This is a genomic window from Serratia nevei (genome assembly GCF_037948395.1).
Lineage (GTDB): Bacteria > Pseudomonadota > Gammaproteobacteria > Enterobacterales > Enterobacteriaceae > Serratia > Serratia nevei.
Genome location: NZ_CP149940.1, coordinates 3401874 through 3459201, shown reverse-complemented (window position 1 = coordinate 3459201; position 57328 = coordinate 3401874). Strand labels below are relative to the sequence as shown.

The window sequence follows — 57328 nt, the reverse complement described above, 5'->3', positions numbered from 1 at the left end:
ACATACAGCGCGACGGGCAATATCATCTCCAGCGCGATCAGCGATTTATAGAAAACCACCTCGGCCACCACCCGCAGCGCCAGCGTGCCGTTGGCGGCGTCGGTCAGGTAGCGCTGGGCCGAGTAGCTGGCGAACATGAAGATCAGAAACCCGGCGATCATCATCACCAGGCGGCGGATCTCAACCGTGATATAGCGTTCAATCAAAGACATGCGTTATCGGCTCCCGGCGGCGTGCATTTCATGGCGTCTCCCGGTCGATCAGGGTGCGCAGCAGGGCGATCACCTGGTCAACCTCCTGCGGGGTGAGTGCGCCGTCCTTCGCCCACTGCACGCGCCCGGCCTGGTCCAGCACCACGATGGTGGAGCTCTCCTCCGGCAGCCGCCAGGCTATGCGCCCCAGCCCGTCGCTGTCGACGATGAACTGCGCCCAGGGGTAATGCCGCTTGTTTTTCTCGATCTTGCCGCGCACGAAAAAGCCGGAGCCCGGTATCGCGTCGTCGGTGTTGACGATGGTGGTGGGCTGGAAGCGATCGCCCGGCAGGTTCGCGTCTTTGACGGCGTTGATCAGCAGCGAGTTCTTCTTTTTGGCGGAGGTGCGCCCGGCGATGTACTGGATCACTCGCACCTTGCCCGCCAGCTTTGCGCTGTTCCACGGCCGGTAGTGGAAATCGCCGTTGCGCAGCAGCAGCTCGCCGCGATCGGTGATGGCGATCGGCGCCACCGGCCGGCCATGCACGAAGTTATGCGCTGACGCCGCCAGCGGCGACAGCAGCAGCGCGAGGGTCAGCAAGCGGCGTAACGTCATCATGGCTCCGCGCAACCCGCTTATCTGCCCGCCGCGATGGCCGGCTGGGAAAACGACAGCGGAAAGCGCGCCAGCAGCAGCTCCAGGCGCTGGCGGATGTCGATATCCAGGATCGCCGGCCGATCATAGATATCGCCGCCGGCCAGCTTGTCCGCCACCATCACGTCATGCCGGTCGCCCATCAGGCCGTTAATCGCTGCCAGGAAGCGCGAGATCTGCCGGGCTTCGCGGTTGTCGGGATCGATCGATCTCAGCGTGTCGTAAAACGACACCTGGCGGCTGACGATTTTGCGCACGTCGTGGAACTGGTGCCCGGTCAGCGCCGGGCTGGCGATCAGCGTCTGCAGCTGGCGCATTTGCTCCTGGCGGTAGGTGATAAAGCCCTGTGCGCTTTCCAGCCGGGTGTGGCGCAGCGCATAGCGCACGGACGACCACACCGGCTTGCTGAGCAGCAGCCGCAGCAGGTTGCCGTACAGCGTCAGGTTCTTCTGGTTGCCGTTGCGAAACGCGTCCTGAAAATGGCCGAGCACCACGGTGGTGGTGTGGAACAGGCGGTTGGCACGGTGGGGCGCGCCGTACAGCTGCTGGGCGAAGCGCAGGTGCTTATAGCGGGCGCGGATATATTTGTAGCGCATGCGGGTAGCCGCCGCCAACTGCGGATCTTGCAGGAAACCGTTCACCAGTTGCAGCAGCTCGCGGCGGGAAAAGCCGTCTTCCCAAAACTGCAGGCACAGCGCGTAGTTGTCCCGAATGCTCTCGGGGGAACACTGCAAATCAATCTGCTGCGGCAGGCTGATGTTCGCCTCAACCAGGTCATCCTCTTCCACCGCGACAAACAGCGCCTGGGTGGTTTCGGCGGAGAACTTCTTCCAATTATCGTTAGCGGTCATTAATTACTCTCTTTGGGCACATTCAGCCCCAACATAAAGCGATTGCGGTAGGCGCCGATCGTCGGTATCAGGGATAACAGAACGTCTAAACATTGCCCCAGTAAATAAGCGAAGGCGGCGCCCTGCACGCCGAAGGCATATGCCATCGACACCAGCAGCGCAATGTAGGCCGCCGAGGCCGTCGCCTGCGCGATCAGGAAGGCGCGCTGCTTGCCTGCCATAAACAGTAAGGATTCCTGCGGGAAGCCCATCATGGAAACGATGATCGCGCCCAGCATGATTTGAATCAGGTCATAGGCTTCCAGGTATTGCTGCCCGAAGACGGCGGAAATGAGCGGCTTGCCCACCAGCAGCATCAACACCGCGACGGCCAGGCCGATGCCGCCGGCCAGCAGCGAGGAGCGCAGGCCCAGCAGCCACGGGGTCTTGGTGCGCGGGTCCAGGCGCATGATCTCGGGATAGAAGCTTTTCTCCAGCAGCTTGGCCGGGGTGCCCGTCGCATCGAAGAAGGTCATGGCGATCTTGAACAGCCCGGCGGCGGCCGGCCCGAGCACCACGCCCACCAGCACGGTGGTGCAGGAGTTGCGTGCGGCCCAGATGGTATGGGCGATGTTGGTGGTCCAGACGAAGTTCCAGGCGCCCTCGATGCGGCGCGCGACGTTGAACAGCCGTGGCCTCAGCGCGCCGTGGATATCGCGGCGGCGCAGCTCGCGCGCGGTGAACCACCAAAACAGCGTGCCGCCGATCAGGTTAGAGGCGTACCAGGTGACGATAAAGCCGGGGAATCCCAGATCGAAATAATAGGAGATGACGCTGCCCACCGCCTGCAGGAACGGCTTGATCGCCTGCTGGATGGCGATGAGATCGAAACGGTTGAAGGCGCGCAGCACGCCGGTCGGCGTGGACGAGGTCATCGACGGGATCAGGGTGCAGTACAGCATGGCGAGCCAGAAACTTTCGCTGTCCAGCCCCAGGGCGTGGGACAAGAACGGCAGCATGATCATGCCGCCCAGTACGGCGATGACGCCGCTGGCGATATCCAGCCCGAAGGAGAAGGCGACGACGTCGCGGAAGCGCCCGGTGTTTTGGTGCTCCAGCGCCGGGGTACCGAATTGCACCACAAACTGCCAGGTCTGGAATTTGATGAAATCGCTGACCGCTTTGGTATAGGCCTGGATCACCACCAGCACGCCGAACATTTCAGGCGACATGCCTTTACCGGCGCAGGAGAGCGCCAGCAGGCCGAGCAGCGCGCTGGCCACGCTGCCGGAGCCTAAGTAGGCGGCATTACGTAAAATGGAGCGAAACGCGCCATCGGAAAACCACCGTTTCATAACCCAAACCAGCCGTTATCGTTTTTTTGCTGCATCTTGTGTTCCGCTGTCATGCGTTAGCCCTGTATGCGTTTAATAAACCTGAGTTTCTTCGCCGGCGTTTTCGCCGGGTTGCCCGATGTCGCTCTGTGGGCGCTTCGCGGGGGTCACCACGGCCGAAATGGCGTTGAGCGCGTTGCTCAGCACTTCGTCGTAAGGGGCTCTGGCGTCCAGCTCGATGATGCGCGCGCCGTTGTATTGCAGGCGCACCATGGCGGAAATCTTGTCTTTCAGCTCTTCATAGCTGTGATCGGGCTTGCGGGAAAACGCCGTATCGACGTCGATATCGAGGCGAATGATCAGCGCCGGCCGATAGACGGCCATGCGTTGATATAAACGGCGTTCGCGCGCCGCCAGGCGGCTCAATAGCCAGCCTTTTGCGCGCTCCACGCCGATACCGGGCCCGTCGTAGTAAAAACCAGAAATTTCCGCCTGCGGGTAGCGATCGCTGATCACCAGCACGCCGCTCTGCGCCAGCCGCCGCACCTTGCGCAGGTTGGAGGCGCGCCACAGAGAAAAGCCGTACATGATTAGCGCCGCCCACAGTGCCGGCGGCCTGTTGCTCATGCGTTGGGTTTTATCGGATTTGGCCGCCAGGCGCCGTTCCAGCCACACGCCGATGAACGGCAACTTCTTGATTTTGTCGCCGTCTTCGCCGGAGATCAGCCCCAAATAGCGCCGCTCCGTGGGGCGATGCTGCTGCAGATTTTTCACCAGATCGGCGGTCAGCGTGGACTTGCCCGTGCCGTCGCTGCCCACCACGGCAATCAGCCCGCTAATGCAGGTGGAAGAGGAGTGCTGTTCGGCAGTGAGTTTATTTTTTTTCATCTGTTTCGGTACGAAAAGGTTATTTGTCGGCTAGGCATTGGCGGCCCTCAGCGATATTTTAACGGCGCGCAGCGATTCGTCGAAAATATGGCTGGCCGGTTCGCGGCCGTCTAAATCCAGTATGTTAGCGCCGTTAAACGTCAGGTGTGGGATGACGGCGATCTTTTCACGCAACGCCGCCAGCGAGTGATCGGGTTTGCGTGAATAGGCCGTTTGTTCGTCAATATCCAGCCGAATTAATAATAGGGGCTGATAAGACGCCATCCATTGGTACAGGTGTTGTTCGCGCTTTCTTAGCCAGCGTACCCAGCGATTGCCGCCGGCGGTTTTTGCCAGCTGCGGGCCATCGAAACGAAACCCTGCCACTTCGGCCTGCGGATAACGATCGGTAATCAGCAATGCGCCGCGGCGACTTTTCTTCAGCATGCGGCGGAATTTATAGACGCGCCAATAGGAAAGTAAAAAAATCACCAGCGCCGTGGCATTATCCGGCGGTGCGGAAGGGCGATCGTGCACGCGCTGCGACTTCTTCAGCAAATAACGCCCGAAGGGCGCGCCAATAATCGGCAGTGAACTGATCCATTCGCCGATACGCCCGGAAGACTGGCCGAGATAAAGCAGTTCGGCAGGTTCTTTTGCCGATAAGGCGTTGACCAGACTGGTGGCCAAGGTAGATTTTCCCGAGCCGTCACAGCCGGTTATCGCTATTACGCGCACGGGCGAGCGATCAGATGAAGGTCTTATCTGCTGACTCACAATAATTGATCCAATGCGAAAAAAACTATTGTATTCCAATACGCCTTGGGTTCAAGATATTTATTGTGCTTTGCTACGATAAAATAATGAGATGGGTATTTTGGTTCGTTATTTGAATTGATATTAATGGCGTTCGTTCTTGTTATTTTGTGCTAATTGTTCGCACGCAGGTCAGTTTCGCTTTTTATGTTAATTTCCGGAATGGCCCGCAGCGGAAAAAGAGCAGGGGTTTTTAATTTTCGCTTAATCTTTTGTGCTGTTTGGCACTGCGCTGAGGCAATTTATTTTGCGCGGCTGCCGAGCAAGGTTAAGCGTGATTTCGCTTCAAACATGGCACGCCGTTTCTGGTGTATTGAAAGAGAGTCTTATTATGAGTGCAAAATTTCCGCCGTTGATTGCGGTTATTGGCAGCGACGGATCGGGTAAGTCCACCGTTTGTGAACATCTGATCGAATATGTGAAACATTATGGCCCGGCGGTGCAGGTGCATCTGGGCAAACAGGCGGGCAACGTCGGGCGCGCGGCGGCGAAATTGCCGCTGCTCGGGCGCTCGGTGGGCAAGGCGATCGAGAGCAATACCAAAAAAGTCAAAACGAAAAAATCCCGGATTGGCCTGTTGCCATCGGCGGTGATCATCGCTTTCGTGGGGCGGCGGCTGCTGCGTTTTCGCCGCATGCTGGCGTTTCGCCGGCAAGGGTTCATCGTGTTGACCGACCGTTTTCCGCAGGCGCAAATTCCCGGCGCTTACGACGGCACGGTATTTCCCGTCGACGTTGAAGGGAGCCGTTTCGTCCGTTGGTTGGCGGCGCGCGAGCGGGCGGCGTTCCAATGGATGGCGGGGCAAAAACCGGATCTGGTGCTCAAGCTGAATGTCAGTCTGGCGGTGGCCTGCGCGCGCAAACCCGATCACCGCAAAGCGGCGCTGGAGAAGAAGATCGCCGTCACGCCGTTATTGACGTTCGAAGGTGCCGACATCGTGGATCTTGATGCCGATCGGCCGATCGAGGAGGTGCTTTCTGCGGCGGAAAAAGCCATCGCGGAATTTATGGCGGCGCAGGGGTATCGCTATTCGACTGATGAGGTATCAACGGCTGCGCACTGAGGTGCGCATCGGTTCGGCAGGGCGGCGATGCCATTTTCGGCACCGCCGCCGCGGCCGAGAGGAAAAGGCTTTATTTTTTCAGCACCGCAAAGGCGCGCACGATGGTGTCGATCTCTTCATCGCTGTGCGCGGCATTGACGCTGCAGCGCAGCAGGGTAACGCCCGCCGGCGCGGCCGGTGGCAGCACCAGATTCACATACACGCCGTGGGCGATCAGCTCGCGCCAGAAACGCAGCCCTTCTTCCTTCGAACCGATCATCACCGGCACCACCGGGCTGATGCGCGGCCCCAGGGTATACCCTAGCTCGGCGAGTCCGTGGTACAGGCGGCGCGCATTGCTCCACAGTTTTTCCCGCAGCTCGGGATGGCGCGCGATTTTTTGCAGCGCCGTGCGCACCGACGCGATGCTGGAAGGCGACGGCGACGCGGTAAAGATATACGGCCGGCTGCTGTAGCGCAGCACGTCCATCCCCTTGCCGCCGACGGCGAAACCGCCGATCGAAGCCAGGCTTTTGCTGAAGGTGCCCAGGATGATATCCACGTCTTGCTCGACGCCCAGCGCTTCGGCCAGGCCGCGGCCGTGCTCGCCCATCACGCCGAAGGAGTGTGCTTCGTCCACCAGCAGATAGCCGCCGAGCCGCCGCTTGATGTCGACGATTTCCACCAGCGGGGCGACGTCGCCCAGCATGCTGTAGATGCCTTCCACGATAATGATCGCCTCGCGGGCCCGTTCGCCCAGGCGCACCATGCGGCGCTCCAGATCGGCGGCGTCGTTGTGGCGGAAGCGAATAATCTCCGCGCCGCCGAGGGCGCAGGCGTCGTAAATGCTCGCGTGGCTGTCCGCGTCGATCAACACCACGGAGCCCGGCCCCGCCAGGGTGCTGATGACGCCCAGGTTGGCGGTATAGCCGGTGGAGAACACGATGGCGCTGGGGCGATCGAAGAATTCCGCCAGCTCCCGTTCCAGCGTCAGGTGCGGTCCGTAGCTGCCGTTCGCCATGCGCGAGCCGGTGGTGCCGGTGCCGAGCGCGGCCAGGGCCGCCTGGCCGGCGGCGATCGCCTGCGCATCGAACGTCAGGCCGAGATAATTATTGGTGCCGGCGAGGACAATCTTTTGATCGCCGATGCGGCCTTGGGTGGCGGAATACACTTCGTCGATACAGGTGCCGAACGGATTCAGACCGGACGTTTGAAATTGTTCACGGTCATTGGCGAGCCGCGCAAACTTATCATACAGTCCCATGGCTTTTCTCCAGATAAGGGCGCAGCGCGTCAAGCAGTTGCTCAGGCGTTCTGACATCAAGCAATATATTGATAGGAATGGAGATATCTAATTCATCTTCCAGCATCATCAGCAGATCCAGGACTCTGATGGACTCCAGGCCAAGATCATTGACGAGATCGCTATCAGGTTTTATTTCCACTCCGCCTTCGACGATACCTTGCAAACACGTCAGGATATAATCCATTACAGCATCGCGATTTAGCATAAGAACGTTGACACACCTCTATTTGGAATAATTAAAACAGCCCTTCACGCAGCGCGCGCTCCAAACTCACCTGTGGAAACCAATTAATCTGTTGCGACAGCGCGTGATTGCTGGCGGACCAGTCATGATGGGTTAACTCGCGTATTTTGCTGCGCGTCAGCATCGGTTCCTGTTTGACCAGGCGGTTCCACACCACGCTGATATCCGCCAGGGCTTTCAGCAGCGGCAGCGGAATGCCCACCAGACGCACCGGCCCGTGCCGCACGGCGGCGCCGATGTCCCGCAGGCGCAGCCAGTTATAGCCTTCGGCCACGCCGTCGCACAGCTCGTAAATATTCGGCTGCGCGGGTTCGGCCTGCACCCATTGGCTGACCGCCTTGGCCAAATCGCTCACGTGCAGAAAAGAGAGCCTGGCGTCAGGCGCGCCCAGCCGGGGCAGCACGCCGCGCAGCAGGCCGTTGAACAGCGGCTTCAGCTCTTTATCGCCGGGCCCGTAAACCGCCGTCGGGCGGAAAATCCCCAGCGCGATGTCGCCCGTGGCGGCGATGAGTTGCTGCTCGGCGGCCTGTTTTGAATGGGCATACCAGGACAGCGCCGGATGGCGGGCCGCCAGCGACGACATGAACAGGAAGCGATGGCAGCGGCCGTTCTGCCTGGCGGCCTGCATCAAATTCAGGCTGCCGGTCACGTTGCAGCGGGTGAACACCGCTTCCGAATGCCCGCGCACCTGGCCCGCACAGTGCACCACGCACTCTGCGCCGCGCACCAGCTCGGTGAGCGAGGGCCGATCTTCCAGCGCGCCGGGGATCCACTGCAGGTTGTCGATGGCGGCTTTTCCGGCTTGCCGCGTCAGGGCGCGCACGCTAAACCCTTGCGCCAGCAGTTCCTGGACGATGTGCCGGCCGATAAAGCCGGTCGCGCCCGTCACCGCCACGGTGCCGCTCATTGCGCGAAACCGGCCAGCTGCGGCATTTGCGGGTAGAGCGAGGCGCTCAGCCAGCGTTTTTTGGCCTCGGCGCGGGCGGGTTTGCCCGACGACGTGCGGGGAATGCTGTGCGGCGGCAGCAGCTCGATGTCCACCGCGATGCCGAACTCGCTTTGAATGCGGGCGCTCAGCGAATGCACGATTTGCTCCCGGCGTTCTTCCGAGCTGACTCGGCACTGGATTTGCAAAATGATCCTGGCCGCCTCGTCGTGTTCTTCGGTCACGAAGGCAATCGCATCGCCGGAACGGATTTCCGGTTCAGATTCCGCGACGTACTCGATATCCTGCGGCCAGATATTGCGGCCGCGAATGATGATCAAATCCTTCTTGCGGCCGGTGACGTACAGATAGCCGTCCAGCAGGTAGCCGAGATCGCCGGTGTCCATCCAGCCGGTTACCTGGATCTGCTGCTGGGATTCATCGTCGCAGAAATAGCCGTTCATCAGGCTGGGGCCGGAAATCGTGATATGGCCGACCTGGCGTTCCGGCAGCGGCTGCCCGGTTTCGCTGCGGATCTCGATGCGGTGGCCGGGCAGCGCTCGGCCGCAGTTGACGAAGGTCGAGACGGCGCGGGTCTTCTTGCCGGGCGCGACCGCCTTACCCTCGTACTCCAAAATATCGCGGTCGACGGCGTTGGTTTGCGGGCCGGAGCAAGGGTCGGAAAAGCTCACCGCCAGAGTGTTCTCGGCCAGGCCGTAGCACGGCATGAAGGCTTTGCTGTCGAAGTTGATGCTGCTGAAGTGTTCGCCGAACTGGCCGAGCAGCTCGGCCGGGATCGGCTCGGCGCCTACACCCGCGACCCGCCAGCTGGAGAGATCCAGATCGGCCAGCTCTTTGGCGTTGCTGCGGCGCAGGCACAGGTCGTAGCCGAACGGCGGGGCGACGGACACCGTGCCGCGATTCTTGGCGATCAGTTTCAGCCACTGCATCGGGCGCATGGCGAAATCTTGCGTGCGCAGGTAATCGACGGACAGCTGGGTCGCCACCGGGGTCAGCAGGAAACCGACCAGGCCCATATCGTGATAGAAGGGCAGCCAGGAGACGCAGCGGTCGCCCGCGCGCAGCTTGATCCCGTCGCGGCTGATCGCGTTCAGGTTCGCCATGGCCGCCCGCTGGGTAATGATCACGCCGCGCGGAAAGCGGGTGCTGCCCGAGGTGTATTGGAGATAGGCGATGTCGTCGGGCGAAGGTGCGGGCAACGCGATTTCCGGCTCTGGCAAGGCGTTAAAATCCTCGTCGCTGAGGATGTGCAGCGACGGCGCCTTTTCCGTGGCCGAGGCGATCAGCGGCGTCCACTCTTCGCTGCTGATGATTGCCGCGGGGTTACAGCTGGCGATCAGCCCCTTCAGCTTGGCGGTGTAGGAGTCGCGTTGGCCGACGCCCATCGGGATCGCCAGCGGCACCGCCACCAGGCCGGCATATTGGCAGGCGAAAAAGGCTTCGACGAATCCCGCGCTGGTTTCGGCGATCAGCGCCACGCGATCGCCTTTCTTGAGTTTCAGCGACAATAAACGCCGCGCGCCCGAGATCGCTTTTTGCTGCAGCGTGCGGTATTCGAGCACGGTCACGAGTTGATTGCGCCGATCGTAAAAATTCATTCCCGTATTGCCCAGCGCCGCGTAATCCAACGCGTCCACTAAAGTGGGGAAGTCCGCATAGCGCATGGGAAGAGAATGAACGGAACTTGTTTCAGACATAGACAAACTAGCCATAGATTAAAAATCACCAAAAGAGATAAAAGACTCTTGGCGAGGTAATTGATATTTTACTATGAATAGGTTTTGAATAAGTTTGTTATTCAACCATCTTCATTCCGCGAACAGCGTATATTACCGTGCTTGAACGGTACGCCGGTTATTACCCGGGCAGAGTGTGAGTTGCCCGTTTTATCAGCCTTGTACGGCACCCTGGCGATATACAGGGGGCTATTGTGAGCTCCGGGTTTCGCCGTTCTTTAGCCTGAATGTGTCGGGCAGGAAATAACTGTCGACTCATAGGTTCTGACCTCGTGCATGGCTATCTTAGAACTTAAACACTTCCTAAACAGTATGCCGCAAGAAATCAAAAAGTGAATGGCTCATTTAAGCTGAATCTTAAAAAGAGCATTAAGTGGTAAAAATGGCGATCCCGCTCCTGATTAAAGTTGGTACACTAAATGCGGCAGATTTCTTTTGCCCAAACAGCACGAAATAATAAAAGAGCATCATTAGCGTAGCATGTCAGCGCCGCTTTTTGTTTCCCTTTTTTCGAACAATCACGGAAACCTCAGGGTGAATATCGGGCAATGAGCACGCTGATTCACCGGGGGTAATATTCGGTTTTTCTTATCGTTGAACCGGAGGCAATACACAATCCAATTAAAGAGAACAGCATAAAAAATGCTAAAGGCGTTGTCGCGCGCTTATTTAATTATTTTATTAAAACGTAAGGCTATTTATGATCCGCATTGAGAAAGTTCTGGATAAACGCGAGCTTAAAGAATTTATTGCTTTCCCCTCGTTACTGTTTCGCGATGATCCAAACTGGATTGAGCCGCTGTATTTAGAGCGCGAAGAGCATCTGTCAAAGAAGAATCCCGGCACCGACCATATCGAATGGCAGGCGTGGGTGGCCAAAAAGCAGGGGAAGGTCGTTGGGCGCATCACCGCACAAATTGATTCCCTGCACCGCGAGCTGCATGGCGAGGATACCGGCCACTTCGGCATGATCGACGCCGTTGACGATCCCGCCGTATTCAGCGCGTTGTTCACGGTGGCGGAGGAGTGGTTGAGGTCGAAAGGCGCGCGCAAAATCACCGGGCCGTTCAGCCTCAACATCAATCAGGAAAGCGGCCTGTTGGTCGAGGGGTTCGACACTCCGCCCTCGGCGCTGATGACGCACGCCAAGCCTTATTACGCGCCCCAGATAGCGCAACAGGGCTACAGCGAAGGGATTGATTTGCTCGCCTATTGGATGAAAAGAACCGATCTGCACTTTTCGCCGTCGTTAACCCGGATGATGGACCAGGTGCGCAAAAAGGTGACCGTTCGCCGCCTCAACCGCAAGCGCTTTCGCGAGGAGATGCAGGTGCTGCGCGAGGTGTTCAACTCCGGGTGGCAACATAACTGGGGGTTTGTCCCGTTCACCGAGCACGAGTTCGCCACCATGGGGGATCAGCTGAAGTTCCTGGTGCCCGACGATATGATCCATATCGCCGAGGTGGATGGTGCCCCCTGCGCCTTTATCGTCGGCTTGCCGAATATTAACGAAGCGATTGCCGATCTGCAGGGGCGGTTATTGCCGTTTGGCTGGGCGAAGTTATTGTGGCGGCTGAAGGTCAGCGGCGTGCGCACCGCACGCGTGCCGTTGATGGGCGTGCGCCAGGAATATCAATTCAGCCGCATCGGGCCGATTATTGCGCTGTTGCTGATTGAGGCGCTGCGCGAGCCTTTCGCCAAGCGCCATATCGACGCGCTGGAAATGTCGTGGATCCTGGAAACCAATACCGGCATGCGGACGATTTTAGAACGCATCGGCGCAGTGCCCTATAAGCGCTACCGTTTGTACGAGAAAACGCTTTAACCGGCTGATAACGCATCGCCTTTTCACGTTCTCAGAATAATAACCGCGCCAGGGCATTTTCGGGCGGTGCCGTTTCAGGGGCAGGGTGACGGCGCGTGAGGGAATGCATTGCCTCCTGGAAGAGAACGGTTAAGGTCTTTAATTAATAAACTCGAGATAAATTCACGCCGCGTTATTTATTCGCGAGTGATTGTCGCAGTGTTGATGAGAGCAGATGGTATGCCTGTGGAAAAGAAAAAAGGAATAAGCCGATTAACCTACAGCATAAGGAATTCCTGGGCCGGGTTTATTGACGCCGTGCTTACCGAAGATGCGTTCCGCCAATTATTGGTTATTAACGCCATTTTACTGGTTGTTACATTTGGTTTAGATATTACAAAAATGGAGCGGCTGTTATTAATCATCTGCAGTTTCCTGCTATTGGTGGTTGAGTTGCTTAATACGGCGATTGAAACCGTGGTCGATCGTATTTCGCTGGAATTACATCCGTTATCCAAACGCGCCAAAGATTTGGGTGGCGCAGCGCAGCTGGTGGCGGTGGTGCTGACTATCGTTGTTTGGGCAACGGTGCTGCTGGGCCGATAGGGGCTTGGGTGGTTCAACCACCAGGCGGTTGCCGTGGCGATATAAGCGGTTATCATCGTTGTTTTGCGTTCAGCAAGGAGAGTAGGCCGCTATGCCCGTGAATTTTGATCTCAACGATCTTTATGCCTTCCGCGCGCTGGTGGAGTACGGCAATTTTCGGCTGGCCGCAGAGTCCATCTGCCTGTCGCAGTCGGCGCTGAGCCGCAGGATTGAGAAGCTGGAAAACGCGCTGGGCAGCAAACTGTTCGATCGCACCACCCGGCGCGTGACTTTGACGCTGTACGGGCAGGCTTTTGCCGAGCGTTCGGATCAGCTGCTGATGAATGTCGAAGCGGTGTTGGCCGATATCGATAAGGTCAGCCAGGAGCGTACCGGGCTGGTCACCGTCGCCACGGTGCCGTCGGCGGCCTACTATTTCATGCCCGACGTGATACGCCGCTTCCGGCTTCGCTATCCGCGCGTGCGCGTTAAGCTGATCGACGGCAGCGCCGGCAATGTCATCGAGGCGGTCACCGGCGGCCAGGCCGATTTCGGCATCTGCTTTGCCGGGCGCCTGCAGCCTAATCTTGAATTTGTGCCGTTGGTGGGGGACGTTTACGTGGCCGCCTGCCGGCGCGACCATCCGCTCGCCGGTAAAAAGAGCCTCACCTGGCGGGAGTTTTATCAGCAGGATTACGTGTCGCTGGATAAAACCTCCGGCAATCGCAATCTGCTCGATCAGCGCCTGGAACACATCGTGCCGGAGCGCCCCAGCGTGTGCGAAACTCGCCATGTGACGACCATGCTGGGCATGGTTGAGGCGGGCATCGGCATTGCCGCCGTGCCCGCCATGTCGATGCCCGCTTCAGAGCACTCGGTGTTGACGTCGGTGCCGCTGGTTGATCCGGTAGTGAAACGCACCGTAGGCCTCATCAGACGCGGCGGCCGCATGCAGTCTTTCGTCGCCGCCGAGCTGGAAAAGCTGATTACTGAACAGTATCACTCTGCCTGACCGGCTGCGGCGTCGGCACGGTTCGCATGCCGGTCGCGCGAATGGTCGGCTGCGCCTGAGAGGAGGCGAGGAAGTCCAGCAGCGCTTTGCCTTCGCGGCGGTGTTCCGCCTTGGCGGTTACCGCGCCCGCGAAGCGGGTGATGTACTGCACGTTTTCCGGCAGCTCGCCGATAAAGGTCACGCCCGCCACGGGCAGCAATTCGCTGACCTGCTGGAAGCCCAGCGCGTATTTCCCCTGTGCCACTTCAGAGGCCACCGGAATGCGCTCAACCTTATGCGCTTTCCCTTTCACCTGTTCCTCGATGCCCAGCTTTTTGAACAGTTGGCCGCTGACATAGCGGCCGCTGGCGCTGTCGGAATAGGCGAAAGAGTTCGCCTGCAGCAAGACATTGCGCAGGTCGGCATCCGTTTTTATCACCGGCTTGGACGCGCCCTGTTTGACCACCATGCCGATCGGCGAATCGGCCAGCTCCACGCGCGAACCCGGCTGGGTCCAGCGCTCTTTTTCCAGTTGGGTGAGCGCGTCGCCCACCATGATCAGCACATCGGCTTGCTCTCCGCGCGCCAGCCGCGCGGGGATCGCCTGCGGCGTTTTCCCCATGGAAGGGCCGGACACCAGAATGATTTTGTCGCCGCTTTGAGCTTCATATTCCGGGGCCAGTTTCTCCAGCGCGGCTTTGAAGCCGCCGGAGATCATCACGGTCAGGTCTTTGGCCAGCGCCGCCGTACTGAAGGATGCGCACACGAGCAGGGTGATGATCGAACGAGTGAGTTTCTGCATGACATGATTCCTTATGGCGATGGCGCGTTAGCGTGCGGTTTGCAGCGGCATGGCGATGCGGCGATACAGATACAGCGTCGCCAGCAAGGCGCACAGCGCGGCGAAGCTCATCCAGTAGCCCGGTGAAGCCTTATCGCCGGTGTATTCGATCAACGCGGTGGAGATCACCGGCGTAAAGCCGCCGAATACCGCCGTCGCCAGGCTGTAGGCCAGCGAGAACCCGGCCACCCGCACTTCCGTTGGCATGATCTCGGTTAAGGCCGGGATCATCGCGCCGTTGTAGAGGCCATAAATGAAGGACAGCCACAGCAGCACGGCCAGCATCATGCTGAAGCTGGGGGCGGCGGCGAGCAGGCTGAGCGCCGGGTAGGCGGTGGCCAGCGTCAGCAGCGCCATGGCGATCAGCACCGGTTTGCGGCCGAAGCGATCCGACAGCGCACCGCCGATGGGCAGCCAGATGAAGTTGGAAATCGCGACCAGTAAAGTGACCAGCAAGCTGTCGGAGGCGCTGAGCAGCAGCACCTTTTTGCCGAAGGTTGGCGCATACACGGTGATCAGGTAAAACGCGGTGGTGGTCATGGCGACCATCAGCATGCCGGCGATCACCACCGGCCAGTTTTTCAGCAGGGTTTTAAACACGTCGCGCATCGCCAGGTGGTGGCGGCGGGCGGTAAATTCCTGTGTTTCTTCCAGCTTGCGGCGCAGGAGGAAGATGAAGGGAACGATCAGGCAGCCGAACAGGAAAGGCAGGCGCCATCCCCACTCGCGAATAGCGCTTTCTTCCAGCGCCGCGTTGAGCGCGAAGCCCATGGCCGCCGCCACCATGATAGCCACCTGCTGGCTGCCGGACTGCCAGCTGGTGTAGAAGCCTTTACGGCCCGGCGTGGCGATTTCAGCCAGATAGACGGACACGCCGCCCAGCTCCGCGCCCGCCGAGAAGCCTTGCAACAGACGCCCGCACAGCACCAGCAGCGGCGCCCAAAGCCCGATGCTTTGGTAAGAGGGGATCAGCACGATCAGGAAGGTGCCCGCGGCCATGATCGACAGGGTCACGATCAACCCTTTGCGGCGGCCGACTTTATCGATGTAAGCGCCCAGCACGATGGCGCCAATGGGACGCATCAGAAAACCTGCGCCGAATACCGCGAAGGTCATCATCAGCGAGGCAAATTCGCTGCTGGCCGGGAAAAAGGTATGTGCGATGTAGGTAGCGTAAAAGCCGAACAGGAAAAAATCGAACTGCTCTAAAAAGTTGCCGGAGGTGACGCGCAGTATCGCGCCGGTTCTGGCCCAGGTGGTCATGGGTGAGGTAGAGGAATGCATCTTTATCTCCAGTTTGTTATTGGCGCTTGACGCCACGCCTGTTGCTGAAGACTCGCTCAGGAAAATAAAGTAAATAAGCGCAATAAACGCATGGCGCGATGCGTTTGGCGCATCAATCGGCGTTAACAATACTGCCTAACCCGATGTAACGTGGCGTTAACAAGTTTGTTGCTCATCGCCCGCTGCGCAGAACGCCGAAAACGTTATGCGCTTTTTGTGACAGGGTTCATAAAGGGGCGGCGGGGAAAGAAGGCAGTGACCAGGCAGTAACGGTTTCTGGGCCAGAGGGTTGTGCCGGCTGGGTACGGCGATACTTACCCGCTCACATGATCCTGCTCTGGCTTCAACCTAACCGCGGGATCGCCCAATACGACATAATTACGAATATCATCGCGCGCGATTTGCAATGCCAGCAATTCAGCGGCGGGGACGGTTTGTCCATTCAGTTTGTTATTCAGTTTTTCCAACAGCCTGGTGCTTAGCACCCCCCACTGCCCGTTGAACGCGTCGGTGGCCATACCGACGCGTTGGCCGGCAAGCAAGCGATGGATGACGTCTCGAAATCGTTGGGGCTGCGCCATACCGATTTCAGAAAGGAAGCTGGATGCCCACACCCGATCAATATGCCCCAGAGAAGCCAGAACGCCCCCCTGAGGAAGCGTCATGAGTTTTTGCGGCAGGCGGGCCGTCATCGCATGCGGCGCAATGCGAACGCGATCCGCGTCAGAGAGAAAGTTATCGAACGCCGGTGTACCGGCGCCATAGCAGGCAAAAAACAAATGGATCATGCCATGAACGTTGGCATGCTCTGGAATATCTTGTGCGGCAAACCAGTGTTCATGGGTGATATCGCCATAAGCGGGCCAATCCTGACACACCAATGCCCCTTGATGTTCTGCCAGTCGAGGGTCGCTGGCCTGAAAGGCCATGCCGTGCGTGCCCGTGATCAGCAGCGAAGGCGGGTTATGTGGGGCGCTGAGCAGGTGGCTCAGGCAGGCTTTGGTCGCTTGCTCGCTTAATGAACTGTTTAACGCAAAGCGATATTTTTCCCCCAACGGCCCGAGTGAACCTGTGCCAGTGCCAAAGGGGGTGGCGACATGCTTGATGAACAACTGGGTGGCGCGATCGAAATCATGGCGGGTCGCGAACAGTTCGATACGCCGAGCTGTTTTGCGAGTGGCATCTGTTTCATGGGCCACGACGCTGTCTGCATAGGCGGTAAATTCTTCAAGCGTGGGGAAATCCAATCGCCCAACCCCGGCGACGAGATCCAGCGCATATTGAAATTCAAACGGAATGGCCTCTGGCGAACCGATCAGGACAAGATAATAAGGCATGCCGAGATCGGGGTTAATCATGTCTAATGAGGAACCATGGCGATTAAGCCAGCCGCTGGCGCTTTCACCCTGTCGGTAACCGTCCGGACCGGCGAAGATGCGGAGTGTGCCGCCGGCCTGCCGCCGTCGCAATTCAATCAGGGGGGCCAGCGCGGCCAAATGAGGTGTAGAGTCCCTATTCGCGGCGAAGATGAGCCCCCAGCCACTTTCGGACAGTTGGTCGGCATCGAAACCGAATTGCAACCCCAAATGCGCTCTGTTGGGAAATGCCGCGCCGACGGTTTGTCCGAGCAGTGATTCAGCTGCAGACTGATGCTGCTCGTGCTGGCCCATGCCCCCGGTTTCCAATGGCAACCCCGTATCAGCGTGGATGCCGAAAGCCAGTAGCGGCATCTGTTCTTCGTCAATCATGATGCGTCCGCCGTTTTGAGCGCCGCTTGCCAGAGCAGATGAGCCACTTCGGGGCCGGCAATATCGCTGTGCGAGCCGGAGATGCCGTCGCCATGGCAAATAAAATTGCTGCTGTTCACGTTATAAATGTGAGCCGGAACGAAGGCATAGGCGCCGGCACCTGACAAGAGGGTAATATTGTGAACGGTGGGTATGCCACAAATGCCCAACGCGCCAATTGCGGCATAGAGCGGGGGAAACATATAGGCGACCTGGCCTGCCACCCCTGCAGCCCAGGGATAAAGTTTGCCGACGGCCATGTCGCTGTCAGAGCGCGTAGCCACTAAAGGACCGCTGATTTTCTTTTCCACCAGGATGTTATTGAAGAATCCGGCCGTTTCATGTGATGTAGGGAGTGATGAGGTAAAGGACCAGATCGACATGGCGCCTTGGACCAATACGCAAGAGTTTATCGGGAATGGCAACGGCGCAGCGCCTGCGGGGCCCGCAATGGCCGCGCTGGCGACAATGCAACCGAAACTGTGTCCCATCAGGTGGATGCGTACGGCGGGTGAGGCTTGCTGCATAGCGCGCAGCAGAGGATGCAGCCCTCTTTCGCCGACGTCTTTGGCTCTTTTCTTCATCGTCCAAAAGGTTAATTGCCGCAGAGGCGCCAGTAACGGGTTGTCGCCGACATCATTACCGAAGGCCACATTATTGACGGCTTCAGCCACGGTTTGATCGGGATCGAAAGGCAGACGATCGGCGGAGCCTTCACCCGGTGCGCCGTTGGCACCCAAATCCAGTGCGGCATTGAGCTCTAAATAGGCCGCACGCAATGTGTCGGATAATGTCATTGACGCGGAGTCTGTGCGTATTTCATCAAAGATTTTATACAACGCTGCCCGGACTTCCGGTGTGCCGCCGAGCTCCTCGGTATGGCTGTCGACCCTCTTGCTCAATGTCTGCCCGTTAGCGGGGGAGAAACTGATGTCTGAGGCCTCTTTTTCATCCCCCCATGCCAGGCTGGGCCAGTGAAAACCAATGTGCATTTCTTGAAACGAGGGGATTTGTTGCTGCATATGCCGGCGATCTTCATCCAGCGAGGCAAAAGCGCCGATCCAACTGTCAAATTGAGCGAAGGCTTTGGCCTTATCCTGATGCCAGCCGTGGCAGCGAATGAACACGTCGGTAATGTCGTTCTCCACCAGGGATGACAGCATCAACTCGCTCAGTTTGCCGTTAGGCGCATCGGGATCGTTATCTTGCTCCGCGCCGTTTTTATCAGTGACAATCATGAAATAGCGGGTGTCCGTTGTCGGGATCGTGCGGTATGGCATACAACCTCCTAAAAAGTCATTTCGGTTGATTGTCGGGGCAGGGGGCGTTAATGGACGCGTAGTGGAAGTATTTGTTGATTTCTTCACGATCGAAGTTCTGGCGATTGGCCAATTTGCAGGCCTGTTTTACCCAACTTTCCATGCGCAGATCCCAAATGGCTGTCCCGACGCTTGATGAAGAAACCAGCCATTTTCCGTCTTGGGAAATGGCGAGGGCAGTGAGTGGCGTAATGTGGAAATCTTGAACGATGCGCATGGCTGAACCTGCGAAGATCAAGGACAACTGCCCCTTGTTGTCCGCCATGGCGACGATGTCGTTACCACTGGCAGCCAAGAGATGGGGGATAAAAAACGAATCGTTTTTCTTCTGTGTGAACGACCAGTCCTCCCCACTCATTGTTGTGGAATATATCTTGCCTGAAAAGTTGCTCAGCAGCAGGGTGCTGCCTGAAGCGTCGAACGCCAGAGTTTCGATCGGTCCGAGAGTATCGGAAAGCGCGTTTTGAGCCAGAATGGTACGACTGGGGACGAACTCAAGCGTATCACGCGACTTCGGGTTGAATACCCATGAGACGATTTTATTCTTGTCACTTACGGTGATGATCTCTTCACTGTCGGGTCTGAACCAAGGCAAGGGAAAAGCGATGCCGCTCGGGGTTTTAATTTCTTGGCACGTGAATCCATAGGCGGCTGATGCGGTGAGGCGATACAGTTTGTTGGCGGGCTTTCGTCCGTTCTTGCCGACGAGGGTGATCGCCAGCAGGGAGCCTGCGTCATTAACGCGAATGGCGACGATGCGGCGGCCTGGCGGTTGCCGCAGGCACGCCAGCGGCTCGCCATTGGAGGGTGAGGTCAATATATTGCGAAACACCGTAACGCCTTGTTGTTGTGCGGCAAAGAGCGTCACGGTGGAGGGTGACCAGGCGAGAGCGACGACGTCCGATACCGGCAACTGCCGAAGGCGCGTTGGTTGGCCGGTATTGGCGTCCAACCGATATTGCGTCAGCCCCGTAGCCTGCACGGTGAATATTTGACGGTTTTCTGTACCGTCGACAAACAGTGCAGGCGCGCGGGAGCTCAGCAAAAATTGCCCGAACGGATGCCTGTCAACGCGCAAATTGACTCTGAGTATGTCGCCGGCTTCACTGGTGACATAGGCGTTTTGCTCATCAGGCTCGGTCGCGACGCTGACCAACTGCCGCGGAAATTGCAAAAGGGTGCGGTTGGCGGGAGCGGCGGCATTATTGTTCGAAAATGGCCACAATTTGAGGCTTCCATCCCAGCTTAACGACAAGAGGTCTCCATTTTGCAGATACTTGAGTTGTGCGACGGTTTGCTGATGCGCGTTGATAATTGTAGGCGAGTAAGAGAACGACGATTTTTGCAAGGGGGCGTCGGCTCGCGGCGAAACATCCTTTTCGACGTTATTCTTGGTCGGAGAAAGGTGTGAAGTGTCCCAGATATAAATGTAGCCATCCCTGCTGCCGGCTGCGATAAATCGTCCATCGGGGCTGATGTCGATACTGTAAAAAGTTTTGCTGTACTCGGTCTCTGGCTCGATGGCCGCCAATGGGACGGACTGTTGCGGTTTACCTTGACTAAACGTCTGCCATTTGACTGTCATGCTGGTGGCGATGGCGACCTTATCGAGAGCGTTCTTGGGGGTTGTGGCGGCGATCGCCATTACGGCGTTGGTTTTCTTCTTGGTGGGTTGTGACAATAATTCAAACTTGGCCTCGGATATTTTCCAGGTGGCCAGCGTACCGTCTTGATATCCGGCAAAAAGCCAGTTGTCGGTGGCTGTGATGGTGCGTACCTTGCTGCTTACAGGTTTCCCCTTGTCACTCACGGGTTGATTCAGCGGAGCTCCCACGGTTTTTTTTGTTGTCAGATCCCAGATGCGGATCGTTCCGTTGATATCACCGATCGCCAAGAGTTGGGGCGTAACGAATGCTAATGCCGCAATGCCTTTGGGATGCGCTTGCTGTATCTCTCTGAGGGGGATTAGTTCGCTATTTTCTCCACAGCTCTTTATCGAGTAACGGCCACTGCCGATCTTGGCGCTAACGCATTCGTTCTCGCGGATTCGCACTACGGTGGTTTTGCCATCGCCGAGTGTATCAATGCGCTCAAGTTGCCTATAGCGGCCGAGATAGTCGCCGAGAAACGTTTGAAACTTGAACGTTGGCAGATTGCCTGAGTTGGCTGGTAACCGTAACTGCGCGCCGGCCGCGGTGGCTAAGGCTTCCAAACTTGGAATGGGGTGATCGTTGAGAATGGAAAGAATACCGGTTTGAATGGCGATATAATTCAACCCGAGCTTGGTTTTCTGTTGTTCAGCCTCGGTTTTCTGTTGTTCATCGGCGATTTTGTCAACAAAGAAACCAATAATTATCGCCAAAACGGCAATGACCAAACTTGAAGCGCAAAAAAGCTGCCGTTTCCTGCGGCGATACGACGCATACGCCGCGAGGAATCGCGCCTCGACTTTTGAATCAGGAGCATCGCTTTCCGCCAGCCTCATTTTTCGTTGGGTACGGTATGGCAGGGCGCGAAAGTAATCTGTTTTTTCGCCGTCCATATGCCATATATGTGCCTGTTTTTGCCATTCTTTCAGATTGTTGTTGCGCCACTCTTCTATGCTGCGGCGTACGGGACTGGCTAAACGATCGTGCGCCAATTCATACCACATGCCGTCTTCACGGCTTTGGCGACGGATGAGATGGTGCTCCTCGAGCTTTTGAATTTCCTGAAGTGATGGCCCGTCTGTGCTTTGCGGGCTGAAAATCACGGCGGAGCGGCGCCCACTTAACGTCAGCAGATACCGGTCTATCCAATCTCCCAGCGTTCTGCGGCGATGCGGGTCTTGCGCCGCCAGATTGAGCGTATTGGTGCAGTAATCCAGTAAGGCATTGTCCGGGTTATATCCCGTCACGTCGGCGACGCGAACCTCACAGACCTGCCGCTCGGTTTGGCTTAAGGTGTTCCACAGATCCGTGCAGACAACCTGCAGCTGTACCGGCTCCACGGTCTTACTCGGGCGTGCGCCTTCCGGCGCTTTAATCAATTCGCTGACCAGCACCTGCGCCGCATCTGTTCCGTCTTGCTCTGGAAAAGCGACGCCCATGGCTTCTGCCGGTCCCTTGATGGCGGCGACGGCTTGCTCAACCGACAACAGGTTTAAACGGTAGGTATTGTTAAGGCGGGTCGGAATGTCATCGCGGAAATCATCAAGCCAGGAGAAGTATTCTTCTCGCATGCTGATGATGAGCCAGATGGTTCTGTCATCGTTTGACAGCAGTTCTTTCAACTGTTGGAAAAAGGCTTTTTGTTTCTCAGAGGGGACATTACCGGTTAACACTTCCTCAAATTGATCGAGCACCAACAGCAGGCGCTTCGGCGGATCAGATTCAGGCAGAGGGATACGGTTGAAGTAGGTAAGGAGCGTATCATCGGGACGAAGAGGGCCAAAACTATCTTGGTCCAGGCGCTGCAAGAGGGAGTTGACCGGATCGGTATCATAAGCCTGTGCGATGCGCAGCACGGGTAAAACATGGAACAACGTTGTCAGTGTGGATAAAAGGCCGTTCTTGGCCATCAAAAGCGAGGTTTTACCCGCCCCGGAAGGGGAGTACAGCACGATTATCCGATCCGAGATTAAGCGCCATTGCAGCTGTTCAATGTCTGCGTCGCGGCCGAAGAGCGTTTGTTCGGCGCTAAAAGGGCTGGGGCCTACGTAAGGAACGTTCATGATTTCTTCCTGGTTCGGGCATTTAATTCCGCCATAAAGGTGGTAACGTCTCCCCAGTACAGACGCCATTGGGCCTTAGTCTGCAGGTATTTTTCGATATAGCGGCGTGCGCTGCCGGGATCAAGAATGCTGTTTGGATCAATTTGCACAGAGAAATGTTCGATATTTTTGCGCAGGTCATGGCCTTCCAACAGTAAAAGGCTGCGAAACAGTACCCGAAACTCCCAGGATTCAGCCTGCAGGCCGACAAACAGCAGCGCGCTGCTGTTCAGCCTGGCGCGCACGTAAAGGGGAATGGCGTCTTGGGCGGAAGAGACTTTGGTCAGGTAGTCAAAAAAGTCATCTTCGGTTAATACCAGCGATTCTGGCGTGGATAAATCCCCGAAGAGCTTGAGCACAATCGGATGGGTCTCGGTGCCTTTGTCCGCCAGGCCGACAGGGGCTCGGCTGACATAGTCGGTATCGCAAATTTCAGCGTGTATATTCCACCTCAGCAGGCGCACTGTCGGCGTCGTGTTCTGTTCTTTGAGGGCATCGACCAGTAGATCGCTGGGATCGGTGGTGATATAAACCGGGAGTTTATAGCCGGCCAAGATCCGCAACGGATCAAGAGGGGTGCGGGCGCGGATTTTTTGCCCCACCACTGAAACCAGCTCTCCTAGTGATGTGTAGATCTCCATTTGATCTAAACCTTTTAACCGGTCCGGCACATCGTCAGGATATTTCTCAAGAATTCGCTCATAGACGTACTTGTAAAATTCCTGACAGGGGTAGTCGTCTTGCCGCGTCACGGCAAGATATTGCGCAATCTGCGGCAGACCCGCCACGTCGTGCCCACCTAACGGGTAGTGGTAGATATCCCCCCATTCACTCGCCAGCTCTCGCCGCGAGCCGAACAGCGCTTCGTTCATGCTCGGGCCGAGGATTGGGGTGCTGTAGCGAGTGTCAATGTTATTGACGATCTGCGTCCAGGGATCCTTATTTTCGGCGGAAACACCGAATCCGGGTGGATACCAAATACGCGCATTATTCAACCGGGTAAAAACGACCGGGATCCACCAATCCGGTGAGTCCATGATTTTTGCCCGCGCACCGGCGGTCGCGCGATCGACTTCACCATGCTCCGCCAGCTGTCTGAAAAACTCCGGGATAAATTGCGTTGCCGCTGACATCGACAGTTTGCCCTGCATAGCAAGTACCGCCGGCACGCCCTCTTTGGCCAACATGGGGCCCAGGGCGACCAGCGCGTCGCGTGCGGGATTGCCGGCACCGGCGCTTTGGCAGGAGCATAGGACGACCAGGCTGGGAATTCTTTCCAGCGCGCCCAAACGCGCGGCGAAATCTTCGCCTGTGACGCTGGCGGCATTCCCGGCCTCATCCTCCAACCACAATACGGCACCTTGCTGCCCGACAATGCCGTGGCACATGAGATAGAGAATGTCGGCTCCCTCTTTTATGCCTTCGATAATCGCCTGCAGCGTCGCGCTTCCGCGCCGCGTGAGCGTGGCTAACGGAACATGACGCAGGGCATTTTCAGCGAGTTCCTGCTCATGAGGAACGTTGATGGACGGAAAGGTTTCCGACAGGTCCTGAGGATTGGCGATGGCCAATAGTGCCTTAATACCTTGTTTAGGGCGCAACATCGGCAGGCGGTAAGTTCGGGCCGCCAGATAGCGTGAAAAAACGCACTGATTGCTGCGTAAGAGATGCGTGGCTGGATCGGAGGGGTCAACCAGCGTTTCCCAAGGGAGGCTGTGCAATATAGATGCGTTTGAATCGATAAGTAGGCGTATTTTTAGCGGGCTTTGTTGATGGCCGGAAAATGCCCGGGCGGACGTGAATGCATCACGCAGCGCAGGTGGCATAAACAGTGAGTCCGATAATAATCGGCCCATTCTTTGCGGGTTGCCGGAATAAAATGTCGGGTCGTGGATATTTAATGCCAACGGGATGAAAGGGGTAATATTTTCGCTTTCGTCAAAGCGCTGTCGAAAACTGGCTTGAAATTCATCGAGTGAATTTCGTTGAAACACGATTTCAAGTTCCGCGTAGCCTTTCATGAACGCACCCCCGACAGTAGCGTTGTCGACAGCATTGACGACCAAAACGAGAGAGGGAGGCGGGAGTCTATCCAGCGTATTTCAGCACGTAGTTATTTAGATAACTGATTTTTTTATTTAATCTTTTGCTGAGATACAGGGTGTCCAGAGCGTCGCCGGCCAGTTCGTGACGGTATAATATACATCTAGCTTGAATAAGGATTTCTGTCCAATACGGCGCGGTGTTAATGAAGAGCGCTTCGCTAATGAAATAAAATAAGGACGGAAATTAATAGATAAATAACGATAGGATGAGTGACATCGTGTTATGCAAAGCAAAAATCCCGCTCGGGTTTCCCTGAGCGGGCTTCTCTAAATATGGCTCCTCTGACTGGACTCGAACCAGTGACATACGGATTAACAGTCCGCCGTTCTACCGACTGAACTACAGAGGAATCGTGTGAACGGGGCGAATAATAGCGGGGCGCCTGGGGTTTGTCAAAGCGCTAAACTGCAAAAAAAGTGCGTTTGCTGAGGGAATGAGCACCTTGCGCTGTTTTTCGGCATCTTTCGCCGGCAGGCGCTGATTTTTCCCGCCTGTCTCGTTGTCACATCGCTTGCACAAGCCCTTGCACGGCGATGGTGCAGGGCCACTCTCCCTCTCATGCTAGCCGTACGGCCCCGACCCCGTTATCCCCGCCACACGCCGCGCCGCCACTGATATGTAGGATGAATAAGCAAGCAATATGTATTCGTCGTCACAATGGCTGGATTTTTGCTTACCCATTTTTGGGGAATGCGACTGCGCTCTCAAGAAAATTATTTTCCCCGTCTACACATAAAGTGACTGATCCGCGCCCCCGGGCGTTTCGCTACAACAGTGCTGAGGAAGATAACAATGTCATCGAAATTGATAAAAAGTCCGCTCGCTGCTTTGCTCATCGGTTGTTTAGGTACGGCGTTTTCCGCGCAGGCCGATATCGTCATCGGCGTCGCCGGGCCGTTCTCCGGGCCGAACGCCACCTATGGCGATCAGTATTGGCGCGGGGCTTCGCAGGCGGCGGCGGACATCAACGCCGCCGGCGGCATCAAAGGGGAAAAAATCAAGCTGGTGCAGGGGGATGACGCCTGCGAACCGAAACAGGCGGTCGCGGTCGCCAACCGGCTGGTGGATCAGGACAAGGTCTCGGCGGTGGTCGGCCACTTCTGCTCCTCTTCCACCATGCCCGCCTCCGAGGTGTATGACGAGGCCGGCATCATCGCCATCACCCCCGGCTCCACCAACCCGCAAATCACCGAGCGTGGCATGAAGACCATGTTCCGCATGTGCGGGCGCGACGATCAGCAGGGCGCGATCGCCACCAACTACATGCTGGATACCCTGAAGGCCAAACGCATCGCGGTGATCCACGATAAAGACACCTACGGCCAGGGGCTGGCGGACGCCGCCAAGGCGGCGATGAACAAGCGCGGAGTCAAAGAAGTGCTGTATGAGGGGCTGTCGCGCGGCGAGAAAGACTTCAACGCGCTGGTGACCAAGATCGCCTCGGTCAAGCCGGACGTGGTCTACTTCGGCGGCTGCCATCCGGAAGCCGGGCCGCTGGTGCGCCAGATGCGCGAGCAGGGCGTGACCGCCAAGTTCTTCTCCGGCGACTGCGTGGTGACCGAAGAGCTGGTGACCGCCGCCGGCGGGCCGCAGTACACCAACGGCGTGCTGATGACCTTCGGCAACGATCCGCGCCTGATCCCGGAAGGCAAGGCGGTGATCGCCAAGTTCCGCGCCAGCGGCTTTGAACCGGAAGGGTACACCCTCTACTCCTACGCCTCGATCCAGGCGATCGCCGCCGCCTTCAACGCCACTGGCGGCAAAGACAGCACCAAGGCCGCCGAATGGCTGAAGTCGCACGACGTCGACACCGTGATGGGCAAGAAGGCCTGGGACCAGAAGGGCGACCTGAAGGTCTCGGACTACGTGGTCTACCAATGGGATGACAAGGGCAAATATCACCAGCTGTAAACGGCCGAACCTTGAAGTTGTAACCCTATGACCGACGGGCTCGCCGCTCAGGCGAGCCCGTTCCGCGATGACCTTTGGGCCGCGTCGGACTGCGTTGGCGGCCTTACCAGGCGAGACTGCTCATTATGGATGTATTCTTTCTGCAACAGCTGATCAACGGCCTGACCCTTGGCGCGGTGTATGGCCTGATCGCCATCGGCTACACCATGGTTTACGGCATCATCGGCATGATCAACTTCGCCCACGGCGAGGTGTACATGATCTCCGCCTACCTGTGCGCCATCGGCTTGGCGCTGCTGTCGTTCTTCGGGCTGCACTCGTTCCCGCTGCTGATCCTCGGCACGCTGGTGTTCACCATCGTCATCACCGGGGTGTACGGCTGGGTGATCGAGCGCATCGCCTACAAGCCGCTGCGCAACTCCACCCGCCTGGCGCCCTTGATCTCCGCCATCGGCATGTCGTTAATCCTGCAAAACTACGCGCAGATAAGCCAGGGGCCGCGCCAGCAGGGCATCCCGACGCTGCTGAGCGGCGTGTTCCGCCTGGAGTTCGACGGCGGCGTGGTGCAGATCACTTACACCAAGGTGTTTATTCTGGTGGCGTCGCTGCTCGGCATGGCGATCCTCACCTACATCATTCAGCGCACCCGGCTGGGACGCATCTGCCGCGCTACCCAGCAGGATCGCAAAATGGCTTCGATTCTCGGCATCAATACCGATCGGGTGATCTCGCTGGTGTTCGTGATCGGCGCCGCCATGGCCGGGCTGGCCGGGGTGCTGATCACCATGAACTACGGCACCTTCGATTTTTACGTCGGCTTTATCATCGGCATCAAGGCCTTCACCGCCGCGGTGCTGGGCGGCATCGGCTCGCTGCCAGGCGCCATGCTGGGCGGGCTGCTGCTCGGGGTGGCGGAGGCGCAGTTCGCCGGCATGGTGAACTCGGATTACAAGGACGTGTTCTCCTTCGGGTTGCTGGTGGCGATCCTGATCTTCCGTCCGCAGGGCCTGCTCGGCCGGCCGCTGATCGCCAAGGTTTAAGGAGAACGCCATGTCGCAATCCGTGATCAACGGCGGGCTGGACGTTAAACGCAGCCTGCTGGACGCCGTCTTGGCCGGGCTGATCGCCCTGATCGTGTTCGGGCCGATCGTCGGCATCGTGCTGAACGGCTACAGCTTCAACTTCGAGCCGCACCGGTTGGTGTGGATTATCATCGCGGTGATGGCCGGGCGGCTGTTGCTGAGCCTGTTCTTGCAAACCGCGCCGGGGCGCAGGGTGCTGGCGCGCTTCGACGGCGGCAACGACGGCGTTTACGTGCGGCCGCTGGGCTATAAATCCAACCTGCGCTGGATCCTGCCGCTGATGGCGGCGATCGCGCTGCTGTTCCCGTTCGTCGCCACCAAATACCTGCTGACGGTGGCGATCCTCGGCCTGATCTACGTGCTGCTCGGCCTGGGGCTGAATATCGTGGTCGGCCTGGCGGGGCTGCTCGATCTGGGGTACGTGGCGTTTTACGCCATCGGCGCCTACGGGCTGGCGCTGGGCTATCAGTACCTCGGGCTGGGATTTTGGGCGATGCTGCCGCTGGGGGCGCTGATGGCGGCGCTGGCCGGCGCGCTGCTGGGCTTTCCGGTGCTGCGCATGCACGGCGACTACCTGGCGATCGTCACGCTGGGGTTTGGGGAGATCATCCGGCTGGTGCTGAACAACTGGATGTCGCTCACCGGCGGGCCGAACGGCGTCTCGGTGCCGGCGCCGACGGTGTTCGGCCTGGAGTTCGGCCGCCGCGCCAAAGACGGCGGGGTGCCGATCCACGAGTTTCTCGGCATCGATTACAATCCCAACCTCAAGTTCATTTTCATCTATGCGGTGCTGTTTTTGGTGGTGCTGCTGGTGCTGTACATCAAGCACCGGCTGACGCGCATGCCGATCGGCCGCGCCTGGGAGGCGCTGCGCGAGGATGAGATCGCCTGCCGCTCTCTCGGGCTCAATCACGTGCTGGTGAAGCTGTCGGCGTTTATGCTGGGTGCCTCCACCGCCGGGCTGGCGGGGGTGTTTTTCGCCACCTATCAGGGCTTCGTCAACCCGACCTCGTTCACCTTCTTCGAATCGGCGCTGATCCTGGCGATCGTGGTGCTGGGCGGCATGGGCTCCACCCTCGGCGTGGTGCTGGCGGCCTTCGTGCTGACGGTGGCGCCGGAGCTGCTGCGCAGTTTCGCCGAATACCGGGTGCTGCTGTTCGGCGTGCTGATGGTGGCGATGATGATCTGGCGGCCGCGCGGGCTGGTGCGCATCAGCCGCGCCAGCTTCGCCGAACGCAAGGGGGTGGCGCCATGAGCGACGCCATTTTGCGGGTGGAGCACCTGATGATGCGCTTTGGCGGCATCAAGGCGCTGAACGACGTCAATCTGGAGGTGGAGCGCGGCTCCATCACCGCCCTGATTGGCCCCAACGGCGCCGGCAAGACCACGGTGTTCAACTGCCTGACCGGCTTTTACCGCGCCAGCGGCGGCGCGATCCTGCTCAATACCCACAAGCGGCCGACCGACGTGATCCAGGTGCTGGGGCAGAAGTTTCGCGCCGGCGATTGGATACGCCCGAAGCGGCTCGGCTCGCGCCTCTATTACAAGATGTTCGGCGGCACCCACCTGGTCAACCGCGCCGGGCTGGCGCGCACCTTCCAGAATATCCGCCTGTTCCGCGAAATGTCGGTGGTGGAGAACCTGCTGGTGGCGCAGCACATGCAGAGCAACCGCAACCTGATCGCCGGGGTGCTGAATACGCCGGGCTACCGCCGGGCGGAGAGCGCCGCGCTGGATCACGCCTTCTACTGGCTGGAGGTGGTGGATCTGGTGGACTGCGCCAACCGGCTGGCGGGGGAGATGTCCTACGGCCAGCAGCGGCGGCTGGAGATCGCGCGCGCCATGTGCACCGCGCCGGAGATGATCTGCCTCGACGAGCCGGCCGCCGGGCTGAACCCGGTGGAAACGGCCACGCTGAGCCGCATCATCCGTTTTCTGCGCCAGCATCACGGCATCACGGTGCTGCTGATCGAGCATGATATGGGCATGGTGATGGAGATCTCCGATCGGGTGATCGTGCTCGATCACGGCGACGTGATCGCCCGCGGCACGCCGCAGGAGATCCAGCACAATGAGGCGGTGATCGCCGCCTACCTGGGCGCGGACGAAGAGGAGCTGGCGGGATGAGCGAAGCGATGCTGGAATTTCGCGAAGTGGACGTGTTTTACGGGCCGATCCAGGCGCTGCGCCAGGTGTCGCTGCAGGTCAACGCCGGGGAGACGGTGGCGCTGATCGGCGCCAACGGCGCGGGCAAATCCACGCTGTTGATGTCGATCTTCGGCCAGCCGCGCATCGCCGGCGGGCAGATCCTGTTTGGCGGCGAGGACATCAGCCGCCGCTCCACACACTACGTGGCGGCCGGCGGCATCGCGCAGGCGCCGGAGGGGCGGCGCATCTTTCCGGACATGAGCGTGGAGGAGAACCTGCTGATGGGCACCATCACCGTCGGCAATCGCTATCTGGAAGAGGATTTGCCGCGCATGTTCGAGCTGTTTCCGCGCCTCAAGGAGCGGCGCAACCAGCGGGCGATGACCCTGTCCGGCGGCGAGCAGCAGATGCTGGCGATCGCCCGCGCGCTGATGAGCCGGCCGAAGCTGCTGCTGCTGGACGAGCCGAGCCTGGGGCTGGCGCCGATCGTGGTGCGGCAGATCTTCGGCGTGCTGCGCGAGCTGACCCGCAGCGGCATGACGCTGTTTCTGGTGGAGCAGAACGCCAACCATGCACTGAAGCTGTCCGATCGCGGCTATGTGATGGTCAACGGCCAGATCCGCCTCACCGGCAGCGGGCAAGAGCTGTTGAACGATCCGGAGGTAAGAAAGGCCTATCTGGGCGGCGGTTGAGCGCCGCCCCACGGGCAGGGAGGCCCGCGTTCATCCCTCGGCGGCGCTTCGTTCTTGCTCATCGTAGCGTGAGCGGGCCGCCCTGAAGGCGTCGGCGGAGGCGATAATCCACGACCAGAGCGGCAGCATGTTGAGCAGCATCTCTTTCCCCGCGTCGGTGATGGTGTAAACCACGCGGGGCAGCTTTTCCTGATAATCACAGCGCGATATCAGCCCGTCCCGTTCGAGGTGGCGCAGCGTCCGCGTCAGCATTCTCTGCGTCACGCCCGCTAATTGGCGGCCTATCTCGCCGTGGCGCAGCGGCCCGTGGGTGCCCAGGATATGCAATACCCCCAGCGACCAACGGTTGCCCGCATGCGCGAGGATCTCACGCTTCAACCCTTCATCGTCGTTGCTCAATTCTTCACAGAACGCCTGCGAAAATTGCAGCAGCGCTTCCCGATCGTTCGTCATATTCCTCTCCGGTATCACGCGTGTACCTAATTGAACCCGTTTTTGTCAGCTGTCAGGATGGCGCAGTGTCAAGACAGGAGGCAAGAATGAAATCCACAAATCCATCCATCAATAACGTGCTCATACTCGGCGCCGGTGAACTGGGGCTGCCGGTATTGCGCGCGATGAGCCGGCAGGCCCGGTTACACCACGCTTTAAATATCAGCGTGCTGCTGCGGCCGGAGGCCGCCCGCGCCGTCACCGGCCCGCATCGCGCGCGGCGGGAAGCGCTGGCGCGGCTCGGTATCGCCGTAGTGGAAGGCGATCTGCAGCAAAACAGCGTGGATGAGCTGAGCGCGCTGCTGCGCGGCTTTGACGCGGTGATTAACTGCAGCGGCTTTGTCGGCGGGGCGGGCACGCAGATAAAGATCACCCAGGCCATTTTGCAGGCGGGCGTGGCGCGTTACTTCCCGTGGCAGTTCGGCGTGGACTACGATGTTGTCGGCACAGGCAGCGGGCAACAGGTGTGGGATGAACAGCTCGAAGTGCGCCATCTGCTGCGTGCGCAGAAGGCGACGGAGTGGGTGATTGTTTCCACGGGCATTTTCACCAGCTACCTGTTTGACCCGGGTTTTGGCGTGGTGGACGCGCCCACCAAAACGGTGCGCGCGTTGGGCGACTGGCGTTACGCGGTGACGCTGACTACCCCCGAGGACATTGGCCGGCTGACGGCCGCGATTTTTTTCCATCGGCCCGCGTTTCGCAACCAGGTGGTCTATATCGCCGGGGACACGTTGACCTACCGCGAGCTTGCCGATGTCATGCAGGCGCACTGGGGTGTTGAGGTCAACAGAGTCCTGTTGAACAAAGAGCGGCTGCAGGAGGAGGTGCTGAACCATCCGCGTGACGTCGGCGCCAAATACCGGCTGGCTTTCGCCCGGCCCGACGGCGTGGCCTGGGATAAGGCGCAGACCTTCAATGCGCGCCAGGGCATAGCCACCACCACCGCCGAGCAGTGGCTGGCGCAGCAATGCCCGACCTCCCAGGACGGTTAGTCGCCTGAGCGCCGGACTCAGAACTGGCGCTGCATCCAGCGCACGTTCAGCCGCACCAGGGCGACGATGGCGCTGGAGAGCAGCCGCAGCCCGCCGGGCATGTCGCGGCGGCGGATATCCAGCAGCAGCACGGTGCGCACCTGCGCGCTGTCGTTCCACACCTCGTGTTCGAAGGTATCGTCCCACAGCATGAACTCCCCCTCGTGCAGCCGGTATTCGCGGCCGTCCACTTTCAGCACCGCCGCCGGCGCCCCGTCGGCGCGTTTGGGCATGTCCAGCACCAGATAGCCGCGCAGAATGCCGCGGAACGGCCCGCGGTGGGGCGGCACCTGTTTACCGGGCGCCAGGAAGGAGAGCGAGGCGGACAGCACGTCCGGCGACGAGGCGATCAGCGCCGCCAGCGTCGGGCAGCGCGCCAGGTTGCGGGCGATCGGCTGGCCGTAGGCCTTCATGATGAACATGCGCCAGTCGCGCGCGTCGTTGGCGGAGATCGATTCCTGCTGGATCATGATCTCGTGAAAACGGGGAATATTGTGCAGATCGTGGGCGACGGTCAGCGCCTCCTCGCGGATCTGCCGCCATTGGGCGGTGAAACGTTCGGCGTCGGGGAACAGCGCGGCGCTGTCGAGCACCGGCTTGCCCTGAATGCGGCGATCGTAAACATTGCGCAATGCGAGCACGGACCAATCATAAATCGCGGACATAATGACCTCGCCTCAGAAAACGCCAAATGGACACTGCGCGCGGTTCTTCGGCGCGGCGCGTCGTCTGCGGCGGCCGGAGGGGAAGAGCGGCAGGAAAAATTGGTACGCTTCAAGAGATTAGCACAGCATTTGTGCAACCGTGTGTCTGCGAATGTGTCGAAATGCGGCGAAAAAAACCACACAATTAAAGTGTGACGCGTATCGCATTTAGCGGGCCGGTTGGTTAAAATATCGCTACTTGCCCGCACCTGTCCGGATTTTGTTTACCATGGAACACGCTCCCGTTTCGCGCTCAACCGCCTGGTTGCGCGTGGTTATCCTCGCCGTCTCGGCCTTTATCTTCAACACCACCGAATTTATTCCGGTCGGTCTGCTGAGCGACATCGCCGCCAGCTTCTCGATGCAAACCGAACAGGTCGGCCTGATCATCACCATCTACGCCTGGATCGTCGCCGCCGCCTCGTTGGCGTGCATGCTGCTGACCAGCAAAATCGAGCGCCGCAAGCTGCTGATCGGCGTGTTCATGCTGTTTATCGCCAGCCACGTGCTGACCGCCGTGGCCTGGAACTTCACCACGCTGGTCATCTCGCGCGCCGGCGTGGCGCTGGCGCACTCGGTGTTCTGGTCGATCACCGCCTCGCTGGCGATCCGCGTGGCGCCGCCGGGCAAGAAAGCCCAGGCGCTGAGCCTGCTGGCGGGCGGCACCGCGCTGGCGATGGTGCTCGGGCTGCCGCTCGGGCGGGTGGTGGGGCAGCTGCTCGGCTGGCGCATGACCTTTATCGGCATCGCGGTGTGCGCCACCCTGGCGCTGGTGCTGCTGTGGCGCTTGCTGCCGGTGCTGAAAAGCGAGCACTCCGGTTCGCTGGCCAGCGTGCCGCTGCTGTTCAAACGCCCGGCGCTGCTGGCGCTGTACATGCTGACCGTCATCGTGGTGACGGCACACTTCACCGCCTACAGCTACATCGAGCCGTTTATCCAGACCGTGGCCGGGCTGTCGGAGAACTTCACCACGCTGATGCTGCTGCTGTTCGGCGCCGCCGGCATCGTCGGCAGCCTGCTGTTCAGCCGCTACAGCGAGCGTTTTCCTTCCGGCTTCTTTATCGGCGCCATCGCGCTGCTGGCCTTGAGCCTGCTGCTGCTGTTGCCGGCCGCCGGCAGCGAAAGCCACCTGACCGTGCTGTGCATCTTCTGGGGCATGGCGATCATGGCCATCGGCCTGTCGATGCAGGCCAAAGTGCTGAGCCTGGCGCCGGACGCCACCGACGTGGCGATGGCGATCTTCTCCGGCCTGTACAACTTCGGCATCGGCAGCGGGGCGCTGCTGGGCAACCAGGTGAGCCTGCATCTGGGCATGGGCAACATCGGCTTCGTCGCCGCGCCGCTGGCGCTGATCGCCCTCGGCTGGTGCCTGCTGAGCTTCTACCGCAGCGAACGGCTGCAGCAGCACCCCAGCCGTTAAGCCACCGATTCGGGATGCCGCTGCGGCATCCCAGGTTGCATTTTCCTGCTATAAAACAGGCTGCTGCAGCGTTTTATGCTTAACTTTTTTTCATAGTCTGCTAATTAAAAATTTAACTCCGACGCCGCTTCGCTAGCATAGAAAGTCATCAAAAATGTTAATGCGAGGTTAACGGTGAGTGACTCTGTAGCGGCGTCGCCGATCCATGCGCGGGATTTGGCGGCCAGAATCGACGCCTTGCCCGCGTCGGCCGGCCTGTGGCGCTTTATCATTCTGCTGTCGCTGGGCGGCTTTTTCGAACTCTACGATCTGTTCCAGACCGGCTATATCAGCACCGGCCTTATCGCCGACGGCATTTTCCACACCGGCGTGCAGGGCGTCTTCGGCGTGTCGGACCAGGCGGCCTTCGCCTCCGCCACCTTTCTCGGCCTGTTCGTCGGCGCCAGCCTGCTGAGCCCGTACGCCGATCGCTTCGGCCGCCGCGCTACCTTTATGTTCGCCCTGATCTGGTATGGCGCCTTCTCGCTGCTGCTGGCGTTTCAACAGCAGGCGGAGTGGGTGATCTTTCTGCGCTTTCTGGTGGGCGTCGGGCTCGGCATTGAGCTGGTGACCATCGATACCTACCTGACGGAGTGGGTGCCCGCGCATCTGCGCACCCGGGCTTTCGCCTTCGCGTTCTTCGTGCAGTTCCTGTCGGTGCCGGCGGTGGCGCTGATGTCCTGGTGGCTGGTGCCGCAGACGATTTGGGGCCTGAGCGGCTGGCGCTACGTGGTGATCGCCGGCGCGCTGGCTTCGCTGGTGATTTGGCTGGTGCGCAAGGGGCTGCCGGAGTCGCCGCGCTGGCTGGTGCAGCAGCGGCGCTATGCGCAGGCCCGGCAGGTGATGCGGGATATGGAGCGGCGCTGCGGCGTGGCGGCCGCGGACTTCCCGTCGCGCCCGGTTGACGATGCCGAGGGAGCGCCGCTGCGCGGCCGCTTTCGCGATATCTGGGCGCCGCAGTATCGCGATCGCACGCTGATGCTGGTGGTGATGAATTTCTTTCAGGCCATCGGCTTCTTCGGCTTCGGCAACTGGCTGCCGGCGCTGCTGTCGGGCAAGGGCGCTTCGGTCACCCACAGCCTGCTGTACGCTTTCTTCATCACGCTGGCCTACCCGCTGGGCTCGCTGCTGTGCAGCTTCTACGCCGACAAGATGGAGAACAAGTGGCAGATCGTGTTGTCTTGCCTGGTGACGGTGATCTTCGGCTCGCTGTTCGCGCTGCAGAACAACCCGCTGTGGCTGATCCTGTGCGGCTTCTTCATCACCTGGTCCAACGCCTGGCTGACCTACAGCTACCACTCCTATCAATCCGAGATCTTCCCGACCCATATCCGCGCCCGCGCCGTCGGTTTCTGCTACTCCTTCAGCCGCCTGTCGACGGTGTTCAGCAGCATCATCATCGGCATTATCTTGCAGTACGGCGGCTCGCTGGGGGTGATCGCGTTTATCGTCGCCAGCATGCTGATCGTGATGCTGGTGATCGGGCTGTTCGGCCCGAAAACGCGCGGCATCGATCTGGAAAACATCTGACGTTTTGCGCCGGCGGTGACGCCGGCCTCTTCAGCAAAAAAACTCGCGATCATGCGAAAATTATTCCGTTATCACTGCCTTTGCGCCTGCCGTACTGTTACCCGGTACAAAATCCAATTCAATACCGAGCGGGGAACACGTCATGAGCATCCTCACCGCGCCCGATGGCGCGCGCATTTTCTATAAGGATTGGGGCCGCGGCCAGCCGATCCTGTTCTCCCACGGTTGGCCGCTGTCCGCCGACGCCTGGGACAACCAGCTGCTGTTTTTCGGCCAGAGCGGATTCCGGGTGATCGCCCACGATCGCCGCGGCCACGGCCGTTCGGATCAGACCTGGCACGGCAACGACATCAACCAATACGCCGACGATCTGGCTCTGCTGATTGAAACGCTGGATCTGCGCGATCTGATCCTGGTCGGCCACGCCATCGGCGGCGGCGAAGTGGCGCGCTACATCGGCCGCCACGGCAGCGATCGGGTGGCGAAGGTGGTGCTGGTGGGCGCCGTGCCGCCGCTGATGCTGCAAACGCCGGCCAACCCGGAAGGCGTGCCCATGGCGGCCTTCGACGGCATTCGCAGCGGCGTGGCGGGCAACCGCTCGCAGTTCTTCAAAGATCTGGCGGTGCCGTTCTACGGCTTCCACTGCGACGAGGTGGAGAGCAATGCGGGGCTGATCGACCACTTCTGGCTGATGGCCATGCAGGGCGGCGTGAAAGGGCAGTACGACGGCGTGAGCTCGTTCTCAGAAGTGGATTACACCGCCGATCTGCTGGCGATCGACAGGCCGACGCTGCTGGTGCACGGCGACGCCGATCAGATCGTGCCGATCGGCGCCTCGGCGCTGAAAGCCGCTAAGCTTATGCAACAGGCGGAGCTGAACGTTTACGCCGGCGGCGCTCACGGCTTGGCGCAGGTCGATCCCGATCGCTTCAACGCCGATCTGCTGGCCTTTATCCAGAATTCGCCGTTCTAAGGGGGCGCGATGAACCTGACTGCTATCGCCGCCCGCTGCGCGCAGCGGCTGCATGCGCCCGCGGTGCGCTGGCTGCTGCTGCTCGCCATTTGCGCCGCCTACATCCAGGGCGGGTTGGTCAAGGCGCTGAACGTCGAAGGCGCGGTTGCCGAGATGACCCACTTCGGCCTGCAGCCGGCGGCGCTGTTCGCCGTGCTGGTGACGCTGCTGGAACTGGCGGCGTCGGCGCTGATCCTGAGCGGCTTTTATCGCTGGCTCGGCGCGTTGGCGCTGGCCGGTTTTACCCTGATGGCGACGCTGATGGCCAATCCGTTCTGGCAGTTCGACGGGGCGGAGCGCGGCCAGATGATGAACGGATTTTTTGAACACCTCGGGCTGGCCGGCGCGCTGTTGCTGGTGGCATTTAACGATTTGAAGGAGCGAACGGATGGCTGAACAGACGGAAAACAAGGCGGCGGCGGGCGGCTTCGCGCCGCTGAAAATCCCATTATTTGCGGTGCTGTGGGGCGCCACGGTGCTCGGCAACGTCGGCAGCTTTATGCGCGACGTCGCCAGCTCGTGGCTGATCACCGATCTGTCGAGCAACCCCTCGGCGGTGGCGCTGATGCAGACCGCCGCCACGCTGCCGGTGTTCCTGCTGGCGATCCCGGCCGGGGTACTGTCGGACATCCTCGATCGGCGGCGCTTTCTGATCTTTGTGCAAATTCTGCTGGCCTGCGTCAGCGGCAGCCTGCTGGTGCTGTCGCAGACCGGTGCGCTGACGGTGGAATACCTGCTGGCGCTGACCTTCGTCGGCGGCATCGGTGCGGCGCTGATGGGGCCGACCTGGCAGGCGATCGTGCCGGAGCTGGTGCCGCGCACCGAGCTGAAAAACGCCGTGGCGCTGAATTCGCTGGGCATCAACATCGCCCGCTCCATCGGCCCGGCGGCCGGCGGCCTGCTGCTGGCCAGCTTCGGCGCTGGCGCGGCCTACGGCGCGGACGTGATGAGCTATGTGCTGGTGATCGCGGCGCTGCTGTGGTGGAAGCGGCCGAAGGCCGAGGACAGCGGCCTGTCGGAACACTTCTTCGGCGCTTTCCGCGCCGGGCTGCGCTATGCCCGTTCCAGCCGTGAGCTGCACGTGGTGCTGCTGCGGGCAGCGGTGTTCTTCGCCTTCTCCAGCTCGGTCTGGGCGCTGCTGCCGCTGGTGGCGCGCCGCATGTTGGGCGGCAGCGCCGGTTTTTACGGCGTTCTGCTGGGGGCGGTAGGCGCCGGGGCGATCCTCGGGGCGATCGCGCTGCCGCGCCTGCGCCAGCGGCTGAATGCCGACGGGCTGGTGCTGCTGGCGGCGGTGCTCACCGCCGTGGTGATGGCGGCCCTGTCGCTGGCGCCGCCGCAGTGGCTGGCGGTGGTGCTGCTGTTGGTGCTGGGCGCCGGCTGGATCATTGCGCTGACCACGCTCAACGGCGCGGCGCAGGGCGTGCTGCCCAACTGGGTGCGCGGCCGCGGCCTGGCCATCTACCTGATGGTCTTCAACGGCGCGATGGCGGCAGGCAGTCTGCTGTGGGGGCTGGTGGCGCAGGAGCTGGGCGTGGCCGCCACGCTGCTGGTCGGCGGCGTCGGCCTGTTGGCGGCGGGGCTGCTGTTCCACCGCCTGCGTTTGCCGACCGGCGAGGCCGATCTACAGCCGTCGAACCATTGGCCGGAGCCGCTGGTCAACACGCCGGTTGAAAACGATCGCGGCCCGGTGATGATTCAGGTGGAGTACCGCATCCGCGAACAGGATCGGCCGCAGTTCCTGCGCACGCTGCTGATGCTGGAGCGGGCGCGTCGCCGCGACGGTGCTTACGCCTGGGGCATCACCGAGCACACCGGCGATCCGGAATGCATCATGGAGTGGTTCCTGGTGGAGTCCTGGGCGGAGCACCTGCGGCAGCACCAGCGGGTGTCGCACGCCGACGCCGATCTGCAGCAGGAGGCGTTGCGCTTCCACATCGGGCCGGAGAAACCGGTGGTGCATCACTTCCTGTCGCTCGACCGGCATCAGGTGAAGCATTAACTGCACGGCCAGGCGGTGAGAAGGTGCTATGCTTTTGGTCGGTTCGGCGGCGCGGCCGCCGTAAGACGAATGTAGTCAGCACAGGGAGACACATTGATGACGGCACCTTCTGCTTTTGCCTGCGAGCTTGGGCTGCGCTATCCGATCGTTCAGGGGCCGATGAACGGCGCGTCGCCGCCGGCGTTGGCGGTGGCGGTGAGCAACGCCGGTGCGCTGGGCTCGTGCGCGGCGGCGCTGTTTTCACCGGCGGTGATCCTCGAACGCGTGCAGCAGATCCGCGCGCAGACCACCGCGCCGTTCAACATCAATCTGTTTCTGCTCGATGAGCAGCACCCGGATCTTGCCGAGCTGAAGCGCGCCCAGCACCTGCTGCGGCCGTTCCGCGAAGCGCTGGGGCTGAGCGAGCCGCCGATCCCCACCCAATTCGCCGAAAACAACCGCGACCAGATCGCGGCCTTGCTGGAGGCGGCGCCGCCGGTGGCCAGCTTCACCTTCGGCGTGCTGCCGCGCGCCACGGTCACGCAGTTTAAGAAGGCCGGCTCGCGGGTGATCGGCACCGCCACCACGGTGGCGGAAGCCCGCGCCTGGGAAGAGGCGGGCGCCGACTTCGTTTGCGTCTCGGGCTCGGAGGCGGGCGGCCACCGCCCGACCTTCCTCGGCGACATCGAGCAATCCTGCGTCGGCCTGATGGCCCTGCTGCCGCAGGTGGTGGCGGCGGTGAAGATCCCGGTGATCGCCGCGGGCGGCATCATGAACGGGCGCGGCATCGCGGCGGCGCGCTTGTTGGGCGCGCAGGCGGCGCAGCTGGGCACCGCGTTCCTGTGCAGCCCGGAGTCGGGCATCTCCGATGCCTGGCGGGTGGCGCTGCGCAACGCCGGCGATGACAGCACGCGCCTGACGCGCGCCTTCAGCGGCCGCCCGGCGCGCGGCATCGTTAATGATTTCATGCGGCAGATGCACGCGGAAGAGGCGCAGATCCTGCCTTATCCGGTGCAGAACGCGCTCACCGGCGATATCCGCCAGGCGGCGGCCAAGGCCGGTCGCGGAGAGTTTATGTCGCTGTGGGCCGGGCAGGGCGTGGGCCTGGCGCGGCCGATGCCGGCGGCGGAGCTGGTCGCCACCCTGGCGAGGGAGCTGGAAGCGGTGTGAGACAGACGGGGCACCAGATTCGGCGCCCTTTTTCTTGGCCTGGCGTTAAAAGCTGTAGGTGCCCTGCGCCAGCACGAAGTTCATGTCTTTCAGCCCGGCATGTTGCTGCAGGCTGTGGTCGACGTCGAAGTAGACATAGGCCACTTTGAACTGGAGATCTCTGCGTGGCGTCCAGGTGGTTTCGACCTGATACTGATTGCCGATAAAGCGCGAGCCCTGCTCGCTGCCTTTCACCGGGCGCATCGGCCCGAGATAGAAGGCATCCTCGCGGCGTTGCCGCCATAGCGCGTCCCAGCTGAAATCGATGGACAGGGTTTGCCACGGCGTAATCGTGACCGAAGGGTGGATGGCGATCAGGTTAGCCGGCGCCACCAGCCCGTTCTCGGTCAGGTAGGGCAGCTTGGGGTACATGGCGTTAAAGGTATTGAGCTGCCCATCGTGACCGTTTTTATCGCCGCTGGCGATGCCAATTTTGCCGCCAAAGCGCGGCTGCCAGCGCCAGTCGCTCACCGTATACCCGGCGTGCGCCGACGCCGACCAGGCGCGGATGTCGCGCTGTTCTGCGCTGCCGAACTGCCAGGCGGCCTCGTTGTCCCAGTCGAATCCCTGCGCCGCGCCGAAAATGCGCGCGCCGACGGTATAACGCCGCTCTTGCCCGCTGAGCTGCGCGTAGTGGGCATCGTTATCCTCAAAGCCGAAGGTGTAGAGATCGAGCGCGGAAGCCAGCGCGGCCAGCGGCGTGGTGCCGTACAGCCCCCACACCTTTTGGCTGTTGTCGGTATCGTCGTCGAAACTGCCGGTTTTAAGGGTGACGGGATGGCCGATAAAGGCGTCGAGGCGGTTTTTATCCTTGGCCCAGCTGGCGCGGACGGCGTCGAAAGAACGGCGCACGTTGGGGCCGTCGCGGGTGCCCATCAGGTGTAGCGAACCCAGCGCAATCTCCTGGCGGCCGACCCGCAGGGTGCCGAGGCCGTAGGCGGTGGGCAGTTTTAAGTCCACATAGCCCTGACCGAGATAGGCATGATCTTCGTCGGTCGGCTTGCGCCCGCGATCGCGCGGCGTGGCCAGTGACGATCCCAACTGAACATAGGCGCCAAAGTTGTCGCCATAGTCGAGGCGTGCGCCAATCAGCAGGCGCTGCATGAAGGTATCGTCGCGTCCGCCGCTCAGATCCCGTTGATCCGTCCATTCATAGCGCTCGCGCAGTGAACCGTCGAAAGACAGGGTGGCCGTATCGCCCAACGGGATGTTTTTCCAGGGGGACGCGGCGGGCTCCGCCGCCAGGGCGGGGAGCGTGGAGAACAGCAACAGTGCGGGAAGCTTGCGTTTCATCATGGATATCCGAAGAAAAAAGCGCGCCGCAGCGCGCCTTGGGTTTATTTAGCCGCCTGGTGAATTTCGGCGATGTAGCCGCCGGGGAAACGCACCAGCGCCGAGGCGCGGCGCTCCGCCGCCGTCGAACGCCACAGCACCTGCGCGCCGCTGGCCGTCGCTTTGGCCAGCGTGGCCGGCAGATCGTCGACGCCATAGCCGGTGCGCTCATGGCCGAACGGATAAGGCAGATGCCCGTCGGTGACGAAAATGCGCGTTTTGCCGAAGCGGGAGTCCAATTCGATCTGACGGATCTTGCCGTTGTCGCTGCGGCCGATCGCCGTATCGCTGACCTGTTCGTCGCTCACGACCTTGCCGTGCGAGAACGCCTGGTAGCTTTTCAGGAAATCGTCGACGCGGTAGGCGGAGAGATACAGGCGGTTTTCCGGCACGCTCAGCAGAGGCTTGTAATTAGGCGCCTTGGTGTGCCAATAGAGCTGCATGTTAACGCCGCCGGGCCACTGGATCACCGCGTCGCGGCCGATCGGATCGTCGAAAGGCGCAACCTGCACATCGGCGCCGGCGGCCCTGGCTTGGCGGATGGCGGCGTCCATATCCCTGACCAGAAAACCGTTGCGCTCGGTGCCGAACGGGTGCGGGATCGGCGTTTTGAAATCGAACACCGAGAAGCTGCCGGCCGGCGTCAGTATCAGCTGGGAGTAAGTTTCGCTCGGCGTGGGCGTGACGTTGACCAGCACGCGTTCGGTGCTGGTACCGCCGAAGGTTTTCAGAATGCTGTCGACAAAGGCATCCATCTTGCCGCGTTCGACGTAAACATGGGTGGTGTCATATTGCGGCCCTACGGCGAGAGACGCCGTATCGGCCGCCCAGGACATTGCCGGGAGCAGCAGCGCAAGGGCCGATATCCTCAGCCGACGAGAAGAAATACCGATAATATGTTGCATGATGACCTCCAGGTAGCGGTTATTTTCCTGAGTAAAGTGTGATTCCCTATGACCTTTCCCGTCGGTTGAAAAATAAAAAAGAAAAGCGCAGTGCGCGGGGTGAAGCATTAAATAAGGGCGAGCGTCTGGCGCCTAGGAAAATATCACCCAGATGCAGAACCTCTTTTTTATTGGCATAAAAACGGTGGGCGCCTTTGGCGGCCGGGCCCGCAGCCGCTAAGGGGCGGCGATGAGAATAAAGCCCGCCTTGGCGCATATTGAGGTGAATCGAGGATAATCCATAACGGTGTTCTCCTGGATGGGATATATCGCATTAGCCAGCTGAGTTTACGGTCTTCATTGCCGTCTAAATATAAATACAGCATTAAAAGAATTGCCGCCCATCAAATTTTTATATGACTTGTTGAGTAAATACGAATAAGCGGAAAAATGAAATATAACGACGGGCGCTGCGACTGGCGTTGAGCGGAGGCGGTGTTGATCTCGGGAGAAAAAACGGCCTGCCGAAGCAGGCCGTTGCGGGGAGTTTACGCCAGGTCGAAACGATCGAGGTTCATCACTTTGTTCCAGGCGGCGACGAAGTCGTGGGCGAACTTCTCCTGCGCGTCGGCGCTGCCGTAGACTTCGGCCAGCGCGCGCAGCTGCGCGTGTGAACCGAACACCAGATCGACGCGGCTGCCGGTCCACTTGACCGCGCCGCTGCGGCGATCGCGCCCTTCGAACAGGCCGTCTTCATCGACCGGGTGCCAGGTGGTGCCCATGTCGAGCAGGTTGACGAAGAAGTCGTTGGTCAGCGCCTGCGGCCGCTGGGTGAACACGCCGTGCTGCGTGCCGCCGACGTTGGCACCGAGCACCCGCAGCCCGCCGACCAGCACCGTCATTTCCGGCGCGGTCAGGGTCAGCAGCTGCGCCTTGTCGACCAGCAGCGTTTCGGCCGGCACGCGGTATTTGCCCTTCAGGAAGTTGCGGAAACCGTCGGCGAGCGGCTCCATCGCCTCGAAAGAGTCCACGTCGGTCTGTTCCTGCGAAGCGTCCATGCGGCCCGGCGCGAACGGCACCGTCAGGGCCAAACCGGCGTTCTTCGCCGCCTGTTCCACGCCCGCGGCGCCGGCCAGTACGATCAGATCTGCCAGCGAGACGCGCTTGCCGCCGGTCTGCGCATCGTTGAAGGTGCGTTGGATGCTCTCCAGCTTGGCCAGCGTCGCGGCGAGCTGCGCAGGCTGGTTGATCGCCCAGTCTTTTTGCGGCGCCAGGCGAATGCGCGCGCCGTTGGCGCCGCCGCGTTTGTCGGAACCGCGGAAGCTCGAAGCGGAAGCCCAGGCGGTGGAGACCAGCGCCGACACCGGCAGGCCGGAAGCCAGCACGGCGTTTTTCAGCGCGGCGATATCCTGCTCGTCGATCAGCGGATGATCGACCGCCGGGATCGGATCCTGCCAAATCAGCTCTTCCTGCGGCACTTCCGGGCCGAGGTAGCGCGCACGCGGCCCCATGTCGCGGTGGGTCAGCTTGAACCAGGCGCGGGCGAAGGCGTCGGCCAGCTCCTCCGGGTGCTCATAGAAGCGGCGCGAAATCTTCTCGTAGGCCGGATCGAAGCGCAGCGACAGGTCGGTGGTCAGCATGGTCGGGCGGCGTTTCTTGTTCGGATCGAAGGCGTCGGGAATGGTTTCACCGATGTCTTTCGCCACCCACTGATGCGCGCCGGCCGGGCTTTGGCTCAGCTCCCATTCGTATTCGAACAGGTGGCGGAAGAAGTCGTGGTTCCACTGGGTTGGGGTGGTGGTCCAGGTGACTTCCAGGCCGCTGGTGATGGCGTCTTTGCCGACGCCGGTGCCGAAGGTGCTGTGCCAGCCGAGGCCCTGCGACTCCAGCCCGGCCGCTTCAGGATCGGCGCCGACGTTAGACGCCGGGCCGGCGCCGTGGGTCTTGCCGAAGGTGTGACCGCCGGCGATCAACGCCACGGTTTCTTCGTCGTTCATCGCCATGCGGGCGAAGGTTTCACGAATGTCGCGCGCGGCGGCCACCGGATCGGGGTTGCCGTCCGGGCCTTCCGGGTTGACGTAGATCAGGCCCATCTGCACCGCCGCCAGCGGGTCTTCCAGGTCACGGTCGCCCGAGTAGCGGCTGTTTGGCCCGCCGCTCAGCTCCAGCCAGATCTTCTCCGAACCCCAGTAGACGTCGTCCGGCTCCCAGGTGTCGGCGCGGCCGCCGGCATAGCCGAAGGTTTTGAAGCCCATCGATTCCAGCGCCACGTTGCCGGTCAGGATAATCAGGTCGGCCCAGGAGATATTGCGGCCGTATTTCTGTTTGATTGGCCACAGCAGGCGGCGCGCCTTGTCGAGGCTGACGTTGTCCGGCCAGCTGTTGAGCGGGGCGAAGCGCTGCTGGCCTTCGCCCGCGCCGCCGCGGCCGTCGCCGATGCGGTAGGTGCCGGCGCTGTGCCAGGCCATGCGGATGAACAGGCCGCCGTAGTGGCCGAAGTCCGCCGGCCACCATGCCTGCGAGTCGGTCATCAGGGCGTGCAGATCCTGTTTGACCGCCGCCAGATCGAGGCTGTTGAAGGCATCGGCGTAGTTGAAGTCTTTGTCCATCGGATCGGACAGGGGGGAGTGCTGATGCAGCGGTTTCAGGCTGAGCTGATTAGGCCACCAATCCTGATTGGTGGGGCCGTCTTGCGGTGCGGGCTGCTTGCCGCCCGAAAACGGGCATTTGCTTTCAGTTGTCATAATGCGCTCTCTGCTTCCGTAAGGGTGCTCCAGCCGCCGGGCGTGGAGCGGTTAACAAGGCATGCGGGTCAGGCTTGCGTCGGGTGTTGCGCTAAATAACTGAACTCAATGGGATCACATCGCCCTGGCCGCTAACGGGCACAGGGCGACTCATGGCTAAGCTTAGTCAGCGGCGGCGGAGAGATAAAATAGGAATGAGTGAATATTGCGATAGCTTGCGGCGATTCATGGCTGTGTTATTGATAGCTGGCACGCCGCCTTATCGACGCCGCAGCATCACCTTGAGCACCGCGTCTGCCAGCTTGCCGAACGGTGCGCGCAGCAGATCGGTGAAGTGCCAGCGGCTTTGGATGAAGACGCCCTTGGCGTGGCTCAGCGCCCGGAATCCTTCAATGCCGTGATAGGCCCCCATGCCGCTGGGGCCGATGCCGCCGAACGGCAGATCGTCCTGGGCAAAATGCAGCAGGGTGGCGTTGACGCTGACGTTGCCGGAGGTGGTGCGCGCCAGCAGCCTGTCCTGCAGCGTGCCGCCTGGGCCAAAGTAGTACAGCGCCAGCGGGCGCGGCCCGGCGTTGATAACGTCGATCGCTTCATCAAAGGCGGCGTAGGTGCGTATCGGCAGCAGCGGCCCGAAGATCTCCTCTTGCATGATCCGGCTGTCGTCGGGGGCGCCGACGATCAGCGTGGGGGCGAGGGTTTTCGGCCGTTCCGCCGCCGAGTCCGGGCGGTGGCCGACCGGATGGATTTGCGCGCCGCGCGCCTGGGCGTCGGTGAGCAGATCCTGCAAACGGTGGTAGTGCCTGTCGTTGATGATGGCGCCGTAGTCATGGCTCGTCGGCCCGTCAGGGTAAAACGCTTTGACCGCCGCGTCGTAGAGCGCGATGAAGTTTTCCACATCGTCCTGATGGATCAACAGGTAATCGGGGGCGATGCAGGTTTGGCCCGCGTTCGACAGCTTGCCGAACGCCAGGCTGTTAACGGTTCTGGCGGTGAGCGCGCCGGGCGCCACGACGGCGGGGCTTTTGCCGCCCAGCTCGAGCGTCAAGGGCACCAGATTTTTACCGGCCGCCTGCATGATCTGGCGGCCGATCGTCGTGCTGCCGGTGAACACCAGGTGATCGAACGCCAGTGTGCTGAACCCGGCCCCGACGTCCGGCCCGCCGGTCACCACCGCGACCTCATCGGCGGGAAACAGCGCCGCCAGCATCGTTTCGATGAGTTGACTGGTGTGCGGCGTGAGCTCCGAAGGTTTCAGCATCACGCGGTTGCCGGCGGCCAGGGCGGTGGCCAGCGGGATGAAGGTCAACGAGAAGGGATAGTTCCACGGCGCCATGACGCCAATCACGCCTTTAGGTTGGTATTGCACGTAGGCGCGCCCGGCCTGGTACGGCAGGGCGACGTGGCGGCGTTCCGGCTGCATAAAGCGCTTCAGGTGGCGCAGCAGATAATCGATCGCCTGCACGGTGACCAGGATCTCCAGAATGTCGGTTTCGTAAGGCGAGCGGTGGCCGAAGTCCGCGCTGACGGCCGCCGTCAGCGCACCGCGCTGGGCCAAAATGGCGCTCCGCAGGCGGCGCAGGGCGGTTTTGCGCTGAGCGATCGTCGGTGCGCCGTCGCGCAGGAAGGCATGGCGCTGGGCGGCAAGCCGTTGCTCCATCGTCATGAGGATGTCATCTCCCTGCACTTGAATTCTCCTGATGCCGAGTGAAAGCGGGAATGCGGTTTGCCGAATCCTGTTTGACCTTAAAGTGAGCTTTAAACCTATACTCGTTAAACGATCAACGCAAGATCGTCGGCCAACCGGGATGAGGGAGCCAGAGATCCCGGCGCCGTGCGCAGTATAAACCTTCTTTTTTAACCATAGTGTAAATGGGAGAAACGACATGGGTTACGTAACAACCAGCGATGGCGTCGAGATTTTCTACAAGGATTGGGGCCCCAAAAACGGCAAGGTTATCTACTTCCACCACGGCTGGCCGCTGTCCAGCGACGACTGGGATGCCCAGATGCTGTTCTTCGTGAACAAAGGGTTCCGCGTGGTGGCGCACGATCGCCGCGGCCACGGCCGCTCCAGCCAGGTGTCGGAAGGGCACGACATGGACCACTACGCCGATGACGTCGCCGCGGTGGTAAAACACCTGGGCGTGCAGGGCGCGATGCACGTGGGCCACTCGACGGGCGGCGGCGAAGTGGTGCGCTATATCGTGCGCCACGCCGAGGACAAGGTGTCCAAAGCAGTGCTGATCAGCGCGGTGCCGCCGCTGATGGTGAAAACCGACGCCAATCCGCAGGGCACCCCCAAAGCGGTGTTCGATGATTTCCAGGCGCAGCTGGCCGCCAACCGGGCACAGTTCTATTACGACGTGCCCGCCGGCCCGTTCTACGGCTATAACCGCCCGGGCGCCAAACCCTCTGAGGCGATTATCTGGAACTGGTGGCGCCAGGGCATGATGGGCGGCGCCAAGGCGCACTACGACGGCATTGTCGCCTTCTCGCAGACCGATTTCACCGAGGATCTCAAGAAGATTGCCATTCCGGTGCTGGTGATCCACGGCGACGACGATCAGGTGGTGCCTTATCAGGACTCCGGCGTGCTGTCGGCCAAGCTGGTGCAAAACGGCACGCTCCATACCTATAAGGGCGCGCCGCACGGCATCCCGACCACCCATGCCGATCAGGTCAACGCCGATCTGCTGGCGTTCGTGAACAGCTAAAGACTCAACGCGTCGCGAGCCTCGCCCCTTACCGGGCGGGGCTTTTTATTGGCTGCGGGAGAGCGGATCACCAATGATAGCTGATGCCCATATCGAGCTTGTCCGACGCATCGACGCCGGGCGTGTGCTGCGAAAGGTTATTGAATTCATAGTTAATGAACACCTGCATATTGCCGTTGAGCAACCAGGTGACCCCCAACTCCTCATAGTTCAATAAGTCCGTGTTCCGGCCTGCCCGGGCCTGTATCAAGCGGGTATAGCCGATGTTGGGTTGAATATGGTCCGTCAGCCGATATTTGGCGAGCGCTTCATAACTTGACGCCGAGCCGCGGTTAGCGGTTTGTTGCGGGCTGATGGCGTTGTCGCTTTGGGTGAACACGGCCGCAAGATAGATTTTTTTCGACGCATAGAGAACCCCTTCGGCCAGCGTGTCGATGCGCCGGCGATAACCGGCGGCGTGTTGCTGCCGCTGCGTGGTTTGAGACGCCGAGGCGGCGGCGATGAGGCTGAGCGTCGGCGTCAGCGCATAACGGAACGAGGCGCCGAATCCGTTGCCGTTTTGTTTGCCCGGCGCTTGCCGTTCGTCGCCGTCTTTGAACTGGTATTGCAGCGCGAGGGCGGCGCGCCGCTGAAACAGGCTGAAAGTTTGGCGGTAGGTGAGCAGGTTATGCGCCCGGCCGCGCATAAAGTTGTCGATATAGTTGTAGGCCATCTCTCTAAACAGCGGAGAGCGATCGGTCAGGGCGGTCACATCATAAAGCACGCCCCAGTTGCGGCCGATATCGAGGCTGCCCAGGGCGGCGTTTTGCACGCCGATATAGGCGAGCCGGGTGCTGTTGCGCGTCGCGTCGGCGAAGCTGACGGTATATTCCCAGTGGGCGTAGGCCTGCCAGCGCGGTGCGATCTTTTTTTTGCCTATCAGGCCGAAATAGAGGTAGCTGCGGTCGCCGTCGTCGCGTTCGTTTTGGCCGCTGTAGCGTCTGGCGATAATCGTGCCGTAGAAATTCAGGCTGTTTTGCTGCGATCCCGTCAACGACACGGCGGAGGCGCCGCGCGGCAACAAGGCCAGCAGGGGGAAAAGCATGCCCGCCGAAAAATAACGAGGATTGCGTTTTATCATGATGGCACCGTCCCTGTGCGCGGCAAGCCTGTGAGCTTGCCGCCCCGGCGAAGCTTAAGCGTGCGTTTCGCGTTTAAAGTAGCTGACGATCCCCTGAGCGATCGCCGTGGCAATTTTATTTCTGAAGGCGGGGGTGCCGAGCAGCTTTTCTTCCTCAGGGTTGGTGATGAAAGAGGTTTCCACCAAGACGGAAGGAATATACGGGGACTTTAAGACCACGAAGGCCGCCTGTTCGGTATTTTTGGCATGCAGATGATGGATGGGCGCAATATGTTGAATCAGGTGCGAGCCCAGCGCCAGGCTTTCTTTGATCGTTTCCGTCTGCTCCAAGTCAAACAGTATCTTCTGCAAATAGCGGTCTTTCTTGATGACGTTAGGGCCGGCGAGATCGTCCGCCGCGTTTTCACTGTTCGATAAGTATTTCGCCATCGCGCTGCTGGCGCCTTTATTGGAAAGCGCAAAGACCGACGCGCCGCAGGCGCTGGGGCAGGTAAAGCCGTCGGCGTGAATGGACATGAAAAGATCCGCGCCATGCCGGTGCGCGATCTCCACCCGATCGTAAAGCGGGATAAAAACGTCGCTGTCGCGCGTCAGGCGGGCATCGATGCCGTGTCGATCGAGCTGTGCACGCACATTTCTGGCGATCTCCAGAACGACATGTTTTTCCAGCGAACCGGTGTGGCCAATGGCTCCGGAGTCGATGCCGCCATGACCGGGATCCAACATGACCAGGAATCTTTTTCGCGCCCCGTGAGGGCCGTTCTGCTTTTTGGGGCGTGGCAGGCCGTGGGCGTGAGCCAGCGGGGAAACGGCGCCGTTCAGCGCCAGGGCCGCCAACCCTGCCAACATCATTCTGCGGCGAGATAACCGGGTGTTCAAAAGGTCCGTCTTAGCCATAAGGGTAACCAGCATAAAAGGAAAGGGTGTTTTTGTTATAACATAACAATTCCGTGCGTCGGCGGGGTTGTCTGTTAGCGGCTGTTACTTTTAATGTCATTCCTTAAATTCACTGGCTTTTTATACTGCATTTATTTTGTTTATTGAATGTTCGTATTGCTATTCATTTGTTTTGTATTTGTTAATTCTTATTTTGACACACTATTTAATCTAATATTTCAAATGAGATTTATTCTCCTCTTTAGTTGATATGTTATAACGTAATTACTAAAACGGATAAAAAACGGGGTCTTTGCCGCCGGCATGAAGCCACTCACGTTTTTGGAGCGTTAACATGACTTTTAAACACCAGGAAAAAGAGACATTAAATATATTCGCCGTTCTCGCCGTCTCGTTAAGCACGGTTATCGCCATGCTCGACAGTACCATCGCCAATGTGGCACTGCCGGTGATCGCCAAAGATTTCGGCGTTTCCGAATCGGCCTCCATCATGATTATTAATGCCTACCAGTTTGCCGTCGTCGCCTCTTTGATGCCCTTCGCGGCGCTGGGCCGCGCGGTGGGCAATAAAAAGATCTTTATAGCCGGGGTGGTGCTGTTCGCTTTTTCATCCTTGGGCTGCGCGCTTTCCGCGACGCTGTCGATGCTGACGGCATTCCGGGTGATACAGGGCTTCGGTGCGGCGGCGGTGCTCAGCGTCAATGCGGCGCTGATCAAGGAGATATACCCGGAAAGGCTGCTGGGGCGCGGCCTGGGCATAAACGTAATGGTGGTGTCGGTTTCCGCCGCCGCCGGGCCCTCCATCGCCTCGGCGATACTTTCTCAAACGAGCTGGAACTGGCTGTTTACCATCAATGTTCCCATCGCCTGCCTGTCGCTGTTGCTGAGCCTGATCTTCCTGGCCCCCCGCGAGCGGCGCAGCGTTGGATTCGACAGTGGGGGGGCCCTGTTGGTGTTTGTGCTGTTCATCGCTTTCTCGCTCAGCACCATGAGCATGACCACCCACCATCTGCCGGCGGCGGCGCTGAGCTTTGCGGTATTCGCCGGGCTGGCCGGGTTGCTGTATATCAATCAGAAAAGAAAGGCCAACGCCGCGCTGATCCCGATCGCGATGCTGCATAACCCGACGCTGTCATTGTCTTTGCTGATGTCGATGCTGTCCTACAGCACCCAGCTTTTGGCTTTTGTATCGCTGCCTTTCTATTTCCACAATGTCCTGCAAAGAAACGTGGTGGACATCGGTCTGCTACTGACCGCCTGGCCGCTGGCCACCATGGCATCTTCGCTAATTTCCGGCGATTTGGCCAAGAAATACGATCCCAATCTTGTTGCCCTTTCGGGCCTCGCCTGTCTGCTGGCAGGCATGCTGCTGATGGCCAATCTGCCGAGCGATCCGTCGAATGGGGCGATCGTATGGCGCGTGGCGCTGTGCGGCATCGGTTTTGGCCTGTTTCAATCACCGAACAACCTGCTGATCATGACGTCGGTCTCCCATGAAAACAGCAGCATCGCCAGCGGCCTGTTGGGCAGTTCCCGGCTGATTGGGCAAATCGTCGGTTCGGCGTTAGTGGCGATTTTCTTCAATATGCGGGGCGCGCAAGCGACGAATATCAGTTTAATGGCGGGGGCGGCATTCTCGTTCCTTTCTCTGGTCGTGAGCTATATGCGCTTCAAGTCCGCCGTTACGTTAAAAACCAGCAAATAGAAGCACGAGGTTTCCCATGCGATTTATCCCATTAGTGCCGTTGGTTATCGGGATGGCGGCGTTTTCCCTTGCCGGCTGCACGACATACCACGACGTGGCGTTGCAACAAAAAGAGACGGGGCTCAATAGCCAATATTACCTGCTGCAGCCGCCGGTCTATGTCGGCGACCAGTTGAAATATGGTCTGAAGGACGGCAGCGGCGGCGAGTTGACGGTGGCGAAGGTTGAACCGAAAGACTTGGTTGCCGACAGCGGAAAAATCATTCCTCTGTCGCAGCTCTCTTTCCTGCAACGAAAAGACCTTTCCACAGGAAAAACCGCCGCGTTGGTCGGCGGCGGCGCGGTCGCCACCACGGCAATCGTGTTTGTGGCCGGGATCACCATCATGGCCGCCGGCATCGCCGCGTCGGCCTAAAGCAGCCCATCGACGCACGCCGCCGAGCGTGCGCACAGGAGGCACCATGTGCGTCACAGTGAAATTTATCGCCACCGCTCTGCTGGCAATATTCGCCTTGCCGACCGCGCCTTGCGCCACCGCCGGCCAGCCGGCGGCGGCCGAACCGCCACAAAGCGTGGCGGCGCAAACGCTGCCCGGCAGCTATCCGCGGATCGTCATCACCGGCAACTGCCCCTTCGGCGTGATCCTGGCGAACGAGGCGGCCTACCGGCACGTCGTCGGCGTGGGGCCCTGGGCGTTCATGCATGCCGATAGGCATGTATTGGAGGACATGAAGCCTGACATCGGCAGGATCACCTCCGCCTTTATCAATAAGGACTACCGGGTCAACATGGAATCGTTAATGAATCTACGGCCCGACATTATTTATTACTACGGCAAAAGCCAGGACGATCGGCTGGAAAGGGCGGGCGTGATGACCGTCGATCTGGATGCCGGCGGGAAGACAAAATACCAGCCGATGGCCACCCAGGTGTATTGGGAAAACACTTTCGCCGACACGCTCGGCCTGCCGCGCACGCACAAATTCAAAGACGCCTGGGAAAAGACCCTGAAGCAGATCCGCCCCTATGCCGCAGCCATCCATGCGCAGCACGTCAGGGCGTTGTATCTCGAAGAAAGTGACGGCAGGCAGCTGAAGGTGAGTGGCCCGCATACCTATGGCGACACCTACCTGAAAATGGCCGGCATGGACAACGTCGCCGGGGACTTGCCGGTGAAAGGGGATGCCGGCAGGTACATCACCGTTTCGATGGAGCAGATCATGGCCTGGGACCCGGATGTGATTTTCGTGGTTTTCGGCAGCGCCAAAGCGCTGCTGCACGGGGGGATCCCCGGCCAGGCCTGGGAAACGCTCAGGGCGGTAAAAAACGGCAAGGTTTTCTCGACGCCGGTGGGCATTCATAACTGGGGGGGCCTGTCGGCGGAAACATCGCTGCTGCCGCTGTTTATGATCAACCGCTATGCCCCTGAAGACATTAGCGACAAGACGCTGCGGGAGGAGACGCGCCGCTATTATCAGACGATGTTCTCCTATGCGATCCCGGACCGGTTGCTGGATGAGGTGCTGGCACAGCGCTAGTGCCACGGTTGAATAGCATTCATTAATGGGGGGAGCTTGGGGATGCCGGGCAGAGGAAAATATGTGGCGATCCTGGCGGGGCTGTTTTTGGCCTTGTGTGTGGCCGCCGTCGCATCACTGTTTGCCGGCCGCTACGCCTTGTCGGCCCACGATGTGATGCAGATTTTATGGCAGGGGAACATGCCGGGGGAAAACCCGACCCGCTATTCGGTGATTTTTAACCTGCGTGCGCCGCGGGTGGTGGCGGTGATGCTGGTGGGCGGTGGGTTGGCGGTCGCCGGCGCGACCTTTCAGGCGGTGCTGAAAAACGCGTTAGCCAGCCCGGACGTGCTGGGCACCTCTTCCGCCTCCGCCTTTGGCGCCGCGCTGGGCATTTTATTGAGTTTGCCTTTTGCCCTGAGTGCCATGCTGTCGTTTCTTTTCGGCGTGGTGAGCCTGCTGCTGGTGTTCGGCATCTGCCGCCTGAAACGTCGGCAGGATGCGCTGACGACGATCCTGTCCGGCATGATTATCGCGTCGTTGTTTATCGCGTTTGTCTCGGTCATAAAATATGTCGCCGATCCGCAGGATACCTTGCCGGCGATCGTCTTCTGGCTGATGGGCAGCTTCGCTTCGGTGGCGAAAGCGCAGGTCTATTGGCTAATCCCGCTGTTTGCGGCGTGTTACCTGACAATCTATCGGCTCAGGTGGAAAATGAACATTCTCTCGCTGGGGGACGACGAGGCGCGCATTGCCGGCCTAAATCCGCCCCGGTTGAAGATCCTGCTGCTGATCGCCGCCTCCCTGCTGGTTTCCGCCTCGGTGAGTTTGGCCGGCGTGGTGGGATGGGTCGGCTTGGTGATCCCGCATCTGGTGAGAAGCGTGCTGGGGTATAACCACGGCCGCCTGATCCCGGTCTCGGCGCTGAGCGGGGCGTTGTTTTTGCTGGTGATAGACAATATCGCCAGAGGCGCCACCTACGCAGAAATCCCGATCGGCATCCTGACCGCGCTGATCGGTGCGCCGCTTTTCGCCACGCTTTTTATTATGGGCAATCGATATGATCACCGCTAGCCGACTATCCTTTGGTTTCAAAGGGCGGGAGCCCATTTTCGACAACGTCAGCTTCGAGCTTAAGCGCGGCGAGATCCTCAGCGTGCTGGGCCCGAACGGCGCCGGCAAAACCACGCTGCTGAGAAATATTGCGGGCCTGTGTCGGCCCAGCGCCGGCTGGTGCGAGATCGGCCGCGTCGATAATCGAGAGGCGCGCCTGGCCTATGTGCCGCAGGCGAAGGCGCCACATTTTTCCTATGGCGTACTCGATTTTGTCACTTTCGGCTGCGTTCGTCAGGCCGGACTGTTTGCCCGGCCGGGAAAGCACGATTTCGCCAGGGCGCAGGCGGTGCTGCAATCCCTGGAAATCGGCCCGTTGGCGCAGAAAAGCATCGATCAGATCAGCGGCGGTGAACTGCAGATGTGTTATTTCGCCAAGGCGCTGATGGCAGATCCTGACGTCATGATCCTTGATGAGCCGGAGTCGAACCTGGATTTTTACAATCAGGCAAAAATGATTGAGATGCTCTGGCGCCTCGCCAAAGAGCGGCAGATGACGATCGTGCTGAATACGCATTTCCTCAATTACGCCGAACGCATCTCCGACAAGTGTTTACTGATGACAAAACGGCAGTCGTTGTTTGGCGTTAAAAGCGCTGTGCTGCGGGAAGATATCCTGGAACGCTATTTTCGGGTGCCGGTAAGAAAGTGCCGCTATGAATACCAGGGCGCCGGCGAAGAAACCTTTATTATCGCTCTGCGCAATCTCGCCTGAGTTTCGGCTGCAAAGATTGCTTGAGGGATATCCCTCATTGCGGCCCCGCCGGCGGTTATTTAAGCTGAAAGGGCAACGTAACGGTGAATATGGAGATAATCATGACTGATTCAGTGTCCAACGATCGTAATCCCACCCCGGATGTGGCGGAAGACAACGCGTTCTTCCCATCGCCTTACTCCCTCAGCCAGTACACCTCGTCCAAAACCGACTTTGCGGGCGCCAGCTACCCGAACGCCTATCGCGGCGGCAAGTGGAAGGTGCTGATGATCGCCTCGCAGGAGCGCTACCTGCTGATGCAAAACGGCAAATTCTTCTCCACCGGCAACCACCCGGTCGAGATGCTGTTGCCGATGTATCACCTGGATCTGGCCGGTTTCGAGATCGACATCGCCACGCCGTCCGGCGATCCGGTGAAGCTGGAGATGTGGGCGTTCCCGCAGGAAGACGAAGCGGTCAAGGCCACCTATGAGAAGTACCGCAGCCAACTCAAGCAGCCGAAAAAGCTGACGGAGGTGGTGAAGGATCTGGATGGCGGCAACTACCTCGGCGTTTTCATCCCCGGCGGCCACGGCGTGCTGAATGATATTCCGTTCAGCGAAGAGGTGAAAAAGACCCTGCACTGGGCGCACGACAACGATCGCTACGTGATTTCTCTGTGCCACGGGCCGGCGGGCCTGCTGGCGGCGGGCATCGGCGAGCGCAAAGAGGATTTCCTCTATCGCGGCTATGAGATGTGCGTGTTCCCGGACTCGCTCGATACCGGCGCCAACATCGACATCGGCTACATCCCCGGCCCGATGCCCTGGCTGGTGGGCGAACGCCTGCGCGAGCGGGGCGTCAAGATCGTCAACGCCGACATCACCGGCAAGGTGCATAAAGATCGGCGCCTGCTGACCGGCGACAGCCCGCTGGCCTCCAACAACCTCGGCAAGCTGGCGGCGGAGACGCTGTTGGCCGACGTCGCCGCGCGATGAGCGACGAGATCGCACAGCGCGCTTTCCAGACGGCGCTGGCGATGGACCACGAGCGAACCCTGTCCGCCATTCAGGGGCGGGTTCGCGCCTTCGCCGCGCCGTTCGGCTTCGATCGCTTTGTGCTGTTTTCCGCTTCCGCCGCGGCGGAGGCGGGGATCGAGCATATCTATTGGGTCGAGGGCGACTGGTTCGGCGACGGCGAGGCCGTCGATGCGTTGACCTACGTGCGGCACTGCCCGGTGACCCGGCACATGTTGCGGGTCAGCGAGCCGTTTTTCTGGACCAAAACCCGGGCGGAGCAGGGCGAACGCTACCGGATTGTGCGCACGCCGCGCGGTGCGGGCCTGCACGGCGTGCAGATCCCGGTATTTGGCCCAGCCGGTTTGGAGGGCGCCGTCAGCCTGGGGGGCGAGCGCATCGACGCTTCGCCGCTGGTGCGGCTGGCGCTGTCGCTGGTGGGCACGGCGGCCTTTCAGGCGGCGCGGCGGCTGTTCGCACCGGCGGCCGGCGAGGGAGAGGGCCGGCTGTCGGCACGCGAGCGCGAGGTGCTGAGCTGGACCGCCATCGGCCGGCGGCAGGCGGATATCGCTGCGATGCTCGGCCTGTCTGAACGCACGGTGGAAAACCACCTGCGGCGCATTCGCCAACGCCTTGGCGCCGCCACCACCGCGCAGGCGATCGGCGTGGCGATCCGCCTGGGGGAAATCGCCCCCGAGCGCCGTTAGCCCGCCGCCATTTGCCGCAGCAACCATTCGCGCAGCGCAATGATATCGGGGCGCTGCGCGGTTTCTTCGGTGGTCACCAGGTAATAGTTGGCGCCGGGTAACGACATCTCGAACGGCGCGGCCAGCACGCCGCGCTGCAACAAATCGCGCGCCAGCAGCCGGCTGGCGATCACCACCCCTTGGCCCGCCACCGCCGCCTGCAGCGCATGCGTCTCGTCGCTGAAGGTCAGTCCGGCTTCCACGTTCAACCCTTCCGGCCCGTAGCGCCGCCGCCAGTTTTCCCAGGTCGGCGCGTCGGCGGGCACCTGCCGATGTTCCACGTGAAACAGCGTTACCCGCTGCAAATCCTCGCTGCGCTCCAGCGCCAGCGCCGGGCTGGCCACCACGATAAAGCGATCCTCATGCAGCAGGGTGCAGTGCAGATCGCTTTCCGGCGTTTCACGATAGCGAATGGCGACGTCCACGGTGCGCTGGTTGAGATCGACGCGCTCGACGCTGGTGTGCAGGCGCAGATCGATGGCGGGAAACTCCGCCTTGAAATCCGCCAGGCGCGGCACCAGCCAGTGGGTGAGAAAATTGGAGGTGGTGGTAACGGTCAGCGCCGGCGGCTGTTGGGCGCGGGTGATTTGGGCGACGGACTGCTCCAGCGCGGCGAAGGCGCGCTGGGTGCCGGCATACAGGATCTCGCCGGTCTCGGTCAGGCTGACGCCCTGCGCGCTGCGCTCGCACACCCGGCATTCCAGCACCGATTCCAGCAGCTTGATCTGATGGCTGACCGCCGTCGCGCTGACGCCCAGCTCCTCGGCGGCCAGCTTGAAGCTGCGGCAGCCGGCCACGGCGTGGAAGGCGCGCAGCGCGCCCAGCGGCGGCAAACGGGGTTTTCTCATGGCTGAGTTATTCTCATCTAAGGCTGAAAACTATGAGTTTGTCTGAACGATTATACAAGAGATAGGCTAGCGACATGTGAACAGGGGAATGAATTAATTTCATCATTTCCACATGTCGGGAGTTAACGATGAGCCTTTATATCAACAACGGCGCCCTGGGCGCCATGGAACACGCGGGAACGGCGGCGAGCGGTCTGGCGCTCAGCGTGCCGGTCGCGGCGGGCGCCTTGCTGCTGAAGACCGAAAGCCTGCTGGGCATCGGCGTAACGCTGATGCTGCTAACGGCATTGGCGCTGGCGTTTCTCGGCGGCG

General features: G+C 60.3%; 51 protein-coding genes and 1 tRNA gene (2 of these 52 only partly in view). 25 read left to right on the top strand and 27 right to left on the bottom strand.

Annotated elements, in window-relative coordinates; all coding sequences use genetic code 11:
• The 6 genes from lptF to V8N38_RS16550 all read right to left on the bottom strand — a co-directional run.
• On the bottom strand, positions 1-212 hold the start of the coding sequence (lptF, locus tag V8N38_RS16575; protein ID WP_147840118.1) for an LPS export ABC transporter permease LptF. It extends 859 nt beyond the left edge of the window; only the first 212 of its 1071 coding nucleotides appear in the window; it begins with the start codon at positions 210-212; its stop codon lies beyond the left edge, outside the window.
• A 28-nt stretch (positions 213-240) separates the two neighbouring features.
• The gene (locus V8N38_RS16570) at positions 241-807 is read right to left on the bottom strand and encodes a YtfJ family protein (protein ID WP_147840157.1); all 567 of its coding nucleotides are present in this window, start codon (positions 805-807) and stop codon (positions 241-243) included.
• A 20-nt stretch (positions 808-827) separates the two neighbouring features.
• On the bottom strand, positions 828-1697 hold the full coding sequence (locus V8N38_RS16565; protein ID WP_147840119.1) for a hypothetical protein: 870 nt from the start codon (positions 1695-1697) through the stop codon (positions 828-830).
• Complete coding sequence (locus tag V8N38_RS16560; RefSeq protein ID WP_049200021.1) at positions 1697-3031, bottom strand: lipopolysaccharide biosynthesis protein; 1335 nt, start codon at positions 3029-3031, stop codon at positions 1697-1699. The genes V8N38_RS16565 and V8N38_RS16560 overlap by 1 nt, the downstream gene beginning before the upstream one ends.
• A 72-nt stretch (positions 3032-3103) precedes the next feature.
• Positions 3104-3898, bottom strand: coding sequence for a hypothetical protein (locus V8N38_RS16555; protein WP_147840120.1), 795 nt, complete (start codon positions 3896-3898; stop codon positions 3104-3106).
• A gap of 30 nt (positions 3899-3928) precedes the next feature.
• Entirely contained in the window at positions 3929-4654 is a 726-nt protein-coding gene (locus V8N38_RS16550) for a hypothetical protein (RefSeq protein WP_147840121.1), read from the bottom strand.
• A gap of 370 nt (positions 4655-5024) precedes the next feature.
• Between V8N38_RS16550 and V8N38_RS16545 the strand changes: the two genes are divergently transcribed.
• Entirely contained in the window at positions 5025-5756 is a 732-nt protein-coding gene (locus V8N38_RS16545; protein ID WP_070914553.1) for an ATP-binding protein, read from the top strand.
• Positions 5757-5826: 70 nt separating this feature from the next.
• Here V8N38_RS16545 and spt read toward each other — a convergent pair whose 3' ends face one another.
• From spt to V8N38_RS16525, 4 genes are read right to left on the bottom strand one after another with little or no spacing between them, the layout of a single operon-like run.
• Positions 5827-6999, bottom strand: coding sequence for a serine palmitoyltransferase (gene spt, locus V8N38_RS16540; RefSeq protein WP_147840122.1), 1173 nt, complete (start codon positions 6997-6999; stop codon positions 5827-5829).
• Positions 6986-7246: an acyl carrier protein gene (locus tag V8N38_RS16535; protein ID WP_019453571.1), complete on the bottom strand. Its 261-nt coding sequence runs from the start codon at positions 7244-7246 to the stop codon at positions 6986-6988. Before V8N38_RS16535 ends, spt begins: the two co-directional genes overlap by 14 nt.
• Before the next feature lie 31 nt (positions 7247-7277).
• On the bottom strand, positions 7278-8192 hold the full coding sequence (locus V8N38_RS16530; RefSeq protein ID WP_100396994.1) for an NAD-dependent epimerase/dehydratase family protein: 915 nt from the start codon (positions 8190-8192) through the stop codon (positions 7278-7280).
• Positions 8189-9928 (bottom strand): fatty acyl-AMP ligase, encoded by a 1740-nt coding sequence (locus V8N38_RS16525; RefSeq protein ID WP_172906261.1) that lies wholly within the window; start codon positions 9926-9928, stop codon positions 8189-8191. Before V8N38_RS16525 ends, V8N38_RS16530 begins: the two co-directional genes overlap by 4 nt.
• Positions 9929-10667: 739 nt before the next feature.
• Here V8N38_RS16525 and V8N38_RS16520 point away from each other — a divergent pair.
• The 3 genes from V8N38_RS16520 (at position 10668) to V8N38_RS16510 (ending at position 13368) form a co-directional block, all read left to right on the top strand.
• The gene (locus V8N38_RS16520) at positions 10668-11792 is read left to right on the top strand and encodes an N-acetyltransferase (protein WP_147840123.1); all 1125 of its coding nucleotides are present in this window, start codon (positions 10668-10670) and stop codon (positions 11790-11792) included.
• 219 nt (positions 11793-12011) lie between these two features.
• The gene (locus V8N38_RS16515) at positions 12012-12377 is read left to right on the top strand and encodes a diacylglycerol kinase (RefSeq protein ID WP_060439472.1); all 366 of its coding nucleotides are present in this window, start codon (positions 12012-12014) and stop codon (positions 12375-12377) included.
• Between the two features lie 91 nt (positions 12378-12468).
• Complete coding sequence (locus V8N38_RS16510; protein ID WP_087763180.1) at positions 12469-13368, top strand: LysR family transcriptional regulator; 900 nt, start codon at positions 12469-12471, stop codon at positions 13366-13368.
• Here the strand turns inward: V8N38_RS16510 and V8N38_RS16505 are convergent.
• The 7 genes from V8N38_RS16505 to V8N38_RS16475 form a co-directional block, all read right to left on the bottom strand.
• Positions 13343-14149 carry a substrate-binding domain-containing protein gene (locus V8N38_RS16505; RefSeq protein WP_147840124.1) on the bottom strand — a complete coding sequence of 269 codons (807 nt, stop codon included), beginning with the start codon at positions 14147-14149 and terminating at the stop codon, positions 13343-13345. The genes V8N38_RS16510 and V8N38_RS16505 overlap by 26 nt on opposite strands.
• A gap of 27 nt (positions 14150-14176) precedes the next feature.
• Positions 14177-15472, bottom strand: a complete 1296-nt coding sequence (locus V8N38_RS16500; RefSeq protein ID WP_147840125.1) for an MFS transporter — start codon at positions 15470-15472, stop codon at positions 14177-14179.
• A 314-nt stretch (positions 15473-15786) separates the two neighbouring features.
• Positions 15787-17220 carry a C25 family cysteine peptidase gene (locus V8N38_RS16495; protein WP_072265421.1) on the bottom strand — a complete coding sequence of 478 codons (1434 nt, stop codon included), beginning with the start codon at positions 17218-17220 and terminating at the stop codon, positions 15787-15789.
• Positions 17217-18539, bottom strand: coding sequence for a hypothetical protein (locus V8N38_RS16490; RefSeq protein WP_060420318.1), 1323 nt, complete (start codon positions 18537-18539; stop codon positions 17217-17219). The genes V8N38_RS16495 and V8N38_RS16490 overlap by 4 nt, the downstream gene beginning before the upstream one ends.
• 16 nt (positions 18540-18555) lie before the next feature.
• Positions 18556-22290 carry an NACHT and WD repeat domain-containing protein gene (locus tag V8N38_RS16485; protein WP_187181559.1) on the bottom strand — a complete coding sequence of 1245 codons (3735 nt, stop codon included), beginning with the start codon at positions 22288-22290 and terminating at the stop codon, positions 18556-18558.
• Positions 22287-24350 (bottom strand): CHAT domain-containing protein, encoded by a 2064-nt coding sequence (locus V8N38_RS16480; protein WP_087763205.1) that lies wholly within the window; start codon positions 24348-24350, stop codon positions 22287-22289. The genes V8N38_RS16485 and V8N38_RS16480 overlap by 4 nt, the downstream gene beginning before the upstream one ends.
• A gap of 358 nt (positions 24351-24708) precedes the next feature.
• Positions 24709-24784 (bottom strand) — tRNA-Asn (locus V8N38_RS16475).
• A gap of 443 nt (positions 24785-25227) precedes the next feature.
• Here V8N38_RS16475 and V8N38_RS16470 point away from each other — a divergent pair.
• The 5 genes from V8N38_RS16470 to V8N38_RS16450 all read left to right on the top strand — a co-directional run bounded on the left by V8N38_RS16470 (position 25228) and on the right by V8N38_RS16450 (position 30268).
• On the top strand, positions 25228-26346 hold the full coding sequence (locus tag V8N38_RS16470; RefSeq protein ID WP_087763177.1) for a branched-chain amino acid ABC transporter substrate-binding protein: 1119 nt from the start codon (positions 25228-25230) through the stop codon (positions 26344-26346).
• Positions 26347-26471: 125 nt separating this feature from the next.
• A complete protein-coding gene (locus V8N38_RS16465) occupies positions 26472-27386 on the top strand; it encodes an ABC transporter permease subunit (RefSeq protein WP_004928592.1) in 915 nt (304 codons plus the stop codon).
• Positions 27387-27396: 10 nt separating this feature from the next.
• The gene (gene livM / locus V8N38_RS16460; RefSeq protein WP_060420324.1) at positions 27397-28683 is read left to right on the top strand and encodes a high-affinity branched-chain amino acid ABC transporter permease LivM; all 1287 of its coding nucleotides are present in this window, start codon (positions 27397-27399) and stop codon (positions 28681-28683) included.
• Positions 28680-29555 (top strand): ABC transporter ATP-binding protein, encoded by an 876-nt coding sequence (locus tag V8N38_RS16455; RefSeq protein ID WP_033635209.1) that lies wholly within the window; start codon positions 28680-28682, stop codon positions 29553-29555. Before livM ends, V8N38_RS16455 begins: the two co-directional genes overlap by 4 nt.
• Complete coding sequence (locus tag V8N38_RS16450; RefSeq protein ID WP_041035896.1) at positions 29552-30268, top strand: ABC transporter ATP-binding protein; 717 nt, start codon at positions 29552-29554, stop codon at positions 30266-30268. Before V8N38_RS16455 ends, V8N38_RS16450 begins: the two co-directional genes overlap by 4 nt.
• 30 nt (positions 30269-30298) lie before the next feature.
• On the opposite strand, the gene V8N38_RS16445 is transcribed toward V8N38_RS16450, so the two are convergent.
• On the bottom strand, positions 30299-30721 hold the full coding sequence (locus V8N38_RS16445; RefSeq protein WP_147840127.1) for a winged helix-turn-helix transcriptional regulator: 423 nt from the start codon (positions 30719-30721) through the stop codon (positions 30299-30301).
• A gap of 86 nt (positions 30722-30807) precedes the next feature.
• Here V8N38_RS16445 and V8N38_RS16440 point away from each other — a divergent pair, with 86 nt between their 5' ends.
• On the top strand, positions 30808-31755 hold the full coding sequence (locus tag V8N38_RS16440) for an aromatic alcohol reductase (protein WP_147840128.1): 948 nt from the start codon (positions 30808-30810) through the stop codon (positions 31753-31755).
• Positions 31756-31772: 17 nt separating this feature from the next.
• Here V8N38_RS16440 and V8N38_RS16435 read toward each other — a convergent pair whose 3' ends face one another.
• Positions 31773-32459, bottom strand: coding sequence for an aspartyl/asparaginyl beta-hydroxylase domain-containing protein (locus V8N38_RS16435; RefSeq protein WP_147840129.1), 687 nt, complete (start codon positions 32457-32459; stop codon positions 31773-31775).
• A 268-nt stretch (positions 32460-32727) separates the two neighbouring features.
• On the opposite strand from V8N38_RS16435, the gene V8N38_RS16430 reads away from it, so the two are divergent.
• From V8N38_RS16430 to V8N38_RS16405, 6 genes are all read left to right on the top strand, one after another.
• Positions 32728-33918, top strand: a complete 1191-nt coding sequence (locus V8N38_RS16430) for a sugar transporter (RefSeq protein ID WP_060421811.1) — start codon at positions 32728-32730, stop codon at positions 33916-33918.
• A 174-nt stretch (positions 33919-34092) separates the two neighbouring features.
• Positions 34093-35487 (top strand): MFS transporter, encoded by a 1395-nt coding sequence (locus V8N38_RS16425; protein ID WP_187181560.1) that lies wholly within the window; start codon positions 34093-34095, stop codon positions 35485-35487.
• A gap of 142 nt (positions 35488-35629) precedes the next feature.
• Positions 35630-36460, top strand: coding sequence for an alpha/beta fold hydrolase (locus V8N38_RS16420; protein ID WP_147840130.1), 831 nt, complete (start codon positions 35630-35632; stop codon positions 36458-36460).
• A gap of 9 nt (positions 36461-36469) precedes the next feature.
• On the top strand, positions 36470-36895 hold the full coding sequence (locus V8N38_RS16415) for a DoxX family protein (protein WP_033635204.1): 426 nt from the start codon (positions 36470-36472) through the stop codon (positions 36893-36895).
• Positions 36888-38498, top strand: a complete 1611-nt coding sequence (locus tag V8N38_RS16410; RefSeq protein ID WP_025303481.1) for an MFS transporter — start codon at positions 36888-36890, stop codon at positions 38496-38498. Before V8N38_RS16415 ends, V8N38_RS16410 begins: the two co-directional genes overlap by 8 nt.
• A 96-nt stretch (positions 38499-38594) precedes the next feature.
• Positions 38595-39647: an NAD(P)H-dependent flavin oxidoreductase gene (locus tag V8N38_RS16405; protein WP_147840131.1), complete on the top strand. Its 1053-nt coding sequence runs from the start codon at positions 38595-38597 to the stop codon at positions 39645-39647.
• Positions 39648-39692: 45 nt separating this feature from the next.
• On the opposite strand, the gene V8N38_RS16400 is transcribed toward V8N38_RS16405, so the two are convergent.
• From V8N38_RS16400 to V8N38_RS16385, 4 genes are all read right to left on the bottom strand, one after another.
• Positions 39693-40982, bottom strand: coding sequence for an alginate export family protein (locus V8N38_RS16400; RefSeq protein WP_147840132.1), 1290 nt, complete (start codon positions 40980-40982; stop codon positions 39693-39695).
• Between the two features lie 41 nt (positions 40983-41023).
• Positions 41024-41923: a glyoxalase gene (locus V8N38_RS16395; protein WP_187181561.1), complete on the bottom strand. Its 900-nt coding sequence runs from the start codon at positions 41921-41923 to the stop codon at positions 41024-41026.
• Between the two features lie 527 nt (positions 41924-42450).
• A complete protein-coding gene (katG, locus tag V8N38_RS16390) occupies positions 42451-44646 on the bottom strand; it encodes a catalase/peroxidase HPI (protein WP_147840133.1) in 2196 nt (731 codons plus the stop codon).
• Between the two features lie 259 nt (positions 44647-44905).
• On the bottom strand, positions 44906-46330 hold the full coding sequence (locus tag V8N38_RS16385) for a coniferyl aldehyde dehydrogenase (RefSeq protein WP_244951323.1): 1425 nt from the start codon (positions 46328-46330) through the stop codon (positions 44906-44908).
• Between the two features lie 199 nt (positions 46331-46529).
• On the opposite strand from V8N38_RS16385, the gene V8N38_RS16380 reads away from it, so the two are divergent.
• Complete coding sequence (locus V8N38_RS16380) at positions 46530-47360, top strand: alpha/beta fold hydrolase (protein ID WP_060420350.1); 831 nt, start codon at positions 46530-46532, stop codon at positions 47358-47360.
• 67 nt (positions 47361-47427) lie between these two features.
• Here the strand turns inward: V8N38_RS16380 and V8N38_RS16375 are convergent, their stop codons facing one another.
• Together V8N38_RS16375 and amiA are read right to left on the bottom strand one after the other, a co-directional pair.
• Entirely contained in the window at positions 47428-48480 is a 1053-nt protein-coding gene (locus V8N38_RS16375; protein ID WP_060439508.1) for a porin, read from the bottom strand.
• A 54-nt stretch (positions 48481-48534) separates the two neighbouring features.
• Entirely contained in the window at positions 48535-49377 is an 843-nt protein-coding gene (amiA, locus tag V8N38_RS16370; RefSeq protein ID WP_070914710.1) for an N-acetylmuramoyl-L-alanine amidase AmiA, read from the bottom strand.
• A gap of 334 nt (positions 49378-49711) precedes the next feature.
• On the opposite strand from amiA, the gene V8N38_RS16365 reads away from it, so the two are divergent.
• The 7 genes from V8N38_RS16365 to V8N38_RS16335 all read left to right on the top strand — a co-directional run bounded on the left by V8N38_RS16365 (position 49712) and on the right by V8N38_RS16335 (position 56129).
• Positions 49712-51082, top strand: coding sequence for an MFS transporter (locus V8N38_RS16365; RefSeq protein ID WP_060451691.1), 1371 nt, complete (start codon positions 49712-49714; stop codon positions 51080-51082).
• A gap of 16 nt (positions 51083-51098) precedes the next feature.
• The gene (locus V8N38_RS16360) at positions 51099-51497 is read left to right on the top strand and encodes a hypothetical protein (protein WP_223182167.1); all 399 of its coding nucleotides are present in this window, start codon (positions 51099-51101) and stop codon (positions 51495-51497) included.
• A gap of 46 nt (positions 51498-51543) precedes the next feature.
• Positions 51544-52620: an ABC transporter substrate-binding protein gene (locus V8N38_RS16355; RefSeq protein WP_232734442.1), complete on the top strand. Its 1077-nt coding sequence runs from the start codon at positions 51544-51546 to the stop codon at positions 52618-52620.
• A 42-nt stretch (positions 52621-52662) separates the two neighbouring features.
• Positions 52663-53673, top strand: a complete 1011-nt coding sequence (locus V8N38_RS16350) for a FecCD family ABC transporter permease (RefSeq protein ID WP_060425978.1) — start codon at positions 52663-52665, stop codon at positions 53671-53673.
• Positions 53660-54427: an ABC transporter ATP-binding protein gene (locus tag V8N38_RS16345; protein WP_060420360.1), complete on the top strand. Its 768-nt coding sequence runs from the start codon at positions 53660-53662 to the stop codon at positions 54425-54427. The genes V8N38_RS16350 and V8N38_RS16345 overlap by 14 nt, the downstream gene beginning before the upstream one ends.
• Positions 54428-54528: 101 nt before the next feature.
• A complete protein-coding gene (hchA, locus tag V8N38_RS16340) occupies positions 54529-55404 on the top strand; it encodes a glyoxalase III HchA (RefSeq protein ID WP_038877961.1) in 876 nt (291 codons plus the stop codon).
• On the top strand, positions 55401-56129 hold the full coding sequence (locus V8N38_RS16335) for a PA1136 family autoinducer-binding transcriptional regulator (protein ID WP_060439516.1): 729 nt from the start codon (positions 55401-55403) through the stop codon (positions 56127-56129). The genes hchA and V8N38_RS16335 overlap by 4 nt, the downstream gene beginning before the upstream one ends.
• Here the strand turns inward: V8N38_RS16335 and V8N38_RS16330 are convergent.
• Both V8N38_RS16330 and V8N38_RS26085 read right to left on the bottom strand, forming a co-directional pair.
• The gene (locus V8N38_RS16330) at positions 56126-57016 is read right to left on the bottom strand and encodes a LysR substrate-binding domain-containing protein (RefSeq protein WP_087763164.1); all 891 of its coding nucleotides are present in this window, start codon (positions 57014-57016) and stop codon (positions 56126-56128) included. The two genes, V8N38_RS16335 and V8N38_RS16330, sit on opposite strands and share 4 nt — an antisense overlap.
• A 50-nt stretch (positions 57017-57066) precedes the next feature.
• The gene (locus V8N38_RS26085; protein ID WP_223294892.1) at positions 57067-57114 is read right to left on the bottom strand and encodes a hypothetical protein; all 48 of its coding nucleotides are present in this window, start codon (positions 57112-57114) and stop codon (positions 57067-57069) included.
• Between the two features lie 30 nt (positions 57115-57144).
• Between V8N38_RS26085 and V8N38_RS16325 the strand changes: the two genes are divergently transcribed.
• Positions 57145-57328 carry the 5' portion of a hypothetical protein gene (locus V8N38_RS16325; RefSeq protein ID WP_147840134.1) on the top strand. It continues 389 nt past the right edge of the window, so only the first 184 of its 573 coding nucleotides appear in the window; it begins with the start codon at positions 57145-57147; the stop codon falls past the right edge of the window.

What these genes read in the sequence shown, in the direction of transcription:
- V8N38_RS16570 (WP_147840157.1), bottom strand. Translation starts at nt 807, where the DNA reads ATGACGTTACGCCGCTTGCTGACCCTCGCGCTGCTGCTGTCGCCGCTG.
- V8N38_RS16565 (WP_147840119.1), bottom strand. Translation starts at nt 1,697, where the DNA reads ATGACCGCTAACGATAATTGGAAGAAGTTCTCCGCCGAAACCACCCAG.
- V8N38_RS16560 (WP_049200021.1), bottom strand. Translation starts at nt 3,031, where the DNA reads ATGAAACGGTGGTTTTCCGATGGCGCGTTTCGCTCCATTTTACGTAAT.
- V8N38_RS16555 (WP_147840120.1), bottom strand. Translation starts at nt 3,898, where the DNA reads ATGAAAAAAAATAAACTCACTGCCGAACAGCACTCCTCTTCCACCTGC.
- V8N38_RS16545 (WP_070914553.1), top strand. Translation starts at nt 5,025, where the DNA reads ATGAGTGCAAAATTTCCGCCGTTGATTGCGGTTATTGGCAGCGACGGA.
- spt (WP_147840122.1), bottom strand. Translation starts at nt 6,999, where the DNA reads ATGGGACTGTATGATAAGTTTGCGCGGCTCGCCAATGACCGTGAACAA.
- V8N38_RS16535 (WP_019453571.1), bottom strand. Translation starts at nt 7,246, where the DNA reads ATGCTAAATCGCGATGCTGTAATGGATTATATCCTGACGTGTTTGCAA.
- V8N38_RS16530 (WP_100396994.1), bottom strand. Translation starts at nt 8,192, where the DNA reads ATGAGCGGCACCGTGGCGGTGACGGGCGCGACCGGCTTTATCGGCCGG.
- V8N38_RS16525 (WP_172906261.1), bottom strand. Translation starts at nt 9,928, where the DNA reads ATGTCTGAAACAAGTTCCGTTCATTCTCTTCCCATGCGCTATGCGGAC.
- V8N38_RS16520 (WP_147840123.1), top strand. Translation starts at nt 10,668, where the DNA reads ATGATCCGCATTGAGAAAGTTCTGGATAAACGCGAGCTTAAAGAATTT.
- V8N38_RS16515 (WP_060439472.1), top strand. Translation starts at nt 12,012, where the DNA reads ATGCCTGTGGAAAAGAAAAAAGGAATAAGCCGATTAACCTACAGCATA.
- V8N38_RS16510 (WP_087763180.1), top strand. Translation starts at nt 12,469, where the DNA reads ATGCCCGTGAATTTTGATCTCAACGATCTTTATGCCTTCCGCGCGCTG.
- V8N38_RS16505 (WP_147840124.1), bottom strand. Translation starts at nt 14,149, where the DNA reads ATGCAGAAACTCACTCGTTCGATCATCACCCTGCTCGTGTGCGCATCC.
- V8N38_RS16500 (WP_147840125.1), bottom strand. Translation starts at nt 15,472, where the DNA reads ATGCATTCCTCTACCTCACCCATGACCACCTGGGCCAGAACCGGCGCG.
- V8N38_RS16495 (WP_072265421.1), bottom strand. Translation starts at nt 17,220, where the DNA reads ATGATTGACGAAGAACAGATGCCGCTACTGGCTTTCGGCATCCACGCT.
- V8N38_RS16490 (WP_060420318.1), bottom strand. Translation starts at nt 18,539, where the DNA reads ATGCCATACCGCACGATCCCGACAACGGACACCCGCTATTTCATGATT.
- V8N38_RS16485 (WP_187181559.1), bottom strand. Translation starts at nt 22,290, where the DNA reads ATGAACGTTCCTTACGTAGGCCCCAGCCCTTTTAGCGCCGAACAAACG.
- V8N38_RS16480 (WP_087763205.1), bottom strand. Translation starts at nt 24,350, where the DNA reads ATGAAAGGCTACGCGGAACTTGAAATCGTGTTTCAACGAAATTCACTC.
- V8N38_RS16470 (WP_087763177.1), top strand. Translation starts at nt 25,228, where the DNA reads ATGTCATCGAAATTGATAAAAAGTCCGCTCGCTGCTTTGCTCATCGGT.
- V8N38_RS16465 (WP_004928592.1), top strand. Translation starts at nt 26,472, where the DNA reads ATGGATGTATTCTTTCTGCAACAGCTGATCAACGGCCTGACCCTTGGC.
- livM (WP_060420324.1), top strand. Translation starts at nt 27,397, where the DNA reads ATGTCGCAATCCGTGATCAACGGCGGGCTGGACGTTAAACGCAGCCTG.
- V8N38_RS16455 (WP_033635209.1), top strand. Translation starts at nt 28,680, where the DNA reads ATGAGCGACGCCATTTTGCGGGTGGAGCACCTGATGATGCGCTTTGGC.
- V8N38_RS16450 (WP_041035896.1), top strand. Translation starts at nt 29,552, where the DNA reads ATGAGCGAAGCGATGCTGGAATTTCGCGAAGTGGACGTGTTTTACGGG.
- V8N38_RS16445 (WP_147840127.1), bottom strand. Translation starts at nt 30,721, where the DNA reads ATGACGAACGATCGGGAAGCGCTGCTGCAATTTTCGCAGGCGTTCTGT.
- V8N38_RS16440 (WP_147840128.1), top strand. Translation starts at nt 30,808, where the DNA reads ATGAAATCCACAAATCCATCCATCAATAACGTGCTCATACTCGGCGCC.
- V8N38_RS16435 (WP_147840129.1), bottom strand. Translation starts at nt 32,459, where the DNA reads ATGTCCGCGATTTATGATTGGTCCGTGCTCGCATTGCGCAATGTTTAC.
- V8N38_RS16430 (WP_060421811.1), top strand. Translation starts at nt 32,728, where the DNA reads ATGGAACACGCTCCCGTTTCGCGCTCAACCGCCTGGTTGCGCGTGGTT.
- V8N38_RS16420 (WP_147840130.1), top strand. Translation starts at nt 35,630, where the DNA reads ATGAGCATCCTCACCGCGCCCGATGGCGCGCGCATTTTCTATAAGGAT.
- V8N38_RS16415 (WP_033635204.1), top strand. Translation starts at nt 36,470, where the DNA reads ATGAACCTGACTGCTATCGCCGCCCGCTGCGCGCAGCGGCTGCATGCG.
- V8N38_RS16410 (WP_025303481.1), top strand. Translation starts at nt 36,888, where the DNA reads ATGGCTGAACAGACGGAAAACAAGGCGGCGGCGGGCGGCTTCGCGCCG.
- V8N38_RS16405 (WP_147840131.1), top strand. Translation starts at nt 38,595, where the DNA reads ATGACGGCACCTTCTGCTTTTGCCTGCGAGCTTGGGCTGCGCTATCCG.
- V8N38_RS16400 (WP_147840132.1), bottom strand. Translation starts at nt 40,982, where the DNA reads ATGATGAAACGCAAGCTTCCCGCACTGTTGCTGTTCTCCACGCTCCCC.
- V8N38_RS16395 (WP_187181561.1), bottom strand. Translation starts at nt 41,923, where the DNA reads ATGCAACATATTATCGGTATTTCTTCTCGTCGGCTGAGGATATCGGCC.
- katG (WP_147840133.1), bottom strand. Translation starts at nt 44,646, where the DNA reads ATGACAACTGAAAGCAAATGCCCGTTTTCGGGCGGCAAGCAGCCCGCA.
- V8N38_RS16380 (WP_060420350.1), top strand. Translation starts at nt 46,530, where the DNA reads ATGGGTTACGTAACAACCAGCGATGGCGTCGAGATTTTCTACAAGGAT.
- V8N38_RS16375 (WP_060439508.1), bottom strand. Translation starts at nt 48,480, where the DNA reads ATGATAAAACGCAATCCTCGTTATTTTTCGGCGGGCATGCTTTTCCCC.
- amiA (WP_070914710.1), bottom strand. Translation starts at nt 49,377, where the DNA reads ATGGCTAAGACGGACCTTTTGAACACCCGGTTATCTCGCCGCAGAATG.
- V8N38_RS16365 (WP_060451691.1), top strand. Translation starts at nt 49,712, where the DNA reads ATGACTTTTAAACACCAGGAAAAAGAGACATTAAATATATTCGCCGTT.
- V8N38_RS16360 (WP_223182167.1), top strand. Translation starts at nt 51,099, where the DNA reads ATGCGATTTATCCCATTAGTGCCGTTGGTTATCGGGATGGCGGCGTTT.
- V8N38_RS16355 (WP_232734442.1), top strand. Translation starts at nt 51,544, where the DNA reads ATGTGCGTCACAGTGAAATTTATCGCCACCGCTCTGCTGGCAATATTC.
- V8N38_RS16350 (WP_060425978.1), top strand. Translation starts at nt 52,663, where the DNA reads ATGCCGGGCAGAGGAAAATATGTGGCGATCCTGGCGGGGCTGTTTTTG.
- V8N38_RS16345 (WP_060420360.1), top strand. Translation starts at nt 53,660, where the DNA reads ATGATCACCGCTAGCCGACTATCCTTTGGTTTCAAAGGGCGGGAGCCC.
- hchA (WP_038877961.1), top strand. Translation starts at nt 54,529, where the DNA reads ATGACTGATTCAGTGTCCAACGATCGTAATCCCACCCCGGATGTGGCG.
- V8N38_RS16335 (WP_060439516.1), top strand. Translation starts at nt 55,401, where the DNA reads ATGAGCGACGAGATCGCACAGCGCGCTTTCCAGACGGCGCTGGCGATG.
- V8N38_RS16330 (WP_087763164.1), bottom strand. Translation starts at nt 57,016, where the DNA reads ATGAGAAAACCCCGTTTGCCGCCGCTGGGCGCGCTGCGCGCCTTCCAC.